This window comes from Embleya sp. NPDC005971 (assembly GCF_040629175.1).
In the GTDB taxonomy this organism is placed as follows: Bacteria; Actinomycetota; Actinomycetes; order Streptomycetales; family Streptomycetaceae; genus Embleya.
The window spans coordinates 228,584-286,254 of the sequence record NZ_JBEXUX010000001.1; the positions used below are offsets into that span (position 1 = coordinate 228,584).

Below are 57,671 nucleotides of genomic sequence, written 5' to 3' on the forward strand. Positions count from 1 at the left end.
GGCCGCCTCCGCCTGGACGCGCGACATCTTCCGCTCGCTGCGCGCGACCCGGGAGATCCAGGCCGGCTGCGTGTGGGTCAACGACCACATCCCGATCATCAGCGACATGCCGCACGGCGGCTACAAGGCGTCCGGCTTCGGCAAGGACATGTCGCAGTACTCCTTCGACGAGTACACCCAGGTCAAGCACGTGATGTACGACGGCACGGGAATCGCCCGCAAGGACTGGCACCGGACGATCTTCGGAGCGCGGTAACCACCCATCGAAACGGGCGGCCGAGAGCGCGAGTTCTCGGCCGCCCCTGCGGCCGGCGTGCGGTGCGGGGGCCCGCGACGCGGCGAGAGGAATCATGACTGAGCAGCAGCGGGCCGGCGCCTCCGGCGACGTCTCCTTGGCGGGTCTGAGCAAGCACTACGGTGACTTCACGGCCGTGCGACCGATGGACCTGACGATCCCCGCGGGATCGTTCTTCGCCCTCCTCGGCGCGTCGGGCTGCGGCAAGACCACGACGCTGCGGATGATCGCCGGACTGGAGCAGCCCTCGACCGGCAGTGTCAGCATCGGTGACCGCGACGTCACGGCCCTGCCGCCGTACAAGCGCCCGGTGAACACGGTGTTCCAGAACTACGCGCTGTTCCCGCACCTGAGCGTGGCCGACAACGTCGGCTTCGGCCTCAAGCGGCGCGGTATCAAGGACACCTCGAAGCAGGTCGGGGAGATGCTCGACCTGGTCGAGCTGGGACACCTGGCCAAGCGCAAGCCCACCCAGCTCTCCGGTGGTCAGCAGCAGCGGGTCGCGGTGGCCCGCGCGTTGATCAACACTCCGCAGGTGCTGCTCCTGGACGAGCCGCTGGGCGCGCTCGACCTCAAGCTGCGCCGGCAGATGCAGCTCGAACTCAAGCGCATCCAGACCGACGTGGGCATCACCTTCGTGCACGTGACGCACGACCAGGAAGAGGCCATGACGATGGCCGACACGATCGCCGTGATGAACGGCGGCCGAATAGAGCAACTCGGCTCCCCGGTCGAGTTGTACGAGGCCCCGCGCACCACCTTCGTGGCCAACTTCCTGGGCCAGTCCAACCTGCTCGACGTCAAGGTGACCGGGCGCGCCGACGGCGATCTGCTGTTGGAGGCGCACGGCAACCGGCTGGCCCTGCCCGCCGCCCGCTCGGCCGCCGAGGGCGACCGCATCGTGATGGGCATCCGCCCGGAGAAGATCACCATCGCCTTCGCGGCGGACGCGAAGGTCGCGGACAACCGCAACCGCCTCGACGGCGGCGTGATCGTGGACGCGGCGTTCATCGGTGTCTCCACGCAGTACGTCGTGCGGATGCCGTGGGACCAGGAGTTCACCGTGTTCGAACAGAACATGGAGCGCGACCCGCGCCTGGTGCCGGGGGCGACGGTGACCCTGCACTGGAACCCCGGGCACGGCTTCGGCCTGGAGTCGGGCGACCTGACCGCGGGCATCGCCGAGGCGAGCGAGGACGCCGCGTGAGCGCGCTCGGCACCCTCGGCGCGGGCACGACGGGAGGTGCGGACACCAAGACCACGGAGCTCAAGCGGCGCGGCAGATGGGTGCCTTACGCCCTGCTCGCGCCCGGCCTGCTGTGGCTGGTGGTCTTCTTCGCGATCCCGATGGTGGTCCAGGGCTCGACCTCGCTGCAGACCGGCAACCTGACCAAGGGCTACGACCTCACCTGGCACTGGGCCACCTACTGGGACGCCATCGACCAGTACTACCCGCAATTCCTGCGCTCGTTCGGCTACGCGGCCGCGGCGACCGTGATGTGCCTGGTGATCGGCTACCCGCTCGCCTACGCGATCGCGTTCAAGGCGGGCAAGTGGCGCGGCATGTGGCTGGTCCTGGTGATCGCGCCGTTCTTCACCAGCTTCCTGGTGCGCACGCTGGCCTGGAAGACGATCCTCGCGGACAACGGGATCGTCGTGGACGTGCTCAACACGCTGCACTTCACCAACGTCACCGCGTTCCTCGGGCTGACCCAGGACGACCGGGTGCTGGCCACGCCGCTCGCGGTGATCTGCGGTCTGACCTACAACTTCCTGCCGTTCATGGTGTTGCCGCTGTACGCGTGCCTGGAGCGGATCGATCCGCGCCTGCACGAGGCCGCCGGCGATCTGTACGCGTCGCCGCGGACGACCTTCGCCAAGGTCACCTTCCCGCTGTCGCTGCCGGGCGTGGTCTCCGGCACGCTGCTCACCTTCATCCCGGCGTCCGGCGACTACGTCAACGCGCAGTGGCTCGGCTCGCCGGACACCGGCATGGCGGGCAACGTGATCCAGACCCAGTTCCTGCGGGTGCTGGACTACCCGACCGCCGCCGCCCTGTCGTTCATCCTGATGTTGTTGATCGTGCTCATGGTGACGGCGTACATCCGCAAGGCGGGGACGGAGGACCTGGTCTGATGGCCGTCGTCAACTGGTTGCGGCGCAACGTCATCGTCTTGTTCGGGCTGCTCGCGCTCGGCTACATGACGCTGCCCAACATCGTCGTGCTGATGTTCTCGTTCAACGATCCGAACGGGCGCTTCAACTACACCTGGAACGGCTTCACGCTGGACGCGTGGGAGGAGCCGTGCGGGGTCGCGGGCATCTGCGACTCGGTCGCGATCAGCATGAAGATCGCGCTCCTGTCCACCCTGATCGCCACCGTGCTCGGCACCGCGATCGCGTTCGCGCTCGGTCGCTACCGGTTCCGCGCCCGCGGCGCGATCAACACCCTGCTCTTCCTGCCGATGTCGATGCCCGAAGTGGTGATGGGCGCCTCGCTCGGCACGTTGTTCCTGAACATGCGGATCAACACGGGCTTCGTGACGATCCTGATCGCGCACATCATGTTCTGCCTGAGCTTCGTCGTGGTCGCGGTCAAGGCCCGGGTGTTGGGCATGGACCCCAAGCTCGAAGAGGCCGCGCAGGACCTGTACGCGTCACCCACCCAGGTGTTCCTGCGGGTGACCCTGCCGCTGGCCGCGCCCGGCATCGGGGCGGGCGCGATGCTCGCCTTCGCGCTGAGCTTCGACGACTTCGTGATCACCAACTTCACCTCGGGCAACACGGTCACCTTCCCGATGTTCGTGTACGGCGCGGCCCAGCGCGGCACCCCGCCGCAGATCAACGTGATCGGCTCGGCGATGTTCGTGATCGCGGTGCTGATCGTGATGATCGGGCAGATCCGAGCCTCGCGGCGAGCCAAACAGCAGGCGTAGGCGCGCCTGCGCCGATGATTGATCCCAAATCTGTAGCTATGCGGTGAAACCGTCGGGGCCCGACAAGGCGGCCCCGACGGACACTGCGAGAGTGGTGAAACCCCATGGGTCCCCGGAACACGTCGGATCCTGCTCCCTCGGTCGAGGCCGTCCGCTCGCTTGCCGACGCCGCGCCGACCCCCTTCTGGCTCGACCGGAGCGACCGCCCCGAACCGCGCCCGGCCCTGGTCGGCGACGACCACTGCGACCTGGCGATCGTGGGCGGCGGCTACTCGGGCCTGTGGACGGCGCTGATCGCGAAGGAACGCAACCCCTCGCGCGACGTGGTGCTGCTGGAAGCGCACGAGATCGGCTGGGCGGCCTCGGGCCGCAACGGCGGATTCTGCGCCGCGAGCCTGACCCACGGCTTCTACAACGGGCTGGACCGCTGGGAGAGCGAACTCTCCCGACTGGAGCGGCTCGGCGAGGAAAACCTCGACGAGATCGAGGCGGCGATCAAGCGCTACGGCATCGACTGCGACTTCCGTCGCACCGGTGAACTCAACGTCGCGACCCAGCCGCACCAGGTCGAGGAGTTGCGCGAGGAGATCGACCTCGCCCGGAAGTACGGCACCGAGCTGACCTTCCTGGACCGGGACGAGGTGCGAGCGCAGGTCGACTCGCCCACCTACCTGGCCGGCGTCTGGGACAAGACCGGCTGCGCGATCATCGACCCGGCCCGACTCGCCTGGGGCCTCAAGGCCGCGTGCGAGTCGCTGGGCGTGCGGATCCACGAGCGCACCAAGGTGACCGAACTGGGCGAGCACGGCTCGGGCATGGTGCTCAAGACCGCCTACGGTCGGGTCTTCGCGGGCAACGTGGCGCTGGGTACCAACGTGTTCCCGTCGTTGGTCAAGCGGCTGCGGCCGTTCGTGGTCCCGGTCTACGACTACGCGATGATGACCGAGCCGCTGAGTGCCGAGCAGCTCGCGGCGATCGGTTGGCACAACCGACAGGGCATCGGCGACACGAACAACCAGTTCCACTACTACCGGCTCAGCGCGGACAACCGGATCCTGTGGGGCGGTTACGACGCCATCTACCACTACGGTGCCAAGCTCTCCTCGGACCTGGACCAGCGTCCGGAGACGTTCGCGAAGCTCGCGGGGCACTTCTTCGAGACGTTCCCGCAGCTCGAAGGTCTGCGCTTCACCCACACGTGGGGTGGCGCGATCGACACCTGCAGCCGCTTCTCGGCGTTCTTCGGGACGGCGTACAAGGGCAAGGTCGCCTACGCGCTGGGCTTCACCGGCCTGGGCGTGGGCGCGACCCGGTTCGGCGCCGAGGTGATGCTGGACAAGCTCGACGGCCGTCCGACCGAGCGCACCCGGCTGGAGATGGTTCGCACCAAGCCGCTTCCGTTCCCGCCGGAACCGATCAAGTGGGCGGGCGTGACGATGACCAAGTGGTCGATGGACCGCGCCGACAAGAACGCCGGCAAGCGCAACCTGTGGCTCAAGGCACTCGACAAGGTCGGGATGGGCTTCGACAGCTGAGCCGCCGAAAGGGGCGGACGGATCGGCCGTGCGGCGCATCCGTCCGCCCCTTCGCCATGGGATAGGGATCCCAACCTGTAAGGCGGATGCCGCAAGGGCCGACACCTTGGAGCTTGAGCCCGACCCGCGCCGCCCGTGAGACTGGCCTCCCGGGGCTTGTGCGGCCCCTCGCCAATCCCGCATCCCCCGGAAGGTCGAACCGTGACGAACCACGTAACCCACTGGATTGCCAACGCGGAGTGGACCGGCGTCTCCGAGCGTCGGGGCGACATCCACAACCCCGCCACCGGCAAGATCACCGGCACGGTCGACTACGCCTCGGTGGCCGAGGTCGACGAGGCCGTCTCGGTGGCCGTCCGCGCCTTCGCCTCCTGGAAGAACGCCTCGCTCGCGAAGCGCTCCACGGTGCTCTTCAACTTCCGTGAGCTGCTCAACGCCAAGAAGGACGAGCTCGCCGCGATCATCGTGGCCGAGCACGGCAAGGTGCACTCGGACGCGCTGGGCGAGATCGCCCGCGGCCAGGAGGTCGTGGAACTCGCCTGCGGCATCCCGCACCTGCAGAAGGGCGGCCACTCCGAGCAGGCGTCGACGGGCATCGACGTCTACTCGATCCGCCAGCCGCTGGGCCCGGTCGCGATCATCTCGCCGTTCAACTTCCCGGCGATGGTCCCGATGTGGTTCTTCCCGATCGCGATCGCCACCGGCAACACGGTGATCCTCAAGCCGAGCGAGAAGGACCCCTCGACCGCGAACTTCCTCGCCGACCTGTGGAAGCAGGCCGGTCTGCCCGACGGCGTGTTCAACGTCGTGCACGGTGACAAGGTCGCCGTGGACCGCATCCTGGAGCACCCCGACATCAAGTCGGTCTCCTTCGTCGGCTCGACCCCGATCGCCCGGTACGTCTACGAGAACGGCACCCGCTACGGCAAGCGCGTGCAGGCCCTCGGCGGCGCCAAGAACCACATGCTGGTGCTCCCGGACGCCGACCTGGACCTGGTCGCCGACGCCGCGGTCAACGCCGGCTTCGGCGCGGCCGGCGAGCGCTGCATGGCGATCTCCGCCCTGGTCGCGGTCGAGCCGATCGCCGACGAGCTGATCGCCCGGATCAAGGAGCGGATGGCCAAGCTCCGGGTCGGCGCGGGCAACGACGCCGCGTCCGAGATGGGCCCGCTGGTCACCCGCCAGCACGCGGACAAGGTGCTGTCCTACGTCCGGGCGGGCGAGGACCAGGGCGCGACGCTCGTGGTGGACGGCCGCGAACACCCGATCAACGGGGACGACACCGCCGACGGCTACTGGGTCGGTCCGACCCTGTTCGACAACGTCACCCCCGAGATGTCGATCTACACCGACGAGATCTTCGGCCCGGTGTTGTCGGTCGTCCGGGTCGCGTCCTACGACGAGGGCCTGGCGCTGATCAACGCCAACCCGTACGGCAACGGCACCGCGATCTTCACCAACGACGGTGGCGCCGCCCGCAAGTTCCAGAACGAGGTCGAGGTGGGCATGATCGGCATCAACGTGCCGATCCCGGTCCCGGTGGCCTACTACTCGTTCGGCGGCTGGAAGAACTCGCTCTTCGGCGACCTGCACGCGTACGGCGCCGACGGCGTGCAGTTCTTCACCCGCGGCAAGGTCGTCACCCAGCGCTGGCTCGACCCGAGCCACGGCGGCATCAACCTGGGCTTCCCGACCAACGACTGACGTTCGCTCGCCTCGGCGAGCCTGCCCACCGAGCCCGCCCGACCCCAATGACGTGGTCGGGCGGGCTTCGTCGTGCGCGGCCCGGGCACCGACCCGGGTCGCTTCGCCATTTCCTCCGCACGCCTTCCCTGGCAGCATGCGTGACGGGTCGTCAGATGATCAGTCGACGGCCGTTACGGACGTGACAGGGGAACGGCGCATGCCCATCGAAGACGACCCGGCCGGCGATACCGCCATCCGGTTGATCCAGATATCCGACGTGCACTACCGGGACGCTCCGGGCACCCACGGGTTCGTGCAACACGACCCGGACGCCGGGCTGGCCGCGGCCCTCGCCGACGCCGCCGACGCGCTCGCCGCGGCCGACCTGCTGGTGGCCTCCGGCGACCTGGCCGACACCGGCGAGCCGGGGGCCTACCGGCGGCTGGCAGACGTGCTCCAGGAGCTCCCGGTGCCGGTGTACTGCCTGCCGGGCAACCACGACCGCCACGACGCCTACGTCGCGGGCCTGCCGCGCACCGGCGTGCATCTGGAACCCGCGGTGCGGATCGGGCCCTGGCTGCTGCTCATGGTGGACACCAACGCGCTCGGCCGCGAACACGTGGGCGACGGTGTCTACCGCGACCTCGACGACCGGATGACCCGGGCCGACGGGCCGGAGCTGAGCGCGCCCGAGGCCGCCCGGATCCGGGAGATCCTGGCCGGCTCGGACGCCGAGCACGTGCTGTTGTTCGTCCACCAACCGCCGCTCGCGGAGATCTGCCCGAGTCTGGACCCCTCCGGCCGACTCGGCGCGCTGCTCCGCGACTTCGGGCGGATCCGGGCCATCTCCGGCGGCCATCTGCACGGCTCGCTGGAGGGCGAGTTCGCCGGAGTGCCGGTGTTCGTGGCGCCCTCGACCACGTACAGCATCGACTACGCCGGCAAACACTTCGACGGCCCCGGCTATCGCACCTTCACGCTGCACCCGGACGGCCGGGTCGAATCCGCCGCGCACACCGCGCCCGGCCCGATCACCGACGAGATGCGGGCCAAGCCCGCACCGCGCTTCCTCACCGATCTCATGCTCGGCGTGGTGACGATCGAGGAGATGCGCGAGATGAGCGACGAGCAGTTCCGAACCCGGTTCGGCGAGCCCCGTCCGGTGCGCGGCGCCTGAGCCCGATTCCCACGACCCGACCAGTACGAGGAGACCCGTGACACAACATCAGGCGGACGCCGGACTCACCCTCGAAGGGGTCCGCAACTTCCGCGACATCGGCGGACTGCCCACCGCCGACGGCCGGCGGGTGCGAGCCGGCCGCTACTTCCGCAGCGGCCACCTGGCCAAGCCCACGGACGCGGACCGCGCGGTCCTGGCCGACCTGGGCATCCGGCTCGTGGTGGACCTGCGCAGCCCGGCCGACATCGAACTGGACGGCGCCGACGTGCTGCCCGAGGGCGCCCGGTGGTTGAACCTGCCGATGTCCGACCCGGCCCGACACTCGGACTTCTGGAGCGATCTGCGCAACGCCGACCTGAGCGTGTTGCGCGAGCGACTGGGCGACGGGCGGGCGCAGAAGTCGATCGCGGCGGACTACCGCGACCAGGTGGTGGCCCGGGTCGACCGGCACGCGCGGATGTTGCGCGCCATGCTCGACGCGGACGGCCTGCCGGTCGTGGTGCACTGTTCGGCCGGCAAGGACCGCGCGGGCATCGCGGCGGCCCTGGTGCAACGGATCGTCGGCGTCTCCGCCGACGACGCCGTGGCGAACTACCTGGTCAGCAACGAGCCGGGCAACCGCTACGAGCCGAACTCGGACAAGCTCGCGATGCGACCGGGGCTGCTGGAACTCTTCCAGCCGTTCCTGGAGGTGCGCGAGGAATACCTGCGTGGCGCGCTCGAGGTGATGGACACCCACTGGGGCGGCTTCGACGCCTACCTGGAGCAGGGTCTGGGCCTGGACGCGGACCGGCTGGACCGGCTGCGGGCGCTGTTGCTGGAGGACTGAGCCGGGCCCGGACGGCCCCGGGACGGTGCCCACAGGAGGAGGCACCGCCCCGGGGACGGCAGGCCGTCCGGCGATCGCCGAAGGCCGCCGGGAATCAGGAGTCGTCGGCCATCAGCTTGATGTTCCAGCGGGTCTCCTGGCGCGGACGCAGGTAGACCAGCCAGTACAGCGCGGCCACCACCAGCACCCCGCCGGTGATCAGCAGCGCGCGGGTCGGCTGTTCGGTCAGCACGTAGATCATCGACGCGATCAGGAGCACCGGGATCGCGGGCCACAGCGGCATCCGCCAGGCCCGGGTCTCCTTGTGCACACCCTTGCGGGCGACCAGTGCGGCCAGTGCCACCACCAGGTAGAGCGCGGCGACCGCGACGCCGGTGACCTCACCGAGGATGTCCAGGTTCACGAAGCACAGCAGCGCGCCGGGCACGCCGACGACCAGCGTGGACACCCACGGCGAACCGAACCGGTTCACCTTGCCGAAGGCCCGGTTGATCGGCTCGGGCCAGGCCCGGTCGCGGGCCGAGGCGTAGACCACGCGGGAGTTCTGGATCACCATGACCACGCCCGCGTTGATGATCGCCAGCGCGATGCACAGGCCGATGAAGGTGGCCGTGCCGTGGTTGGACCAGCCCTCGACCAGGCCGAGGATGTCGCCGCCCGCCAGGGTCGCCTGGTCCGGCGCGCCGAGCGAGATCGCGATGGTCGGCACGATCAGGATCACGCCGCCCAGACCCAGGGTCCACAACACCGTGCGCGAGACCGTACGGCGCGGGTTCTCCATCTCCTCGGCCAGGTAGACCGCGGTGGAGAAGCCCTGCAGGGCGAACAGCGCGCCGGCCATGCCCGCGATCAGGATGCCCATCTTCAGCGGATCCGTCGTGTTGCTCGCCGCGTCCACGACGACCTCGGGCTTGATCAGCGTCGAGGTGGACTGGTGCACGTTGGCGAAGCCGAGGAAGGCCACGATCGCCGCGGCGACCACTTCCAGGGCCAGGAAGACGCCGGTCACCCACGCGTTCGCGCGCAGGTCGAGCAGACCCATGATGGTGGCCAGGATCATCACCGCGGCGCCGGCCCACATCGTGTCGATCGTCGCGATCGAGGTCAGATACTCGGCGGTGCCCAGGGCGATGATCGGCGGCACGATCATCACCACGATGGTGGCGATGATGAAGACCAGCCAGCCCATGAAGCGGCCCATGAGGGTGCCGACCATGGCGTACTCGCCGCCGGCGCTGGGGATCAGGGTGCCCAATTCGGAGTAACAGAACGCGACGCCGACGCACAGGACGGCGGCCACGACCAGGGCCAGCGCGGTGCCGGAACCCAGATCCGCGAACATCCCCGGCACGATCACGAAGAGCGAGGACGCGGGGGTCAGGCACGACAGGGTGAGCAGGGTGCCGCCGACGACTCCGATGGAGCGCTTGAGCGGGGCGGGGGTGCCACCGGCGTCGAGGGTGACTGGAGTCAGGGTCCCGGACGGCGGTGGGGTTGTTTCAACAGCCATGTGTCGCTACCTCTGCGGGACAGCGGGGTGCGGTTATCGCCTCCGGGACGGATGTGAGCCGTTCGGATCCGCCGAACGGTGCGGCGTAATACAAACGCCCGTTAGATCATGCGTCAAGATCCCGTTAGCAACTGATTCCGTAGGTCGTACACCCAGATTTCATTGAATAACGCTCCAAGCTGGCATCTGATGGTGCGTAATCCGCAGATGAAGCTGCGGGAAAAGTTTCCTCACCGTTCACCTGTCGAGATAGCCTCCGGCCATGGTCAACCGCGTACTCGCGCACACCGGGGCCCGGCATCCGGTGATCCAGGCGCCGATGGGCTGGATAGCCCGCTCCCGACTGGCCGCGGCGGTGTCCGCGGCCGGCGGGCTGGGGATGGTGGAGACCTCCTCCGGCGAGGTCGACGCGTGCCGTCGGGAGATCGACACGATGGTCGCCTCGGGGCTGCCGTTCGGGGTCAATCTGCCGCTGATGTTCCTGCGCGACGATCGGCTCGTGCGGCACGTGGCGGACGCGGGTGTGCGCTTCGTGACCACGTCGGCGGGCAATCCGGCGACCTTCGTGGACCTGCTCCGGGAGCACGGCCTGACCGTGTATCACGTGGTGCCCTCGATCCGGGCGGCCCGCAAGGCGGTCGAGGCCGGCGTGGACGGGCTCGTGGTCGAGGGCGCCGAGGGCGGCGGTTTCAAGAATCCGGCCGAGGTGTCGCTGCTCGTGTTGCTCCAGGGCATCCGGGAGATCACCGACCTGCCGCTGGTCGCCGCCGGCGGCATCGTGGACGGTCGCGGCATGGCGGCGGCGTTCGCGCTCGGCGCCGAGGCGATCCAGATGGGCACCCGGTTCCTGGCCTCGGCCGAGAGCCCGGTGCACAGCCACTACAAGCAGGCGGTGCTGGCCGCGGACGAGACCGGGACCGTGGTGGTCAACCGCACCGGCAGCCCGACCATGCGAGTCCTGGGCACCGAGTTCTCCCGCGCGCTCGCCGCCTCGGGCGGACCGGCGCACAGCTCGCTCGACGCGATCAAGCGGTTGTACTTCGACGGCGAGATGGAGGCGTCGCTCGCCTCCGCGGGCCAGTCGGTCGGCCTGGTGCACGACGTGGAGTCGGTGGCCGCGATCATCGAGCGGACGATGGCGGGCTTTCACGCGGGGCTGGCGACGGCGGTGCGCCGGGCCGGCGAGGTCTGAGGCCGCCGGCGTCGGCCACCCGGGCCGCCGCCCACAGCACGATCGCGCACAGCGCCCACGAGGCCAGCACGTCCGCGAGCCAGTGGTAGTCGCACCACAGCAGCGCGAACCCGATCAGGGCACACGAGGCGGCCGCGCCCGCGGCCCAGCGTCGGCCCGCCCGCGCCGAGCCGACACGCCCGAGCAGCAGCGCGGCGATCCCGTAACAGACCGTCGAGGTCGCGGTATGGCCGGACGGGAAGAAGCCCCACGCGTCCGCGGCCACCGGCGATTCGCTCGGGCCGGGCCGGCCGATCAGATCCTTGCCGCCGATCACCGCGATCGTCACCACGAGCACGCCGCCCGCGGCGATCGCGATCGGGGAGGCACGGCGTGTGCGTACGGCGGCGAACAGCGCCGCGACGGCGAGCGCGATCCCGGCGGGCAGTGGCCCGCCCAGGTCGGCCAGGAAGTGCATCGGGCCGTCCAGCCAGGCCGTCCCGGGCGCGCCCGCGAGGTCGCGCATCGCGTTTCGGACCGTGCGGTCCAGGGTGAGCGAGGGTCCGCTTTCGGCCACTACCTGGACGGTGAGCGCGACGAGCACGAGCGCGAGAATCAGCGGCACTGCGAGGCCGCGCGTGTACTGTGAGTGAACAGACCACCGCCCCGGAACGGGGGGCGTTGTCCCGGGGCGGCCGCCGGCTTGCTCAGGGCCGGCGTCGGTGGAAGGTCTGTGCATCTCACTCGAAGATACGCGGAGAACAGGTCGGCGGGTTCCCGACGCGCGGCCTCCACACAAAGCCTGCACACGTTCTCCACGGTCTGGAAGGCGGGACATACACGCTGTACGTTGGAGCATTGAAGGGTGTGAGCGGCGTCACAGCGCGTGTCGCGTGAGTCCGGCCGCCCCGGAGAGTCCAAGTACGCGGAGAACATCCGTAAGCAGGACAAACCGACGGTGGCTCGAGTGACGTGGCATTGACGCAATGTCGTCGATCGCCCCTCTGCTGTCAGCACGCAAAGGTAGGGTTGGTCAGGTGGTTGAAGAGTCCGATTACTCGACATACCGCGTGCCGTGCATCCCGGCCCCTGCGGGGAGCGGGCGCGTCCGCCGGACCGAGGTTCCGGTGGTTTACAAGGGCGTCAAGGCGGGCGGTGCCGTGTTCGATTCCTCGGTGGAACCCCGACGGGGTCGGGGCGCGGGGGCGATGGGTGTGGTCCTGACCAGCGACCGTCAGCTTCGGGTCGTGCGCACGACCCGACCGCGCGGCCTGCGACTCGAAGGCGAGATCGACCTCGCGAACGTGGACGTGGTGCGCCGCGTCCTGGCCGCCGCGTCCCGCGACGGCGGTGACGTCCGGGTGGACGTGAGCAAGCTCGCCTTCATCGACGTGGCGGGCCTGCGGGTGTTCGTCGACCAGGCCGGCGCGCTGTCCCGGCGCGGCGGACACATGGTCCTGATCGGCGCGAGCCGGCAGATGTTGCGGGTGCTCACGCTGTGCGGGTGGGACACCGTCCCGGGCCTGAGCATGGTCGAGCGGATCGCCCCGGCGCCGCGCCGACCGCGGCTCTGAGCATTCCCCGACCGCACGCGGTCGGGCCGCGGCGCATCCCGCGAACCCCCATTCCGGACACACCGAACCCCCGTCCGTCGGAGTACGTGCTCCGACGGACGGGGGTTCGTGGTGTTCGTGTCCGGCTCAGACCGAGGCGGCGAACGCCTGCTCCAGCACGTCCAGGCCCTCGACGAGCAGGTGCTCGGGGATCACCAGCGGCGGCAGGAAACGCAGCACGTTGCCGTAGGTGCCGGCGGTCAGCACCAGCAGCCCCTGCGCGTGGCACGCCTTGGCGAGGGCGCCGGCCAGCTCCGGGTTCGGCTCCTTGGAGCCGGGCTTGACCAGCTCGATGGCGATCATCGCGCCCCGACCGCGGACCTCGCCGATCTCGGCGAACTTCTCGCTCATCGTGCCCAGTCGGCCGAGCATGATCTCGCCGATCCGGCGGGCCGCGCCGTTGAGGTCGAGGCCGCGCATCGTCTCGATCGCGCCGAGCGCCGCGGCGCAGGCGACCGGGTTGCCGCCGTAGGTGCCACCGAGGCCACCCGCGTGGGCGGAATCCATGATCTCGGCGCGCCCGGTCACCGCGGCCAGCGGCAGGCCGCCGGCGATGCCCTTGGCCGTGGTGATCAGGTCCGGCACGATGCCCTCGTCGTCGCACGCGAACCACTGGCCGGTGCGGCAGAAGCCGGTCTGGATCTCGTCCGCGACGAACACGATGCCGTTCGCCTTGCAGAACTCGACGATCCTGGGCAGGAAGCCCTTGGCCGGCTCGATGAAGCCGCCCTCGCCCAGGATGGGCTCGATCACCACGGCGGCCACGTTGTGCGCGCCGATCTGCTTGGTGATGATGTCGATCGCCTGCTCGGCGGCCTCGTCCGCGCAGTTGTCCGCGCCGGTCAGCCAGCGGTAGGGGTAGGCGACCGGGACCCGGTAGACCTCGGGGGCGAACGGGCCGAACGACTCCTTGTACGGCATGTTCTTCGCGGTCAGCGCCATGGTCAGGTTGGTACGACCGTGGTAGCCGTGGTCGAACACGACCACCGCGGGGCGCTTGGTGTGGGCACGCGCGATCTTGACCGCGTTCTCCACCGCCTCGGCGCCCGAGTTGAACAGCGCGGTGCGCTTGTCGTGGTCACCCGGGGTCAGCTCGTTGAGCTGCTCGGCGACCGCCACGTACGACTCGTACGGGGTCACCATGAAGCACGTGTGGGTGAACCGCTGCAATTGCTCGGACGCGCGACGCACGACACCCTCGGCCGAGTTGCCGACGCTGGTCACCGCGATGCCGGAGCCGAAGTCGATCAGCGAGTTGCCGTCCACGTCGACGACCACGCCGCCGCCCGCCTGGGTCACGAAGACCGGCAGGGTGGTGCTGACGCCGCGCGCGACCGCCGCGTTGCGACGCGTCATCAGCTCGGTCGACTTCGGGCCGGGAATGGCGGTGACGAGCCGGCGCTCCTGCGGGAGCGAGGGCCCGCCGGGCTGCGAAGCGCCCATGCTGGTCTCCTGTGGGTCGAGGTGGGGGTTCGCGGTGGCTCCGCGGTCCTCTCCGCAGGCTAGGCGCCGAGCCGCGTTCGCCGCATGCGCCGCATCGGTTAATCACCCGGTTGCTTGTGTCCGGGATGGACAAAAGCCGATCGGGCAGAACAACTCCGAACACATCCCGGACTCGCGCCGGAATGATCATCACGACAGGCGGTGTGGCGCCTACATTGAGTTCCGGTTCAGGGCGTGGTTCCGGGAGGGCGAGACGTGGACGTGGAACGGCCGGATTCCCCGGCGTCACCGGCGGTCGAGGCCGAGGTCTTCGGGGCCGACCCGAGCGACCGCGGCGACCCCGCGCGCCGGCGCGCGCGAGCCGCCCGCGCCCGGGTGCCGGCCCCGGCCGCGGCCGAACGCGACGTCGACCCCGACGGGTTCGACCTGCGCGGGTGGTTGCGCGGACCGCGGCACCGGGAGGCCCCCGGCGTGTACGGCTACGGCCGGGACGAGCGGGAGATCAGACTGCGGGCCGCCGAGCGCGACGCGCGCACCCGGCCCGAGGCGGCGCTGGTGCGCCGCGCGGTGTTGTGGCTGGTGATCGCGGTACTCAGCCTGAGCTGGGTGCTGGTCGCCTACGTCTGGCTGGTCCGGAAGATCATCCCGAGCTTCATGTGGCCGCTGCTGTTCAACAACCTGCTCTACGTGCTGCTGTTCGTGCTGTTCGGCTACCTCGGTCGCTGGCACGAGATCGCCTGGCCGTTCCTGCGCCCGTGGTGGCAGCGGCTGGACCGGCGGGCCGAGCTGAACGGCCGCCCGCGCCCCGAACAGTGGCGGCGCGCCGCGCTGTTCCTGGTGCTGGGCTTCGTCGCTTGGGTCGTGCTGATGCGGCCGTTCGTCGCGCTGTTGTTGCTGATCTTCCCGCGTGGGCTGCTGCACGACGGGCAGTGGCTGGTGCGACTCCTCTACAACGGCGGTTTCCTGTACGCGGGCGCGGTGCTCGGCCGCTGGGACGTGGTGATCCGGCCGTACGCGCGCACCCCGCGCGAGCAGGTGGTGCCGGAAACCGAGGAGGCGCAGGTCGCCGACGCGGAGCTGTGGCCCGAGTTGCGCGACGCGGCGCAACACGAGGCGGCCGACGTGCTCGACCACGAGGTGTCGGCGGGCCGGCTGCGGGACGTGGACTATCTGCGGCTGCGCCGGGTGCTGGAGGCCGGCGAGGCGGACCTCGACTACCTCGCGGACGTGGCCGAGGAGATCACCGACAACGGCGCCGCGGCCTGTCGGCACGGCTCCGGGCAGCGTGACCTGCGGCCCCGGCGCGCCGAGCACGACCTGCTGGCCGGCCAGGTGCGGGTCGGCGTGGGCACCGACCATCCGAAGAACCCGCCGCTGTACCGGGACACCGCCTTCGCCCTGGATCCGGACGTGCTCGGCGCCTCGATGCTCGTGGTCGGGGCGGCGCGGGCGGGCGAGCCGGGCCGACTGCTCGAACCGGTGGTCGAGACGATGGCGCTGCGCGCGCTCACCGGCGCCGCGTCGCTGGTGGTGATCGACGCCAAGGGCGACGAGTTCGAACGCCCGGGCGGCTACGACCTCGAAGTGATCGTCGGCGACCCGGACTCGCCCTCGGGCCTGGATCTGTACGGCGGCGCGGCCTCGCCCGAGGACGCCGCCGACCGGCTCGCCGCCGCGGCGCTGCCTCCGAACGCGATCGGGCTCGGCGACGCCGTGAGCAACGCGCTGCGCCAGGTGCTCGGCGCGTACGTGGCCGCGCACGGCCGCTATCCCGAGGTGGGCACGCTGCTCGACCTGCTGGATGGCACCGAGGCCGCGCTCGCCGCCCTGGAGCGCGCGCTGCGGGCGGTCGACCGGTATGCCGAACACGAACGGGCGTTGCGCGCGATGGCGCGTGGCGACGACGACGCGCGGCTGCTGGTGCAGCGCCTCGCGGTGCTCGAACGACCCGGCGTCGCCGAACTGTTCCGCCCCGATCGGCAACGCTTCGCGGCCGGCGACATCGACCGGCCGCTGCGGGTGCGGATCGCGCTGAACGAGGCCGCGCACCCCGAGGCGGCCCGGCTGATCGGTCGGCTCGTGTTGTCGCAGTTCGTCCAGGCGATGGCCACGCCCCGGCGTGAGCGCGGGCCGCGCAAGGTGTTCGCGTGCCTGGTCGCCGACGATGCCGGGCGGCTGGTGGACGAGTACGCGGCCAAGGGCTTGCAGTGGGCCCGCAACCGTCGGGCCGGCCTGGTGCTGTCGGTGCGCTCGCTCGACGAACTCGCCCCGGCACTGCGGCACACCGTGTTCGCCGCGGCCGGCTGCAAGGCGGTGGTACCGGGTGCTTCCCGGGCCGATGCCGAACTGTTCGCCGAGTACTGGGGAATGACCAAGGAACAGGAGAAGTCGATCACCATGGGCACGCCCGAGGGCGGCCTGGTCAAGCGGATCCGCTACTCGGTGCTGGGCGCGTTGTTCGGCGAGAAGGCGAGTGGGCGGTCCGAGCGGGTGACCACCCGTACCGTCGAGCGCTTCCGCTGGTCCCCGACCGAGATCACCGGCGATCTGCCCACCCGGCACGCCATCGTCAGCCTGACCACCCGAAAAGGCGAGCGAACCCCTCCCGTGCTGATCGATCTCGGCCGCTGAGTCAGACTGGAAGCCTCTCCCACTCCAGTTTGGACAACACCCACATGCCGCCCACCCTCGCGTCCCTGGTCCGCGCACCCGCTCTCGACCTGCGGGTGCTCGCGGGCAAGGGCGGACTCGACCGCGAGGTGCGGTGGGTGCACACGAGCGAACTCGCCGATCCCACGCCCTATCTGGAGGGCGGCGAACTGCTGCTCACCACCGGGATGAAGCTCGGCCGCAACAACGCCGAGCGCCGCGCCTACGTCGAGCGGCTCGCGGCGGCCGAGGTGGCCGGGCTCGGGATCGGGGTGGGCCTGACCCTGGACCGGGTGCCCGCGGTGATCGTCGAGGTCGCCGAGGCGCACGGCTTCCCGGTGTTCGAGGTGCCGCGGCCGACGCCGTTCATCGCGATCAGCAAGGTGGTCTCGTCGGCGCTGGCGGCCGAGCAGTACGAGACCGTCACCACCGGCTTCGCGGTCCAGCAGGAGTTGACCCGGGCCGCCGCCGGGCGCGAGGGCCCCGCGACGCTGATCCGCCGGCTCGCGGCTCGGCTGGACGGCTGGGCCGCGCTCTACGACGCGGACGGCACGCTGCGCCAGGTCGCGCCCGCCGCGGCCCGGGGGCGCACCGACGGGTTGCGCGCCGACATCGAGAAGTTGCGCGGGATGCCCGCGCCGTCGTCCGCGTCGTTGCCCGGGATCGAGGACACCGGGCGGGTGGTGGTCCAGTCGCTGGGCGCCGAGCGGCGGATCAGCGGATTCCTGGCGGCGGGCACGGACCGGCCGCCGCGCACCGCCGACCGGCAGACGCTGGGCACCGCCGCCTCGCTGCTCACCCTGGCCCTGGAGCAGTCCCGGGTCAGTGCCGACGCGGGCGCCCGGATGCGCACCGCGCTGCTGCGGTTGTTGCTCACCGGCGAGCGGGCGACGCCGGCCGAACTGGCCCACGACATCGCGGCGGACCTGCCGCCCGGGCCGTGGCGGGTGGTGGTGGCCACCGGGCCGGAGCCGGTGGTGGCGGCGTTCGTGGAGCGACTGTGCGCGCGGGCGGTCCGGGCCGGCACCCCCGCGCTCACCGGCGAGCTGGGCGGGGCGAGCGTGCTGGTGTTGCCGGAATCGGTCGAGCCGGTCGAGCCGGTGGACCTGCCTGGCCTGATCGCGGGCGTGTCCGGTCCGGTGGAGCCGCCGGCCGCCGCCGACGGCTACCGGCAGGCGCTCGGGGCGCACGCGGTGGGCCTGCGCTCGGAGAAGGCGCTGACCGTGCACGGTCGCGACGCCGGCGGGTTGTTGCCGCTGCTGGACGGGGACGCCGTGCACGCGTGGGCCGAGCAACTGCTCGCACCGTTGCGCGCGCACGACGCGGGCGGCCGGGGCGACCTGATCGGCTCGCTGCGCGCGTGGCTGGCCCGGCACGGGCAGTGGGACGCGGCGGCCGGCGAGCTGGGCGTGCACCGGCACACGTTGCGCTACCGCATCCGGCGGGCCGAGGAGATCCTCGGCCGTACCCTGGACGATCCGGACACCCGCGCGGAACTGTGGTTCGCGCTGCGCGACCCGAGCGTGGTCCGTGAGGACAAGTCGTAGCACCGGAGATGCGGGAATGGCCGGGATGGACAAAAACGCGGACGCCCGATCGGCCTACCGTTGAGTCACCGGGATCATCGGCACCCGTTGACGGAGAAGGAGCAGCAGTGACCACCACCCACGCGTTCTGGCAGGCAGGCCGACAGGCCACCGGCGAGACGGCCTTCGACGTCACGAACTCGTACGACGGCCGGCTCGTCGGCCGCGTCTCCGAGCCCACCGACGCGCAGATCGAGGAGGCCGTCGCCGCGGCGCACGCCGTCGCCCACGAGTTCGCCGCACTGCCCGCCTACCGGCGCGCCGCGGCCCTGGACCACGTGGCCAAGCGGCTCGGCGAGCGCACCGAGGAGATCGCCCGGCTGATCACCGCCGAGAACGGCAAGCCGATCAAGTGGGCGCGCGGCGAGGTCGGCCGTGCGGTCTCGGTGTTCCGCTGGGCGGCCGAGGAGGCCCGCCGGTTCAACGGCGAGGGCATGCGGCTGGACACCGACGCGGGCGGCACCGGTCGTTACGCGCTGGTCCGCCGGATCCCCAAGGGCGTGGTGCTGGGCATCGCGCCGTTCAACTTCCCGCTCAACCTGGTCGCGCACAAGGTCGCCCCGGCGATCGCGGTCGGCGCCCCGATCATCCTCAAGCCCGCGCCGGCCACCCCGCTGTCCGCGCTCGTGCTCGGCGAGATCCTGGCCGAGACCGACCTGCCGAACGGCTCGTGGAGCGTGCTTCCCGTCCCCAACGACCGGATGCCGGCGCTGGTGAAGGACGAGCGGCTGCCGGTCATCTCGTTCACCGGCTCGGGCCCGGTGGGCTGGAGCATCATGGACTCGGTGCCGCGCAAGCACGTCACCCTGGAACTGGGCGGCAACGCCGCCGCCGTCGTGCTCGCCGACTGGTCCTCCGAGGCCGACCTGGAGTGGGCCGCACAGCGGATCGCGACCTTCTCCAACTACCAGGGCGGCCAGTCCTGCATCTCGGTGCAGCGGGTGATCGCCGACGCGAGCGTCTACGACCGCCTGGTCGAGAAGGTCGTGGCGAAGGTGGCCGCGCAGGTCACCGGCGACCCCGAGGACGACACGGTCGACGTCGGCCCGCTGGTCAGCGTTGCCGCCGCCGAGCGGGTCCAGTCCTGGGTGGACGAGGCCGTGCAGGCCGGCGCCAAGGTGCTCACCGGCGGCACCCGCGACGGTGCCGCCTACGCGCCGACGGTGCTCAGCGAGGTCCCGGCCGGCGTCACCATCGCCTGCGAGGAGGTCTTCGGCCCGGTGCTCACGCTGACCCGGGTGGACGGCACGGACGCCGCGTTCGCCGCAGTCAACGACTCCGAGTTCGGTCTCCAGGCCGGCGTGTTCACGCACGACATCCAGACCGCCTTCCGGGCCCAGCGCGAGCTGGAGGTGGGCGGCGTGATCATCGGCGACGCCCCGTCCTACCGCGCCGACCAGATGCCCTACGGCGGCGCGAAGAACTCCGGCGTCGGCCGTGAGGGGGTCACCTACGCGATGACCGACTTCACGTACGAGCGCGTCATGGTGCTCACGGGCCTGGACCTGTAGACACCCCACCGACGAAGGGCCCGGCCACCTGGGGTGGTGCCGCCGGGCCCTTTCGCATTTCTCCGGGGGCGGTGCGCCCGCGACCCCCCCCGCGCGACCTCGCGGGCCGGTGATCCGCCAAGTGGCCGTAGCTCTGGACAAATGGGCGTCACGCGGCATTCAGTGGACGTGCACGGGCAGGTAACACCGGTCGGTAACAACGCCGGTTCCGCTGCGAGTCCGCGAGGAGTCCGCCATGCCCCCTGTCAGCGAACGCGAAGCCCGCAAGGTTGCCGAGGAAGCCCGGCAGCAGGACTGGGACAAGCCCAGTTTTGCCAAGGAACTCTTCCTCGGGCGGCTGCGGCTCGACCTCGTCCACCCGCATCCCGAGGCGGACGCGGAGGAGATCCGTCGGGGGGAGGACTTCCTCCGCGTGCTGCGGGAGTTCCTCACCACCCGGGTGGACCCCACCGTGATCGAGCGCGACGCGCGGATCCCGGACGAGGTGCTCAAGGGCCTGGCCGAGATCGGCGCGCTGGGCATGAAGATCGACACCGAGTACGGCGGCCTGGGCCTGAGCCAGCTCTACTACAACAAGGCGCTGGTCCTGGTCGGCTCGGTCAACGCGGCACTGGGCGCGCTGCTGTCCGCGCACCAGTCGATCGGGGTGCCGCAACCGGTCAAGATGTTCGGCACCGACGCGCAAAAGCGCGAGTTCCTGCCGCGTTGCGTGCGCGAGGTCAGCGCGTTCCTGCTCACCGAACCCGACGTCGGCTCGGACCCGGCCCGGCTGGCCACCGCCGCGGTGCCCACCGAGGACGGCGAGGCGTACGTCCTGGACGGCGTGAAGTTGTGGACCACCAACGGCGTGGTGGCCGGGCTGCTCGTGGTGATGGCCCGGGTGCCCAAGGCGGAGGGTCGGCGCGGCGGGATCACCGCGTTCGTGGTGGACGCGGACAGCCCCGGCATCACCGTGGAGAACCGCAACGCGTTCATGGGCCTGCGCGGCATCGAGAACGGGGTGACCCGCTTCCACAACGTCCGGGTGCCGGCGGCGAACCGGATCGGCGCCGAGGGTGCGGGCCTGAAGATCGCGCTGACCACGCTCAACACCGGCCGCCTCTCGCTGCCCGCGATGTGCGCCGGCGCGGCCAAGTGGTCGCTCAAGGTGGCCCGCGAGTGGGCGGGCGAGCGCGAGCAGTGGGGCCGCCCGATCGCCGGCCACGAGGCGGTCGCGGGCAAGATCGCCTACATCGCGGCCAGTGCCTTCGCGCTGGAGGCGGTGCTGGAGCTGACCGCCCGGATGGCCGACGAGGATCGCCGCGACATCCGGATCGAGGCCGCGCTGGCGAAGCTGTACGCGTCCGAAGTGGGCTGGACGGTCAGCGACGAACTCGTCCAGATCCGCGGCGGGCGCGGCTACGAGACCGCCGCCTCGCTGCGCGCCCGGGGCGAACGCGGGGTGCCGGCCGAGCAGATGTTGCGGGACATGCGGATCAACCGGATCTTCGAGGGCTCGACCGAGATCATGCACCTGCTGATCGCGCGGGAGGCGGTGGACGCGCACCTGGCCGTGGCCGGCGACATCATCGACCCCGACGCCGACCTGAAGGCCAAGGGCAAGGCCGCCGCCGACGCGGGCGTCTTCTACGCCAAGTGGCTGCCCAAGCTGGTCGCCGGCAAGGGCCAGGTGCCGACCTCCTACCGCGAGTTCGCCCCGGTCGGCGCACCGAGCCTGGCCGCGCATCTGCGCTTCGTCGAGCGCGCCTCGCGCCGGCTGGCCCGCTCCACCTTCTACGGGATGGCCCGCTGGCAGGGCGCGATGGAGCGCAAGCAGGGCTTCCTCGGCCGGATCGTCGACATCGGCGCCGAGTTGTTCGCGATGAGCGCGGTGTGCGTACGGGCCGACATGCTGCGCCGCCGCGACGTCGAACAGGGCGGGGCCGCGTACGAACTCGCCGACCTGTTCTGCCGGCAGGCCCAGGTCCGGGTGGACGAGTTGTTCGGCCGGTTGTGGACCAACACCGACGTGTTGGACGTCAAGGCGACCGAGGGTGTGCTGGCGGGCCGGTATCTGTGGTTGGAGGAGGGCGTCCTCGACCCGTCCACCGAGGGCCCGTGGATCGCCGACGCGACGCCCGGCCCGGCCAAGGTGGCCAACGTGCACCGACCCGTCGGCTGAGCCGCGCGCGGCCGGCGGGAGCGCCCGCCGGCCGCCGCCGCACGGTCCGCGGGCGGTCGCCGCGGGCAATCGTCGACCTGGGCTCGGCGCCGGGCCGGCGCGGGCCACAATGGTCGGATGGACTCCCTGGCCGATCCGTACGCGCCCTTCGCCGCCCCCGACCAGTCGACCAGCCGACGGGACATCGTCCTGCTCGGCTCCACCGGGTCGATCGGGACCCAGACCATCGACGTGGTTCGCGCCCACCCCGAGCTGTTCCGGATCGTCGGCCTGTCCGCCGGCGGCGGCCGGGTGGACGAGCTGGCCCGGCAGGCACTCGAACTGGGGGTCGAGGTGGTCGCGGTGGCCAAGGCGTCCGCCGCACAGGACCTGCAATTGGCCTTTTACGCCGAGGCGCAACGCCGCGGCTACGCCAAGGGCCGGTACAAGCTGCCGCGCATCCTGGCCGGCCCCACCGCCGCCACCGAGCTGGCCGCACACCCGTGCGACGTGGTCCTCAACGGCATCACCGGCTCGATCGGCCTGGCCCCCACCCTCGCCGCGCTGACCGCGGGCCGCACCCTCGCGCTGGCCAACAAGGAGTCGCTGATCGTCGGCGGCCCGCTGGTCAAGGCGATCGCCAAGCCCGGCCAGATCGTCCCGGTCGACTCCGAGCACTCGGCGCTGATCCAGGCGCTGCGCGGCGGCCGGGCGGACCAGGTCAAGCGGCTCGTGGTGACCGCCAGCGGCGGCCCGTTCCGCGGTCGCAGCCGCGCCGACCTGGTCGACGTCACGCCGAAGGAGGCCGCCGCCCACCCCACCTGGGACATGGGCCCGGTGATCACGATCAACTCGGCGACCCTGGTCAACAAGGGGCTGGAGGTGATCGAGGCGCACCTGCTCTACGACATCCCGTTCGACCGCATCGACGTCGTGGTGCACCCGCAGTCGATCGTGCACTCGATGGTCGAGTTCGTCGACGGCTCGACCCTGGCCCAGGCATCGCCGCCGGACATGCGACTGCCGATCGCGCTCGGCCTGTCCTGGCCCGACCGGGTGCCCGAGGTCGCGGCCGGCTGCGACTGGACCAAGGCGGCCACCTGGGAGTTCTTCCCGCTCGACCACGAGGCGTTCCCGGCCGTCGAACTGGCCTGCGCCGCGGGCCGCGCGGGCGGCACCGCGCCGGCCGTGTTCAACGCGGCCAACGAGGAGTGTGTCGACGCGTTCATCGCGGGACACCTGAAGTTCAACGGCATCACCGATACCGTCGCCGCCGTCGTGAGCGAGCATGATGTACGTGGGGACGGCAACCGGCTGACACTGGAGGACGTCCTCGACGCGGAGGACTGGGCGCGCCGACGGGCACGCGAGATCATCGCCCACGGAGGAGAACCCCGTTGACCCTGTTCATGACGATCCTCGGCATCGTCGTCTTTGTCGTGGGCCTGCTGTTCTCCATCGCCTGGCACGAGGCGGGCCACCTGATCACCGGCAAGATGTTCGGTGTGCGGGTGCCGCAGTACATGGTCGGCTTCGGCAAGACGTTGTGGTCGAAGAAGATCGGTGAGACCGAATACGGGCTCAAGGCGATCCCGGCGGGCGGCTACTGCCGGCTGATCGGCATGTTCCCGCCCGACGCGTCGGGCAAGGTCCAGGCCCGCAGCACCTCACCCTGGCGCAGCATGATCGAGGACGCCCGCGAGGCGTCCTACGAGGAGGTCGGTCCCGGCGACGAGGACCGGATGTTCTACCAGCGCAAGCCGTGGCAGCGCACGATCATCATGCTGGCCGGTCCGTTCATGAACCTGGTCCTGGCCATCGCGCTGTTCGCGGTGTTCCTGATGGGCTTCGGGATCAACCAGCCCAGCACCACGGTGAGCAGCGTCTCCGAGTGTGTGGTCAGCGCCGACGCCAAGACCGACAAGTGCCCGGAGAACGCGCCGGACGCGCCGGGCAAGGCCGCCGGGCTGCGCGCGGGCGACAAGATCGTCAGCTACAACGGCACGAAGATCACCGGTTACGACACGCTGCGCGATCTGATCCGCAAGACCGAGGGCCAGGCCACCATCGTGGTCGAGCGCAAGGGGGAACAGCTCACCCTGACCCCGACGATCGCCCGCAACAAGGTGGCCAAGCTCGACAGCCACGGCGCCCCGATCCCCGGGCAGTTCCTGGAGAACTCCGGCTTCCTCGGCTTCAGCCCGGCGAGCGGCATCCAGCGACAGAGCGCGTCGCAGTCGGTCACCTACATGACGGACATGGTCGACAACGCCTTCCACAGCATGTTGCGCATCCCGCAGAAGGTGCCCGCACTGTGGGGCGCGGCCTTCCAGGGCGACGACCGCGACCAGGACTCGCCGGTGGGCGTGGTCGGCGCGGCCCGGGTCGGCGGCGAGGTCGCCGCGCTGGATGTGCCCGCCTCCCAGCGGGTGGGTCTGATGATCTTCATCATCGCGGGCTTCAACCTGTCGCTGTTCCTGTTCAACATGCTTCCGCTGCTCCCGCTCGACGGCGGACACGTGGTCGGCGCGTGGTGGGAGTCGATCCGTCGGCGGATCGCGAGCCTGCGCAAGCGGCCCGACCCGGGCCCCTTCGACGTGGCCAAGCTGATGCCGGTGGCCTACGTGGTGGCGTCGATCTTCATCGCCTTCACCGTGCTGGTGTTGATCGCCGACCTGATCAACCCGGTCAAGCTCACTTAGCGCGGTACGCCCCACCCCGTCCGGCTCCCACGCCGGCCCACGTGTGTCGATCAGGCAACAGGTGGGCCGGCATGGGGGTACACGCGCGTCCGCACCTCGTCGCGGTGGCGTAGCTTTGAGGACGACCTACCGCGCCGACCCACGGGACCGAAAAGAATGACCGCGATCCAGCTCGGAATGCCGTCCGTACCTGCCCGGCCCCTCACGCCGCGCCGCAAGTCACGGCAGATCATGGTCGGCAGTGTGGCCGTCGGTGGAGACGCTCCGGTGTCGGTGCAGTCCATGACCACCACCCTGACCTCCGACGTCAACGCCACGCTTCAGCAGATCGCCGAGCTGACCGCCTCCGGCTGCCAGATCGTCCGCGTCGCGGTGCCCTCGCAGGACGACGCCGACGCGCTGCCCGCGATCGCCCGCAAGTCGCAGATCCCGGTGATCGCGGACATCCACTTCCAGCCCAAGTACGTGTTCGCCGCGATCGACGCCGGCTGCGCCGCGGTGCGGGTGAACCCGGGCAACATCAAGCAGTTCGACGACAAGATCGCCGAGATCGCCAAGGCCGCGTCCGCCGCCGGCACCCCGATCCGGATCGGCGTCAACGCCGGGTCGCTGGACAAGCGGCTGCTCGCCAAGCACGGCAAGGCCACCCCCGAGGCACTGGTCGAGTCCGCGCTGTGGGAGTGCTCGCTGTTCGAGGAGCACGACTTCCGGGACATCAAGATCTCGGTCAAGCACAACGACCCGGTCGTGATGATCGAGGCATACCGGCTGCTCGCCGAGCGCTGCGACTATCCGCTGCACCTGGGCGTCACCGAGGCCGGTCCCGCGTTCCAGGGCACGATCAAGTCCGCGGTCGCGTTCGGCGCGTTGCTCGCGCAGGGCATCGGCGACACCATCCGGGTCTCGCTCTCCGCTCCGCCGGTCGAGGAGATCAAGGTCGGCAACCAGATCCTGGAGTCGCTGGGCCTGCGGCAGCGCGGCCTGGAGATCGTCTCGTGCCCGTCCTGCGGTCGCGCCCAGGTCGACGTGTACAAGCTCGCCGAGCAGGTCACCGCCGGCCTGGACGGGCTCAAGGTGCCGCTGCGGGTGGCCGTCATGGGCTGTGTCGTCAACGGCCCCGGCGAGGCCCGCGAGGCGGACCTGGGTGTGGCCTCCGGCAACGGCAAGGGGCAGATCTTCGTCAAGGGCGAGGTGATCAAGACCGTGCCCGAGTCGAAGATCGTCGAGACCCTGATCGAGGAAGCCCTCAAGCTCGCCGAGCAGATGCAGGCGGACGGCGTGCTCAGCGGCGACCCGATCGTCGACATCGCCTGAGCCGAGTCCGATCCGCCGCGGCAGCTCCGGCCCGCCCGGCCCGCCGCTCGACCGGATCAATCCACTCGGCCACCCGGGTGACATATCGTTGATGCGCCCCTACCCCCGGTAGTCGCGCCCCGATCATCGAGAGATGTGATCGGGGCGCCGCCCCGGGGGGAGGGGCGTCGCGCGTGGGACGCATCATCGTGGCCGCACTGGCCGTCGTCGGCATGGTCGTGGGCACCGCGGCGGTTCCCGCGAGCGGACCCGACCCGGGCGCGAGGCGACCGTCCGCCCGGGTGCCGGCCGCGATCGCCTGGGGTGCGTGTCCGGCCGACGTGGCCGCACCCGGACTGCGTTGTGGAACGCTGGCGGTCCCGGTCGACCACACGCGCGCCGACGGGCCCACCACGACGCTGGGCGTCTCGCTCGCACCGGCCGGCGGCGGCGCGCCCCGGCGCGGCACGATCGTGGTCAATCCCGGCGGTCCGGGCGGCGGCGGCATGTGGCCGGCCGACCTCGTCAGGCGCGCGATGCCGGAACGGGTGCGGCAGAGCTACGACATCGTCGGCGTCGACCCGCGCGGCAACCACCACAGCGACCCGATCTCCTGCGTCGACGCGAGCTTCGACCGGGCCCCGAAGCCGGACCCGGTGCCCGCCACGGCGCAGGACGAGCAGCGGCTGATCGAACGTGCCCGCGACTACGCGCGCGGCTGCGCAGAGCGGGCCGGCGACCTGCTGCCGCACCTGGGCACCCTGGAGAACGCGCGCGACCTCGACCTGGTCCGCGCCGCGCTCGGCGAATCGCGGATCTCCTTCATCGGCTGGTCCTACGGCACCTACCTCGGCGCGGTCTACGGGCACCTGTTCCCCGAGCGGGTCGACCGGATGATCCTGGACAGCGTCGTCGACCCGCGGCCGGACCAGGTCTGGTACCGGATCAACCTGCGTCAGGACATCGCCTTCCAGGGCCGCTGGCGAGACCTCGTCGCGGCCGAGGGCGCCGACCTGGACGACCTGTTCGCCCGCACGCTCGCCGGCGTCCGAGCCGAGCCCGCCGGCGGCCTCGTCGGCCCCGCCGAACTGCGCGACCTCGCCACCCGCGCCCTGTACAACTCGCGGAGCTGGCCGGAATTCGCCGCGGCACTGCGCGCGCACGATCGAGGCGACCCGGGCCCGCTGGCCGCGCTGTACACGCCGGCCACCGCACAGGACGCCAACGGCACCGCGATCTACACCGCCGTCGAATGCCACGACGGGCCCTGGCCGCGCGACTGGTCGGTGTGGGACCGCGACGCCCGCGCCGTGGACCGCACCGCGCCCCTGACCACCTGGTCCAACACCTGGCTGAACGCACCCTGCGCCTTCTGGCCGGTGCCCGCCCGCACACCGCCGACGATCGACGGCCACGACCTGCCACCGGTGCTGCTGGTCCAGGGCACCCGGGATCCGGCCACCCCGCCCGCCGGGGCGAGCGCGCTGCACCAGGCACTGCCTTCCTCGCACCTGATCACCGTGCTCGACGAGGGCGACCACGGGATCCTCGCGTTCCAGCCCGCCCCATGCGTCCTGCGGGCCGCCGCGGCCTACCTGACCGACGGCACGCTCCCGCCGGGCCGCGACACCACCTGTGAGGCATCGTGATCCGCGCCGTCCGCGTCCTGTTGGCGGGCGTGCTGACCGCCGCCGTACTGACCGTCGCCGGCCCCGCCGGGGCGGACCCCGGGCCGATCACGTGGGGCGGCTGCCCACCGGGCACCGCGGCGGGGGAGCGCTGCGGCACCATCGGCGCCCCGCTGGACCACGCCCGTCCGGGCGGCCCGCGGATCCGGGTCGGCGTCTCCAAGGTCGCGGCGAGCGGGACGAAGGCGGAGTACCAGGGCATCCTGATGGTCAACTTCGGCGGCCCGGGCGCCGCCGGCGTCGGCTCGATGGGAGCGCTCGCCGGCGGTCTGCCCGAGCGGCTGCGCCGGGCCTACGACCTGATCGGCTTCGACCTGCGCGGGCGCGGCACGAGTACCCGCGTGGAGTGCACCGACCCGGAGACCTTCGGCCGCTCCCCCCGGCCCGACCCGGCGATGCCCGGCAGCCGAGCGGCGCACCTGGCCGCGACCCGCGCGTTCGCCGACGGTTGCCGCAGGTCCGCCGGCGACCTGCTGCCGCACCTGACCACCCGGGACATCGCCCGTGACCTCGACCTGGTCCGGGCCGCGTTCGGCGCCGACCGGATCTCGATCCTGGGCTACTCCTACGGCAGCTACCTGGGCGCGGTCTACGGGCAGCTCTTTCCGAACCGGGTACACCGGATGTTGCTCGACAGCCTGGTCGACCCGACCGAGGTCTGGTACGGGACCGGCTTCCTGCAAGCCCGCGGGTTCGACGCGCGTCGGCACGACTGGGCCGCGTGGACGGCCGAGCGCACCGACCGCTTCCACCTGGGCGACTCCACCGCGGCCGTACTGGCCGGCTGGGACCGGCTGCGCGGGCAACTCGCCGAACACCCCGCCGGCGGCGTGTTCGGCGGCGTCGAACTCGACCAGTACACGCTCGGCAAGCTGTACACCGACCGGAACTGGGCGAGTCTGTCCGGCGCACTCGCGGACTACGCGTCGGGCGATCCGACCGCGCTGATCGCCGGGCGCAAACCGGCCACCGCGGACGAGGTCAACTTCGAGTCGGTGTTCCAGACCGTCGCCTGCGCGGACGCGCCCTTCCCGGCCGACGAGGCGGTCCTGGAACGGGACATGGCCGTGTTCCGGGCCCGGCACGGCGCGCTGGGCGCGGCCATCGCCGCTCCGGGCGCGTGCCTGTATCTACAAACCAACACCGCCCCGCCGACCCGGATCGACGGCGCCGGTCTGCCCGGTGTCCTGCTCGTCCAGTCCGTCGGCGACCCGGCGACGCCCTACGAGGGGGCCCTGCGCATGCACGCGGCGCTGCCCTCGTCGCGGCTGCTCACCGTGCGCGGCAACGGCAACCACGGGCACTACCTGGTCGAGGGCTCGTGCGTCGACGACCGGGGCACCGCCTACCTGGTCGAGGGCACCCTGCCCGCGACCGACGTCGAGTGCACCGGCCCCGCGTCGGCCGATTCCGACCCGCGCCGATCGCCGGTCCCACACCCGCGCCGCTGACCCGCCCACAGGCCGCACCGGCCCCGGTCGCCGATCCCGTCGCCTCCCGGGCGGCGCGGGCGGCCCGGACCTGCATAGGGTGGTGCCGCAAGACTGGCATTTCCCCAAGGTCCGCCTGATGGCATGGTGAGGCACGTGCTGAGCTCGGTTTCCACCAAAGTCCTGGACGGGAGCGACCTGTCCGCCGTCCAGGCGCTGCTCGACCGTGACCCCGTCACGAACGTCTTCGTCGCGTCCCGGGTTCGACTCGCCGGCGTCGACCCGTGGCGACTGGGTGGCGAGCTGTGGGGTTATTACGAGGGTGGTCGGCTCACGTCGCTGTGCTACGCGGGGGCGAACCTGGTCCCGGTCGAGGCCGGCCCGGACGCCATACGTTCGTTCGCCGAGCGGGCCCGCCGCCAGGGCCGACGCTGCTCGTCGATCGTCGGCCCGGCCGAGGCGGCCGGCGACCTGTGGCGTCTGCTCGAACCGGTGTGGGGACCCGCTCGCGACGTGCGGCCGGTGCAGCCGCTCATGGTCGCCGAGGAACCCTCGCGCGAGGTCGCCCCGGATCCGCTCGTGCGCCGGGTGCGTCCGGACGAGCTGGACCTGGTGATGCCCGCGTGCGTGGCGATGTTCACCGAGGAGGTCGGCATCTCGCCGCTGATCGGCGACGGCGGCACCCTGTACCGCGCTCGGGTGGCCGAACTCATCGCGGGCGGGCGGGCGTTCGCCCGGATCGAGGACGGCCGGGTGGTGTTCAAGGCGGAGATCGGCGCGGTCACCCGACACGCGTGCCAGATCCAGGGCGTGTGGGTCGCGCCGGAGCGGCGCGGCGAGCGCCTGTCCGAGATCGGCATGGCGGCCGTCCTGCGGCACGCGCTGAGCGAGGTGGCCCCGATCGCCAGTCTCTACGTCAACAGTTACAACGGCCCCGCGCGCGCGGCCTACCGGCGGGTCGGCTTCGCCGAGACCGGGGCCTTCATGAGCGTGCTGTTCTGATCCGGCCCGTGGTGTCCGGACAGCGGCGGCGACCCGATTCCAGGGAGTGCGTGTGCTGATGGAGTGGACGTGCCGGGTCGTCGATCTCGCCGAGTACGCGGACGAGGCGGTCGACGTCCAGGCCGGCGCGTTCGGTCTCGCCGACGACGAGATCGCGGTGCGGCAGCGGATAATGCGCCGGCACGCGACCTTCGCCGGGGTGCGTTCCCTGGGCGCGTTCGACGACGACGGTCGACTGGTCGGCTTCGGCTACGGCTATCCCAATCTCACCGACCAGTGGTGGAGCCTGGTGATCGAACCGCACCTGGCCCGGGCCGGATACCGGGCCTGGCTGGACGAGTCGTTCGTGGTCGGCGAACTGCACGTGTTGCCGCGCTGGCAGGGGCACGGCATCGGACGCACCCTGATCACCCTGCTGTGTCGGGGCCAGGACCGGTCGCACATCCTGCTGTCGGCGATCGACGAACACACGCCGGCCCGCCGGTTGTACCGCGGTCTGGGATTTCGGGACCTGGCCCGTCCGGTCCTGTTCCCGGGCAACGACCGCCCCTACGCGGTGATGGGCGCGGTGCTGCCGTTCACGTGAGGCGTCCGCACCGCGCGGATCAGGACAACCACTCCGCGACGGACAGCAGGTCCTCGCCCGCCGGATCCTCCACCGACACGCACCACAGGCCGAGCGCCAGCGCCTGCACCAACGCCCAACCACGCACCCGCTCGGCGTCCAGGTCCAACGCGTTCGCCAGCCAGGTCACCCGCCGCCGCACCAGCGCCTGCGGACGCGGCTCGGCGACCACCGTGGCCATCCGGTCCCGGACCAGCGCGCCCAGGTCGAAGGCCCGTTCGCCGAGCATCGGGCGCGGGTCGATGGCCAGCCACTTCGTCCGCTCGGCGGCCAGCACGTTGCCGTGGTGGAAGTCGGTGTGCAGGACCACCACCTCCGGCTGCGACGCGGCCAACTCGCGGCACAGCGACACCGCCTCGTCGACCAGTGCCCGGGGACACGGGCCGGCCAGGTCCGCGTAGCGGCGCGGGATCGATTCGCCCCAGTGCTCGGCCCGATCCGCGACCGGTTCGATCGCGCAGTCCGCGGGCGGGGTCACCCACAACCTGCGCACCACCTCGGCGGCCTCCAGCATCGCCCGGTCCTCGGCCAGGGAGCGCAGCGACACGTCCGGCTGGAGTCGCTCCAGCAACAGCGCGCCGCGCTCGGGATCCGCGTCGAGCAGGCGAACCGCCCCGACGCCGTTCCACAACGCGAGCGCGCTCGCCTCGTGCGCGGTGTAGCGGTCGATCAGGCCGAGCTTGAGGGTGGCCGGCGTGTCGTCCGCGCGCCGGACGAGGAAGGTCAGGCTGAGTGCGCCGCCGGGAATGATCGCCCGTTCCACGGTCAGTTCCCAGCGCCGCGCGTATTCGGCGACCGCCTCCGGCAGCCCCGCCAGCCAGGGGCGGGCCACCTCCTCGCCGCACCAGCGCAGCGCGGTCCGGGTCAACCGCTCCGGGACCTCGACCGGATCGTTCACGTGCGGCTCCCGGCCGCCGGTGCCGCCGGGTCGCTCGGCGCGGGCAACCCCGGGAACGCGGTGCTCGCGCCCCGCCACCGCACCGCCCACACGGCGCTCTCGCGCAACCAGCCCGCCGCCTCGTTGCGCAACGGCGCCCCGCTCGCGGCCACCAACTCGCCCAGATGCAGGGCGACCGCGTCCTCCAGGTGGATCGCGAGCCGGGTCGCGTCGGCGGGCGTGGCCACCGTGAACGGGATCGTGTACGCGGCCGCCGCCGGTTGCGCGACCGCGCCCCGATCGCCGATCAGCCGCGCGATGGTGTCCCGGCGGGCCCGGTGCGCGTCCAGCGCGCTGCGGGCCTGGGTGCGCTCGGTACCGGTCAATCGGCCGCCGGCCACGCCGTAGCCGTAGACGGCCGCGTGCTCCGCGTCCAGCGCGTCGCGCAGCGCCTTGACCTCGGGGGTGGCGGACCCGGACGGGGTCGGCCGCGGCGTGCTCACGATGTGCTCCGAAGCAATTGGGCGTGTCCGGCCAGGCACGCGGCGGTGGCGGCCAGGGTGCGGGCCAGTTCGGGGGAGACCGCGTCCAGTCCGCTCAGCCGCTCGTCGGACGCCTGCCGGGCCCAGTCGGCGATCGCGGTGCCCGCCGCGGCGGCGTCCTCCGGCGCGTTGCCGGCGGGCGGCGCGGAGTGCGCCGCGCCCTTCGCGAAGACGGTCAGGTGCTGGCGCAGCTCGACCGAGAGCGGCCGGATGTGTTCGGCCAGCGTGGCGTGTCGCGCGGCGACCGCGTCGTAGCGCGCGAGCAGTGCCCCGGTCGCCGCGTGGGCCCGCTGCCGCGCCGCGTCGTCCGCCTTGCGTCGTCCCTGGCCCGAACCCCCGCCGCCGTCGTCGCAACCCACGACGCCGGCGGCGATCGTCGCTGCGGCCACGGCGCCCAGGACGGCCCGTCGCGTCGGCCCCGCGTCGCGCATGCGTCCCGCTCCTGACCCTCGTCCGTGATGTCCGTTGCCGGCCTCCGGCCGTGTCGGACGCTATCGCATCCGCGGTCGTGCGGACCCCGGTGGACATCCGGCGTACGCCGGGCGGACGTGCGCGAGATGGGCTCCGGACCGGATACTGTTGTCCTTCCACGACCCGCCCCGGCGGTCGACGCACCTGAGACAACAGCACACGCAGCCGAGGAGTCACCCGGATGAGCACCACCACGTTGGACCGGCTGCGGGAGTTGCTGGAGCCGGTGGTATCGACGGTGGGCGTGGATCTGGAGGATCTCTCCCTCACCCCCGCCGGCAAGCGCCGGGTGCTGCGCGTGATGGTCGCCGCCGACGGCGGCGTGGATCTGGACAAGGTCGCCGAGGTCAGCCGGGCCGTCTCGGACGTGCTGGACCCGAGCGACGTACTGGGCAGCCTGCCCTATCAGTTGGAAGTCACCACCCCGGGCGTGGACCGTCCGCTGACGCTGGAGCGCCACTGGCGCCGCGCGGCGGATCGGCTGGTCCAGGTCCAGTTGCACGACGGCGACGCCGTGACCGGCCGGATCGGCGCGAGCGATGCCGAGGGCGTGGATCTGGACGTCGAGGGCAAACCGCGCCGGCTGGGCTACGCCGAGATCGCCAAGGCGGTCGTGCAGGTCGAGTTCAACCGCAAGAGCGCGGACCCGGCGGTCGACGCCGAGGACGACGAGGACGACGAGGTCGAGGACATCGACCCCGACAACGACGACACCAAGGACGAGGAGGCGTAGGACGTGGACATCGACATGAGCGCCCTGCGCGGGCTTGAGCGCGAAAAAGAGATCAAGTTCGACCTCCTGGTCGAGGCCATCGAATCGGCCCTGTTGATCGCCTACCACCGCACCGAGGGCAGCCTGCCCAAGGCGCGGGTGGAACTGGACCGCTCCACCGGTCACGTCACCGTGTGGGCGACCGAGACCGACGAGGCCGGGCAGCGCGTTCGCGAGTTCGACGACACCCCGGACGACTTCGGCCGGATCGCGGCGACCACCGCCAAGCAGGTGATCCTGCAGCGGCTGCGCGACGCCGAGGAGGAGATCACGTTCGGCGAGTTCGCCGGCCGTGAGGGCGAGATCGTCGCGGGCGTGGTCCAGCAGGGCAAGGACAACCGCAACGTCCTGGTGGACCTGGGTCGCATCGAGGCGATCCTGCCGCCCCAGGAGCAGGTACCGGGCGAGCGGTACGCGCACGGCATGCGCCTGCGTTGCTATGTCGTACAGGTGCGGCGTGGGCCCAAGGGGCCGTCCATCACGCTCTCGCGCACCCACCCCAACCTGGTGCGGAAGTTGTTCGCGCTGGAGGTCCCGGAGATCGCCGACGGCAGCGTCGAGATCGCCGCGATCGCCCGCGAGGCCGGCCACCGCTCCAAGATCGCCGTCTACTCCACGCGGGCCGGGCTCAACCCCAAGGGCGCGTGCATCGGGCCGATGGGGGCACGCGTGCGTGCCGTCATGGCCGAGTTGAACGGCGAGAAGATCGACATCGTCGACTGGTCGGACGACCCCGCGCGGATGGTGGCCAACGCGCTGTCGCCGGCGCGGGTGAGCAAGGTGGAGATCGTCGATCTCGCCGCGCGTTCCGCCCGGGTGACGGTGCCCGACTACCAGCTCTCGCTGGCGATCGGCAAGGAGGGGCAGAATGCCCGACTTGCCGCGCGATTGACCGGATGGCGCATCGACATCCGGCCGGACACCGAGACCGGTGATTCGGACGACCGGGGACGGTCGGCCGAACCAGGTCGCGGTGAGGAGCGGTAGACTTGAACATGTCTGGTCGCAGGCGTGGCCGAGCATGCCCTCGTACACGGTCGGAAAAGCAGGAAATCACTGCCTTTCCGGTCCGGACATGCGTAGGTTGTCGGCAGCGTGCGGCCAAGGCCGACCTATTGCGGGTCGTGGCGGTGGAGGGCAGTTGTGTCCCCGACCCCCGCGGCCGAAAGCCCGGGCGGGGCGCGCATCTGCATCCCGACCCGGAGTGCCTGGCCCAGGCGGAACGTCGCAAGGCGTTCGTTCGGGCTTTGCGCGTGCCGGGGCCGCTGGACTCGGCACCACTGCGTGCTTTTTTGAGCGGTGATGGGTTGTCAGAGGTCGGTCGGACAGGTCCAGCGAAGCAGTACCTCGCGAGTCGGAAGTAGGTCGAGATTGCGATGAGCACTCGATGAGTACGCGATGAGTACAGACATGCGGTAGTGACGGTCCGGCGGACGACCAACCCCGGACCAGAAGGAGCGACGTGGCAAAGGTCCGGGTATACGAACTCGCCAAGGAGTTCGGAGTCGAGAGCAAGGTCGTCATGGCCAAGCTCCAAGAACTCGGTGAGTTCGTTCGTTCGGCGTCCTCGACGATCGAGGCGCCGGTTGTTCGCAAACTGACGGAAGCACTCAAGACGGAAGGCGGGCCCTCCCGCCGGCCCCAGCGTCCCGCCCCCTCGGGCGCGCCGCAGGGTGCCACCCCAGGTTCAGCGCAGGGCGCCGCGCGTCCTGCCCCCGCTCCGGGCCCGCGCCCGGCGGGTGCGCCGACTCCGGGCCCGCGCCCGGCGCCGCGCCCGGCCCCCCAGGGCAGCACCGCCCCGCCCGTGGTGCCAGCCGCCCCGGCCGCCGAGGCGGCTCCGGCCGCCCCGCGTCAGGCGGAGCGTCCCGCGGCCCAGTCGGGTCCGCGTCCGGCCGGTGCGCCGGCTCCGGGCCCGCGCCCGGCAGCGCGTCCCGCCGAGCGTGGTCCGGCCGAGCGTGGCCAGAGCGACCGCGGTCCGGCCGAGCGCGGTCCGCGTTCGGACCGTCCGGCGGCGGCCTCCTCGGGTCCCGGTGCGGGCAACCGTCCGGGCCCGCGTCCGGCCGGTGCCGGCCAGGGCGGCCCCGGTGGCCGTCCCGAGCGCGGCGATCGTCCCGAGCGTGGCGAGCGTCCCTCCGGTCCGCGTACCGGTGGCGCTCCGTCCGCCGGTGGCGCGCGTCCGTCGGGTCCCGGTCAGGGTGGTGCACCCCGTCCGGGTGGCACCCGTCCCGCCGGCCCGCGTCCGGGCAACAACCCCTTCACCTCGGGCAGCACCGGCATGCCGCGGCCGCAGGCCGCCGGCGGCGCCGGTCGACCCACCCCCGGTGGCATGCCGCCGCGTCCGCAGGGTCCTGCGGCCGGTGGCCCGCGTCCGGGTGGTTCGGGTGGTCCCGCGGGTCCCCGTCCCGGTGGTAGCGCAGGCCCCGGCGGCCCGCGTCCCAACCCGGGCATGATGCCCAACCGTCCGGCGCCCGCTCGTGGCCCGGGTGGTCCCGGTCGTCCCGGCGGTGCGCCCGGTCGTCCCGGCGGTCCCGGTGGCGGCGGCGGTCGTCCGGCGGGTGCCGGCGGCGGTGGCGGTCGTCCCGGCGGCGGCGGTGGCGGCTTCGGCGGTCCCCGTCCCGGTGGTGGCGGCGGCGCTCCGGGTCGTCCCGGTGGCGGCGGCGGCTTCGCCGGTCGTCCCGGCGGCGGCGGTCGTGGTGGCCCCGGTGGTCGCGGCGGCACGCAGGGTGCGTTCGGTCGTCCCGGTGGGCGTCCGGGCCGCGCGCGCAAGTCGAAGCGTCAGCGTCGTCAAGAGTTCGACAACATGCAGGCTCCGTCCGCCGGTGGCGTGATGGCTCCTCGCGGCAACGGACGCGTCGTCCGGATGTCGCGCGGTGCCTCGCTCACCGACTTCGCGGAGAAGATCAACGCGAACCCCGCGGCACTGGTCCAGATCATGTTCAACCTGGGCTCGCTGCTGACCGCGACCCAGTCGGTGAGCGACGACGAGCTGCAGACCCTCGGGGCCGAGCTCGACTTCGTGATCCAGATCGTCTCCCCGGAGGAGGAGGACCGCGAGCTGCTCGAGTCCTTCGACCTCGAATGGGGCGAGGACGAGGGCGACGAGGAAGACCTCGAGGCCCGTCCGCCGGTGGTCACCGTCATGGGTCACGTCGACCACGGCAAGACCCGCCTGCTCGACGCGATCCGCAAGACGAACGTGATCGCGGGCGAGGCCGGTGGCATCACCCAGCACATCGGTGCCTACCAGGTCGCGACCACGGTCAACGAGGTCGACCGCAAGATCACCCTGATCGACACCCCCGGTCACGAGGCGTTCACCGCCATGCGTGCCCGCGGTGCCAAGTCGACGGACATCGCGATCCTCGTGGTCGCGGCGGACGACGGCGTGAAGCCGCAGACGATCGAGGCGCTCAACCACGCGCAGGCGGCCGGCGTGCCGATCGTCGTCGCGGTCAACAAGATCGACAAGGAAGGCGCGGACCCGACCAAGGTTCGTGGCCAGCTCACCGAATACGGGCTCGTGGCCGAGGAGTACGGCGGCGACACGATGTTCGTCGACATCTCGGCGAAGCAGGGCCTGGGCATCGACGAGCTGCTGGAAGCGGTCGTGCTGACCGCGGACGCGGCTCTCGAGCTCACCGCCAACCCGCACCAGGAAGCCCAGGGCATCGCGATCGAGGGTCACCTCGACAAGGGCCGCGGCCCCGTCGCGACCGTCCTGGTCCAGCGCGGCACGCTGCACATCGGCGACGCGATCGTGGTCGGCGAGGCGTACGGCCGGGTCCGCGCGATGATCGACGAGAACGGCAACAACCTCACCGAGGCCACGCCGTCCCGTCCGGTCATGGTGCTGGGTCTGACCTCGGTGCCGGGTGCCGGTGACAACTTCCTCGTGGTCGAGGAAGAGCGCACCGCGCGTCAGATCGCCGAGAAGCGGGCGGCCCGGGAGCGCAACGCGACCCTGGCCCGCCGTTCGAAGCGCGTCTCGCTCGAGGACCTGGACAAGGCCCTCAAGGCCGGCGAGATGCAGCAGCTCAACCTCATCCTCAAGGGTGACGGCTCCGGTTCGGTGGAGGCGTTGGAAGACGCGCTGCTCAACCTGGATGTCGGCGAAGAGGTCGAGCTGCGGATCATCGACCGCGGCGTCGGTGCGATCACCGAGTCCAACGTCAACCTGGCGATGGCCTCGGACGCGATCATCATCGGCTTCAACGTCCGGCCGGAGGGCCGGGCGCGGACGATGGCGGACCGCGAGGGCGTCGACATTCGCTTCTACTCGGTGATCTACCAGGCCATCGAGGAGATCGAAGCCGCGCTCAAGGGCATGCTCAAGCCCGAGTACGAAGAGGTCCAGCTCGGCACGGCGCAGATCCGCGCGGTGTTCCGCTCCTCCAAGCTCGGCAACATCGCGGGCTGCATGGTCACCGGCGGGACGATCAAGCGCAACACCAAGGCGCGGATCATCCGGCAGGGGGCCGTCGTCGCCGACAACCTCAACGTCGAGGGCCTGCGCCGCGAGAAGGACGACGTCACCGAGGTCCGCGAGGGCTTCGAGTGCGGTATCAACCTCGGTTCGTTCAACGACATCAAGGTCGAGGACACCATCGAGACGTTCGAGATGCGGGAGAAGCCGCGAGGCTGACCCGGTAGGTCGAACCGATCGAACCGCTGATCGATGCGACGGATCCGCCCGGTACCCACCGGGCGGATCCGGCGTGTCGCAGGATGAGCGGTGGCACACCGGCAGTACGTGGGCCGGCGATACGAGTGATCAGCGTGACCAGTGGTATCCCGGGCCGCGACGTGTGTGCCCGGTTCTTTCGTCGGTGGCCTCAGCGGCCCCGACCCGAGGCCTCCCGGGCCGGCCAGGCCCGTCGCCTATGTTTGTGGGAACCATCAGCCTCGATGTGCTGTTCGGCGATGTGCACTCGTTGAAGGAAAAACGATCTTTGATCCGCCCCATCCTGGCGGACCTTCAGCGCAAGAATGCCGTTGCCGCCGCCGAGGTGGAGCATCAGGATTTGCATCGGCGCAGCGTGATCGGCATCGCGGTGGTCTCCGCGAGCGTCGAGCGATGCGCCGAGGTGTTGGACAACTGTGAACGGCTGGTCGCCGGCCGGCCCGAATTGGAACTGCTCTCCGCACGCCGCAGGGTGTACGGGGAGGACGACTGACGATCGTCGGACCGCCGTCGAACGAGCGGTCGGGCGGGCAGTCGAACGGAACAAGCAACGAGAGCGGCCCCCGCGTCCGGTGATCCCGGGCGCGGGGATCCCGCCGAAATGCCGAGCAATCGCAGGAGGATCAGTGGCCGACACCGCGCGGGCGCGCAAACTCGCGGACCGTATCCAGGTTGTGGTCGCGGAGACCTTGGAGCGCCGGATCAAGGACCCTCGTCTGGGGTTCGTGACGATCACCGCCGCACGAGTGACCGGTGACCTCCGTGAGGCGACCGTGTTCTACACGGTCTACGGCGACGAGACCGAACGGGCGGCGACCGCCGCCGCGCTGGAGAGCGCCAAGGGCGTGCTCCGCAGCGAGGTGGGCCGCCAGACCGGCGTGCGTCACACCCCGTCGTTGACGTTCATCGCCGACGCCCTTCCGGACAACGCCAAACTCATCGACGATCTCCTCGCCCGGGCACAGCAGGCCGATGCGGCGGTACGCTCAACCGCCGCGGGCGCCGGCTATGCCGGTGACGCGGACCCCTATCGGACCCCGGCCGTGGGCGACTCCGACGACGAGTCGGAGGCGGAGCCCAAGGCGGAAACACAGGAGGGCGACCGACCTTGACACCAGGCGTGGCGGCGGACCGGGAGCCCGGCCCGACCGCGGGAGGGAAGTCGCGGACCGGCGACTTCGACGCGCGGACGGTGCCGCCGACCGCGCCGGGTGCGGCCGAGTGGGACGAGGCGGTCCGCCTGCTCCTGACGGCCGGCGACATCACCCTGCTGGCACACGTCAGCCCCGACGGCGACGCGCTGGGTTCGGCGCTCGCCGTCGGGCTGGCGCTGCGCGAGTTGGGCCGCACCGTCCGGGTCTCCTACGGCGACGATCCCCTGGTGGTGCCGTCCTCGCTGGAGTTCCTGCCCGGTCAGGACCTGCTCGTGGCGCACGCCGAGGTGCCCGAGGAACCGGAGCTGGTCGCCGTCTTCGACGCGGCGGGCTCGGCGCGGCTGGGCCTGCTGGAGGCCAAGGCCAAGGCGGCCGGCACGCTTTTGGTGGTCGACCACCACGCCTCCAACACCCGCTTCGGCACGCATCACCTGATCGACGTCGAGGCGCCCGCGACCGCGGTGCTCGCCGACGAGCTGATCACCCGGCTCGGCGCGACGCTGACCGCCGACATCGCGACCGCGCTGTACACCGGCCTGGTCACCGACACCGGCTCGTTCAAGTACGTGGGGACCACCCCCGAGACGCACACCTTCGCGGCTCGGCTGATGGCCACCGGGATACGACACGACCTGATCCAGCGGGCCATCTGGGACACCTGCCGGTTCGGCTATCTCAAGGTGCTCGCCACCGCCCTGGCCGCCGCCCGACTGGACGCCGACGCGGCGGGCGGTCTGGGCCTGGTGTCCACCGTGATCACCCGCGCCGAACGTGCCGCGCACGGGATCCGTCTGGACGAGATCGAGGGCGTGATCGACGTGGTGCGCAAGAGCGGCGAGGCCGAGGTCGCGCTGGTGCTCAAGGAGGACGACGACGGCGCGCTGCGCGCCTCGGCGCGCTCCAAGGGCGCGGTGGACCTGGGCCGCGTCTGCGCGGCCTTCGGCGGCGGCGGGCACGCGTTCGCGGCCGGCTTCACCGCATACGACCCACCGGCCGAGGTGGTGGCCCGATTCCGGGACCTCCTGGCCGACGCACTACTGCCGGTCGCTCCGGCGCACGCAACCCCGGGAGACGACGCGTGAAGCGCCGCAACGCAGGACCCCCGCCGCCCGACGGTCTGGTGATCGTGGACAAGCCGGCCGGACTCACCTCGCACGACGTGGTGGGCCGGCTGCGCCGGATCGCCGGTACCCGCCGGGTGGGCCACGCGGGCACGCTGGACCCGATGGCCACCGGCGTGTTGGTGATCGGCATCGAGAAGGCCACCCGCCTGCTCGGCCACCTCGCGCTCACCGAGAAGGAGTACACCGGCACCATCCGGCTCGGGCAGAACACGGTCACCGACGACGCCGAGGGCGAGGTCACCTCGACCACCTCGGCCGCGCACGTGGACGACGCCTCGATCGCGGCGGGCGTGGCCGAGCTGACCGGCCCGATCCTGCAGGTGCCCTCGAAGGTGTCGGCGATCAAGATCGACGGCAAACGTTCGTACTCGCGGGTGCGCGACGGCGAGGAGTTCGAACTCGCCGCCCGCCCGGTCACGGTGTCCGCGTTCGAGGTGCTCGCCACCCGGCGCGAGGGCGAGACGCTCGACCTGGACGTGCGGGTGACCTGCTCGTCCGGCACCTACATCCGGGCGCTGGCCCGCGACCTGGGCGCCGGGCTCGGGGTCGGCGGCCATCTGACCGCACTGCGCCGCACCCGGGTGGGGCCGTACTCGATCGATCGGGCGCACACGTTGGCGGAACTGGAGGAGTCCTTCGGCGTGCTGCCGATCGCCGACGCGGCCACGGCGGCCTTTCCGCGCCGCGAGGTGACCGAGGACCAGGCGCGCGCCGTCTCGCACGGCGGCCGGCTGCCGGCCGACGACCGGGAGGGGCCGGTGGGTGTGTTCGGCCCCGACGGCACCTTCCTCGCGCTGGTGGAGAACCGGGAGGGCGTGGCCCGACCGCTCGCGGTGTTCGTGGGCTGAGACGTTCGCGGCCGAGGCCGGGCACGGCACCGCCGGGCCCGGGGTGACGGTCGCCACGGCGGGGGTGGGACCGAGCGACGGCGCCTGCGTGGGAAGCTGGACCCGCGACACGTCACGAAGAACGAGGAGCGGTTACGGTGCAGCGTTGGCGGGGCTTGGAGGACGTCCCCAGCGATTGGGGACGCTCCGTCGTCACGATCGGGTCCTATGACGGTGTGCATCGCGGACACCAACGGACGATCGGCCGGGCGGTCGCGATCGGTCACGAGCGCGGGCTGCCGGTGGTCGTGGTCATGTTCGACCCGCACCCCAGCGAGGTGGTCCGACCGGGCAGTCACCCCCCGCTGCTCACGCCGCACCACCGGCGCGCGCAGCTCATGGCGGACCTGGGTGTGGACGCGGTGCTGGTGCTCCCGTTCACGCTCGAATTCTCTCGGCAGAGCGCGGTCGACTTCGTGCGGCAGGTCCTGCTGGACACGCTGCACGCGGCCGTCGTGGTCGAGGGGCGCAATTTCCGATTCGGCCACAAGGCGACGGGCAACGTCGCGCTCTTGGAGGAGTTGGGCGTGGCGAACGACTTCACCGTCGTCGAGCCGGAGCTGTTCGTCTCCGGCGAGGTGACCTTCTCGTCCACCGTGGTCCGGGCCCGGGTCGCCGAGGGCGACGTCGCGGGTGCGGCCGAGCTGCTCGGTCGCCCGCATCGGGTCGAGGGCGTGGTGGTGCGCGGCGATCAGCGCGGCCGCGAACTCGGCTACCCGACGGCCAACCTGGAGGTGCTCCCGTACACGGCGATCCCGGCCGACGGGGTGTACGCGGGCTGGCTGGTGATCGAGGGCGAGCGCTTGCCCGCGGCGATCTCGATCGGTACCAACCCGACCTTCGACGGCACCGAGCGGCGGGTCGAGGCGTACGCGCTGGACCGGACCGACCTCGACCTGTACGGGATGCACGTCGCGGTGGACTTCCTGGAGTACCTGCGCGGGACCGAGCGCTTCGACTCGATCGACGACCTGCTGGAACACATGGCCCGCGACGTCAAGCGCGCGCGTGAGCTGATCGACGCGGCGGACCTGGGCCCGACGGGCTGAACCGGCGCCGCGCGGCCCGGTCGCCGCGCCGCCTTCGCTTCGCGACGGATGTGCCAAGGGCCGCCCCGGAATCTCCGGGGCGGCCCTTCGGCGTGTCAGCCCTGTCGCGGTGGTTGCCAGTCGCCGGGTGGGGGCTGCTGGTAGTACGGCTGCTGGGGCTGCGGTTGTTGTGGGTGGGGCTGTTGGTGGGGGTGCTGTTGTGGCTGGTGCTGCGGCGGCTGCTGCTGGGGGTACGGCTGCTGTTGCGGGTATGGCTGGGCCTGCTGCGGTTGGCCGTAGTAGGGCTGTTGTAGCGGTGGTTGCTGCTGTGGTTGCTGGTACTGGGGCTGCCACTGCTGCTGGTCGGCCGGCGGCTGGGTGCGGTGGAAGTCCTCGGCGACCAGCGCGGCCAGCTCGAAGTACGCCTCGCGGGTCTTGGGCCGCATCATGTCCAGGTCCAACTCCGCGCCCGCCGACAGGTGTTCGTCGAACGGGACGACCACGACCGCACGGCAGCGGGTCTCGAAGTGGGCCACGATGTCCTCGGTCTTGACCATCTTGCCGGTCTCGCGGACACCCGAGATCACCGTGATGCTGTTCGCGACCAGGTCGGCGTAGCCGTGCGCGACCAGCCAGTCGAGCGTGGTGCTGGCGCTGGTCGCGCCGTCCACGCTGGGCGTGCTGATCACGATCAACTGGTGGGCCAGGTCGAGCACACCGCGCATCGCGCTGTAGAGCAGTCCGGTGCCCGAGTCGGTCAGGATGATCGGGTACTGCTTGCCCAGCAGATCGATCACCGAGCGGTAGTCCTCGTCGTTGAACGTCGTCGACACCGCCGGGTCCACGTCGTTGGCCAGGATCTCCAGGCCGCTGGAGGACTGTGAGGTGAACCGCCGGATGTCCATGTAACTGTGCACGTGGGCCATCGAGTTGACCAGGTCGCGGATGGTCGCGCCGGTCTCCCGGCGGACCCGGCGACCGAGCGTGCCGGCGTCCGGGTTGGCGTCGATCGCGATCACCCGGTCCTGCCGCTCGGTGGCGAGCGTCGAGCCGAGCGCGGTGGTCGTCGTGGTCTTGCCCACGCCGCCCTTGAGGCTGATCACCGCGATCCGGTAGCAGCCCAGGACGGGCGTGCGGATCCGCTCCAGGCGTTCGGCCCGGCGCGCGTCGGCGGACTTGCCGCCGAGCCGGAAGCGCGGGGTCTGCCGGCGCGGTTGCGGTTGCTTGCGCAGCAGTCGGTCGCTGGTCAGCTCGACGGCGGCGGTGTAGCCGAGCGGCGCGCCGCCGACGGTTCGGGCGGGGGCGCCGCCGCCGTCGGGGGACCAGGACTGCGGTTGTTGGCTGCCCTGGGGCGGGGTGCCCGGGGCGTACGGCTGCGCGGGGTCGTACGGGTTGGGCTGCTCGGGGGCGCGGTCGGCCGGTGTGGGCGGCCCGGGCTGCCGGGTCTGGTGTTGCGGGGCTCCCGGCTGCGGGGCCTGGGCCTGGTGGGGCGGGGCCGGTTGCGCGTGCGGGCCGGGGGCGCCGTGGGGGGGCGTGCCCGGCTGGTACGGCGACTGCGGGTCGGGGCCGGCGGGCGGTTGGCCGTACGGGTTGTGCTGCGGGGCGGGTGCGCCCTGCGGCGGGGTGCCCTGGGCGTACTGCTCGGGGCGGCCGTAGGGGGCGCCCTGGGCGTGCGGCGGTTCCTGGCCCTGGGGGCCGGGTCGGCCGTACGGCGCCTGGCCCGGGCGGCCGTCGGCGGGCGGGGCCTGGGCGTACGGGTGGTGCGCCTGGTTGGGGTCGGGCTGCGGGTAGGGCGCGGGGGCCTGCGGGCCGGGGGCGCCGTGCGGCGGGGTGCCCGGCCGGTACGGGTCCGGGGCCTGCTGGTACGGGCCGGGCGCCTGGGCGTACGGCGGTTGGCCGCCCTGCTGCTCGGGCGGGCCGGCGGGGGCGTTGTTGCCGCCGAACGCGCGCCGCATCCACGAGCGTTCGTCCTGCGGGGGCGGCGCGGGCGACTGCTGCTGCGGAGGCGCGAGCGGCTCGCCGCTGGGCGGCGGCAGTGGTGCTCCGGCCGGCGGCGGGGCGCCGGTGCCCCAGGCCTCGCCGTGCGCGGGGGCCGTGCCGGACCAGCCCGGGGGCGGCATGGGCGAGCCCTGCGGCGGGGTCGTCGGGCGCGGCGGGGCGCCGGTCGGCATGGGGTATTGGCCGGGGCCGGGGGGCGGCGCCTGCTGCGGGACGCCGGGCGGCGGGGCCATGTCGTCGGTGATCGGCGCCATCAGCCGAGTGGCCGGGTCGGGCAGCGGGGCGCCCTGGGCCTGGCCGGGGTAGGGCTGCGGTTGCTGCCGGTCCGGGCCCGGGGGTGGGCCGCCCTGGTACGGCGGTTGGCCGGGCTGCGGCGGCGCGGGCTGCTGTCCGTACGGCGGTTGGCCGACGGGGGGCGGCGGTTGCCGGTCCGCGGGGGCCTGGCCCGGAGGCGGGTACGGCCGGTCGTCGGCCGGCTGCGGGGCGGCGGCCGAGGGGGCCTGCGCGGCGGGCTGCGGCTCGGCGGTGCGGATCTCGGGCGGGCCGGACGGGTCGCCGGTCGGGTGGTGGGTGGGGTCGTACGGCACGGGCGTCGGTGGTGCGTCGGCGGCCGGCGCGTACTGGTCGTACCCCGGCGGCTCGGGGGCGGGCCGCTGCTGTGGCGCGGGGCCGCCGGCCGCCTCGACGGGCGGGGTACCGGGTGCCTCGGGGGCCGGTCCGGCGGCGGACAGGCCGGGGATCGGGGTGCCGCCGGCGGGGGTGGTGGGCACGTCGTGCGGGTCGAACGGCGCGTCCTGGGGCGCGTCGGCCCGGTCGGTGGGCGCGGCGGGCTCGGAGTCGGGCCCGGGGCCGGCGTCGTGCGGCGGCTGCTCGGCGGGCGCGGCGTCGTGCGGCCGGGAGGCGGGCGGGGTCTGCTCGGCCTGCTCGGCGTGATCCGGGCCGCGGTGGTCCGACTCGGCGGTCGGCGTGGTCGGTTCGCCGACCTCGCGTGGATCGGCGGCGGGGCGACCCTGGTCGAACGAGGGCGGCACGACCATGGTCGGCTCGCCCGGGGTGAAGGGCGGCTCGGCGTCCGTCCCCCGGTTCGGCTCGAACGAGGGCGGCACGACCATCGTCGGCTCGCCCGGCGTGAACGGCGGCGGACCGGCCGGGTCGTCGGTGGGGCGGCCCTGATCGACGGAAGGCGGCGCGACCACGGTCGGCTCGCCGGGGGTGAACGCCGGGTCCGCGGCGGCCGGCGGGCCGGCGGGGGGCTGTTCGGCCGACGGCGTGCCGTACGGCAGCGGCGCCGAGGGCTCCGGCGGGGTGAACTGCGGCGGTACCACGGTGGTCGGGTCACCCGGGGGCGGGCCGAATCCGCTCGGCGCGCCGTCGGGCGCGGTACCCGGCTGCCCGGGGTCGTACGGAGACTGCGCGTCGCCCGGGCGCGATGCGGCGTGATCGACCCCGTAGGGCTCGGCCGCGGGTCGGTGCGTCGCGGGCGGCTCGGCCGGCGGCGTGCCGTAACCGGGCGGGGCCTGCGCCGGGCGGGCCGGCGGCACCGACGCCCGGCCGGGCTCTCCCGGGCCGGAGCCGTACGGACCCGGGGCGGCGCCGGTCGGCCCACCCGGGCCGGGCCCGGTCCCGTACGGCAGCGGTGCGGGCGGCTCGGGCGTCCGCGCGGGAGGCACCAGCGTCGCGTCGTCGCTGCCGTAGCGGGGCGCCGCCGGCACCTGGGCACCCTGCCGAGGGGGTGCGGGCGCGCCCACTCCGGACGGTGGTGGCGCGGGCGCGCCGCCGTCCTGGTGCGTGTACCACGAGGGCATGGTGAAGTCGGGTCCCGACCACTCCTCTTCCTCGTCGGTCCCCGGCTCGATGGGTGCGCCGTCCTGCTCGCTGCTCACGGTGTGGTCCTTCCGATCGTCCGGAGGCGGCTCGGCTCGGATCACACGGCGCCGCGCCGTCCGCCGTACCTCGACCGGAGTCGAGGCTGCCCCCTACACGAGTCTCACAGCGTAGTCAGCGGTGTCGGCAACCGTCGCCGGTCCGTCCGCCTGTTCGCGCGGAGCCGGTGTCGCGACCGCGCTCGGTCAGTCCATCCGCCGCGGCGGGCCGAGCAGGCCGACCTCGGCCTGAGTGGGCGTCAGCAATACGTACTTCCGGGCCTTCCTGGTACTCCACAGGGTCAGTTCGTCGGCGAGGGTGGGCAGCGCGGCCTCGTCCTCGCCGGGCAGGGACAACACCGACGAGGCGGCCTGCGCCTCGATCGGGGAGACCCGCTGGATGCCGACCAGGCCCGCGCCCACGCCGATCCGCTGCCGGGCCTGCGCCGGGTCCAGGAACGGCAGCAGGGTCAGCGTGGTCTGCCACGCCGCCGGCGCGAGCCGATTGCGCGGCGGGCGGGCGCCGCAGTCGCGGATGACCAGGACCGGGCTGCCGGCGGTGGGGCCCTGCGGGCCGAGCCGGCCCACCTGATGCACCGTCACGCACGGCTGGGCGCCGCCCGCGGCCTGGGCCATCGCGGACCACAACTGCGGACGACCGGACTCGATCGCGACCCGCGCGCCGATCGCCGCCGCCCGCAGCGCGATGATCTGCACCACGTAGGCACCGCCGACGAACGCGACGTCCAACGCCTCGGGCCGGAACAGGCCGAGCACCGCCGGATTGCGCTCGGGGTCGACCCCGATCACCACGCCGTCGTCGCCCACCGGCAGACCCAGGGCGGGCAACTGGGCGGCGGTCAGCAGGTGCCGTTCGTGCCGGGGCCCGACCAGTCGGGCCAGGCCCTTGCGCCGCGAGGGCGGCGGCACGGGAGTGCCCGAACCGGGGGTCGGGTTCGGCGTGGGGGCGGGCGGCGGGTTCGGGTTGCGGTTGTTGCCACGCCCGTTCGGGGCCCGGCGTCGGCCCCGGCCGGTGTTGGTGGTGCTCACTGGTCGATCCTCCCCGTACGTAGGCACCTGTGCCGGTTCGTCACGACAGGCCACCGAGCGGCAGGGTGGCCAGCAGGGCCGGTTGCTGCTCCCAGTCGAGTCGGGTCAGGCCGATCTTCTCGGCTCGGGCCCGGCGTTCCAACTGCCTTGTCACGTCCGCGAGTTCGCTGCCCGAGCGGGCGGCGATCCGGACGTGTGTGGTGAGCGCGGTGGTGCCGCCCACGCCGTGCGTGGCGGTCAACGCGAAGGTGGTGGCGATTGCCGGTGTCGCGGTCAGCGCGCCCACCAGGTCGGAGGTGCGGCCCTGGGTCAGTTGCGGCCAGCGGTTGGCCCAGTAGGTGGTGTGCCACCGGTCGTCGCAGCGCCAGGCCCGCTTGGACTCGGTGGTGCGCCGGCCGCCGCGCCCGTACTGGCGGGTGGTGCGGTTCACGCTGCACGAGGTGGCCAGCGCCTGGATCAGCTCGGCTTCCTCCAGGGCACGGGCGTCGAAGCCCGCACCGGTCAGGTTGCCGGCGAGTTGGTTGACCGCGCGCAGCAACGCCCGCTGGGCCCCCTCCTCGCCGCCACCGCGGGCGGCGACCGCTCCGGCACACAGCTCGGGCTCGAAGCGCAGCGCGATCCAGGTCAGCCGCAGCGCCGGCACGTCGTGCAGCCCCTGCTCGACGAGTTGGCGATACGACCGGGTGGCCAGCGCCTCCTCGGGCAGGTGGGTGGCCGGCGCGGGCTGGGTGTGCTGGACCACCTGGACCGAGGCCAGCGTCACGTCGTCGACGTCGAGCGTGCTCACGATCGTGGGCAGTGGCAGCGGTCGTTGCGCCCGGGTGGGGCGCAGCGGTTCGTCGCGCGAGGTGACCAACAGCACGGCGGTGAGGAAGGTGCCGTCGCCGATCAGGCCGATCGAGCGGCGGTCGCGGTCGGTGACCGAACTCGTCGCCAGCTGCGGTGCGCACTCCAGCACCGGGACCAGGACCGGATCCGCGTCGTCCGGGACGGCCGGCATCCGGTGCCGGCGGCGGAAGTCGAACACGATCGGCAACCACTGCACGAGCCAGCGCCCGCGCAGCCGCACCAGGGCGGGCGCCACGAGCAGGACCGCGAGGGCGCCCAGGCCGATCAACACCGCCGGATTGGTGGCCAGTCCGATCGCGACCAGCAGTACTCCGAGTTGGATCAACACGATCTGCTGGACCAGGACGCCGCCGATCCGGCCGGCGCGCGGGTGCACGCGCAGCACGGCACGCTGCGGCGGTGGTGGTGACGTCCCGTCGGGTGTGGGTGGGCGGGTCTGCCGATGCGTCCCTACCGGCGCGGGTGCGGCCACGTTTGTAGATCCCCCATGCTCACGACTTGTCCCCGTATGCCGTCGCCCGGCTGTCACGGCGGGTGCGGCACACCGTACGGTACGGGCCCGGGGGTTTGCCCGCGACCCTGTGGCCGCGTCGGTGATAGAACCTTCAGCCGGAGCGCACGGTCGATCACGGGGAGAACGATGGCATCGCGCCGCGAGCAACTTGAGGCGTACATCTTCGCGCGCCGCCGCATGGTGGCGGCGTTCCTGCAACCGGCGCCGGGTGGTGGCACCGAGGAGAACGCGCCCAAACCGATGCGCATGGTCACGCCGAGCATCGTGGTCGCGATGCTGGTGCTGGTCGGGTTCGGGGTGGTCGGGCTGATCAAGCCCGGGACGCCGCCGGGTTGGAAGGACAAGAGCAGCCTGATCGTGGGCCGCGACTCGGCGAGCCGGTACGTCTTCCTCGACGGCAAGCTGCACCCGGTGCTCAACATCGCCTCCGGGCGACTGCTGCTCGACCCGGGCAAGTTCAAGGTCAACATGGTCCCGGAGAAGCAGCTCAACAGCGTGAGTCACGGTGCGCCGCTGGGCATTCCGAACGCGCCGGACCGGCTGCCCACGGCCAAGGAGGTCAAGGAGCGCAAGTCCTGGACCGTGTGCGAGCGGCCGGCCGTCGGCAAGGACGGCAGGCCCGACCCGGCCGGCGAGCCGCAGCGCAGCGTGTTCATCGGCGCGTCCGCGGCGGACGGGGGGCTGCGGCAGGGCGAGGCGCTGTTCGTCCAGGACCGGACCCAGCACAAGTACCTGGTCTACCAGGGCAAGCGCTACCGGGTGGACGCGCCGACGGTGATCGTCGCGCTGAACCTGATCGGGATACCCGCGCAATCGGTCGGCGACGCGTGGCTGGCGACGCTGATCGACGGCGGCACCATCGACCACCCGATGCCGGCCGACTACGGCAAGGCGACCCAACTGCCGCTGGATCGGCAGTACAACAAGGTCGGCATCGTGCTGCGCGCCGAGGGCAGTGCCCAGCGGCAGAACTACGTGGTCACCAAGGAGGGCGTGATGCCGGTCAGCGAGCTGACCGCCGTGCTGTTGACCACGAACCCCCGGGCGCGGGAGGCGTACGGGAACATCCAGCCCGTCGCGTTCCCGGTCAACATCGGCACGCTCGGCGGCGCTGTGGTGCAGGACCGCACGTTCGCCGCGGACAAGGGCTGGCCGGAGATCCCGCCGACGCCGATGAACCGGGTGGAGCGCAACGACCTGGAGTTGCCGCGCAACGTGGTGTGCAACACGTTCTCCGGCGAGTGGCGCGGCAATCAGCCGGTGACCAGCCAGTCCGCCGGGATCCGGCCGCCGGAGCAACTGGTCGACGGCATGGGCGGCGTGTGGGTCAAGCCCGGTGCGGGGGCGCTGTATCGCGAGGTGACCGGCACGCCCGACGAGGGTGGTCCGACCTACCTGGTGGCCGACTCCGGGCTGCGCTACCGGGTGCCCGAGGAGGCGCAGGCCGGCGGCGCGCCGGCCGGTTCGAACCAGGAGAGCGAAGCGAAGCAGCGCCTGGGCTACAAGGGCGTGGAAGTGCGGGCGTTGCCCCGGGCGTGGTCCGAACTGGTCTCGCGGGGCCCGCAATTGAGTACGGCCGATGCGAAGAAGCCACAGGGTTCCTGAGCCGGGGTGCGGGAGTTGGGGTAGCGTCGGGTGGGTCGTGAGTGGTGACGACTTTCGACCCCGAGACACCGGAAGGCACCAGTGCAGACCGGCACATTGCACAAGGCCGCAGTGGTATCGACCGGGTCAAGGTTCCGTAACCATGCGTAGGGCGTCGCTTGGGTGGCGTCCCGGGTTGCGGTTAGAGTTCCCACGACGTCGCAACGGTGACGTTGGTGCGGGGGCACCCGACACGGGTGACACGAGCCTTCCCTCGCGCACGTCTGTCTCATGGGGGATGGTGAAACATGGCAGGTGAAGCGTTCAAGATCACTCCGCAGATGTTGGCGGAGTTGTCGAAGAAGGTTCAGGGCGTGGCGACCGACCTCGAAGCGGCCATCCAGGAGATGAACCGCAAGGTCGACGCGATCGAGGGTCAGTGGCAGGGCGCTGCCCGGACCCAGTTCGACCCGCTGCAGGAGCAGGCCGTGCAGAAGGCGCTCGGCGTCAAGCGCGCTCTTGATGCCATTTCCGGGGCCATGGGCCACAACGCCAACTCGTACGACCAGACCGAGACGACCGTGTCCGGCAACATCTCGAAGTTGATGTTCTGACCGAGGTTCGCCTCTCGGTCGCAGGCGGTCGTACTCGCTCTCGTACTGCTCGGGGCGATGCCCCGGTCGCAAGCCGGTCATCCGACACTGGGGAGAAAGCATGTCGCAGGTAGTTGTCACTTTTGCTGCGCTCGAACAGGCCGCAGCCGATATTCGTGCCCTCAACGCTCGTCTCGCCGACATGCAGTCGGGCCTGAAGCGGGACATCGCGCCGGTCACCGAGTCGTGGTCCGGTGACGCTCGCGAGGGTTACCTCGTGCAGCAGGCGAGCTGGGACCAGAACGCGCAGGGTCTGCAGGACGCGCTCAACGGCATCGCCGACGGCCTGATGCGTGCGGCCGACGCGTACCGCCAGACCGAGGCGTCCAACGCCAAGATGTGGCACTGACACCGGGAATTCCGGGGGCACCGGCGATCCGTCCCGGCGTGGTGGCGCTCGTTCGACAGCGCCACCGACGTGGTTTCGGTATCGGCGACAGCGGTATCGGCCCGGGGGCAGTCGCCGGGTCGGCGGCCGGTGCCATCGTTGTGACGCGGTGAGAGGAGGCGGGCCGGTGCCCGCCTCCTCCCGCGTCCGTCATCGGTCTCACGGGGGCCGGGACACCTACACGACAGACCTGGCCGGCCCGGGAGTCCGGGCCCGGCCCGGTGGTGATCCGGAAGGCGAACGAACCGATGCGACCCGTGCGGCGACGGTGGGCGGCACCTCTTCTCGCGTTTGGCCTGCTGCTGCCGGCGGGGTCGGCGGTGGTCGGTGCAGGGCCGGCGGACACCGGCCTGCTCGCGGGCAGTGATTGCCAATATCCGTCCAAGCCGATGCCCGGCAAGCCGTGGTCGCTGCAACGCGTCCTGCTCGACGAGCTGTGGCAGAAGTCCACCGGCAAGGGCGTCACGGTCGCGGTGATCGACAGCGGGATCGACGACGACAACCCGCAGTTGGGTCCGGCGATCGTGCCCGGCAAGGACTTCTTCAACGACAAGGCCAACGGCACCGACGACACCAACGGCCACGGCACGATGGCCGCGGGCATCATCGCGGCCCGCCCGGGCAGCCGACTGACCCCGGCGATCGACACCGGCTTCGTGGGTCTGGCGCCGGAGGCGATGTTGTTGCCGATCCGGCAGAACGGCGGCGACGACGCGACGAAGGGCAACGAGGACAGCCTGGCCGCGGCGATCGACTACGCGGTGGCGGGCGGCGCCACGGTGATCAACATTTCGCAGGACACCGTGGGCGGCCAGGAGCCGGGCGTCAAGCTGCGCGACGCGGTGCAGCGCGCGATCGCCAAGCAGGTGGTCGTGGTCGCCGCCGCGGGCAACTCCGGCGACAAGGACAACCTCGACTCGTGGCCGGCGAAGTATCCCGGCGTCCTGGGCGTCGGCGCCTCCGACCGCAACAACGAGCGGGCGCCGTTCTCGCAGAACAAGCCGTACGTGGGCGTGTTGGCCCCCGGCGTGGACATGTGGTCGACGGTGCCCAAGGGCGGCCACTGCCGCGGTGACGGCACCTCCTTCGCGACCCCGTACGTGGCCGCGGTCGCGGCGCTGATCCGCTCGGCACACCCGAACTACACCGCGGCCCAGGTGATCACGCTGATCGAACAGACCGCGCAGCGCGGCGCCCCGGGCCACACGGTCGGCGTCGGCTGGGGGGTGGTCGACCCGCTGCGGGCCCTCAACTCCACGGTGGTCCCCGCGTTCGCCCCGGTCCCGGACCCCCAGGTCGACCGCAGCACCGAACTCGTCAACGTCGCCCCGCTGGCCCACGGCCCCACCCGCGCCGACCGCGACCGCCGCCAAGCCTCGGTCGTCCTGTTCCTGGCCATCGGCCTCACCATCGTCGTCACCTGCACCGCCACCGTCATCCGCGACGCCCGCAGGCGCCGCGCGTCCGGCTGACGCATCACCGCACACCGACGCAACCGTTCGGCGGGCAGGTCGGTCACCGCGACGGCGCGTCGACGAGTCGTCGTTTCGGCGAGGCCGGTGAGGCTTCGTCGAGGATCTCGCCAGAGCAGCTGGGGGAAACGTGTCAGAGGGCATACCCGATACCAACCTGAGTCGTATCGCCTTTCCCGATCAGTCGCCGAAGAGCGACCCGCCCGTGGCACCGCCCGGTTCCCGGCAGCCCGCGGCCGGCCCACCGAACCCGCCTCCGGGTGTTCCGCCGATCCAGGATCCCGGCGGCTCGTTCGACGTGCCCGGCCGGACGTATGTGGAAGCGGACGCATTGACCCGCCTGGCCGGCACGGCCGACGGTTTCCAGGGCGAGATCCTCAAGATCAACCGGGACGCCGACGCCACCGCGCAAACGGCAGCCGGCGGGTTGGAGGGTTTCACGATGCAGGCGGCGCTACGCGAGTTGGCCCACGACTGGCCTTTGCAGGCAGCCTCCGCCGCGGCCCAGTTCACCCTGGCGGCGGAAGCCCTGCGCGCCAATGCCGACCGGTACCGGCACACGGAGCACGTCAACACCAACCTGTTCGGCTCCTGAGGAGAAGCGATGAACCTCGCACAGTTTCGACAGGCCAACCTCGACGGCCTGTCGGCGGCCGTGGCGTACTGGGACACCCTGGCCGGACAGATGCAGGGCGTCGAACTCCGCCTGGGAACCGAGTTGTCGGGGCCGATCAAGAGCGGCACATGGCTGGGACTCTCCGCCACGTTCGCCGGCCTGCGCATCGACACGGTGCACAAGCAGTTGGAGAACGCCACGCTGGAAAGTCGGGCGGTCGCCTCGGTGCTCAGTGACGTCAACGGTGATCTTCGCAAGCTGCGTGAGGAGTTGCGGAGCATCGAGGCGGAGGCGGCGGCCAAGAAGCTGGTGATCGCGGCGGACGGCTCGGTCAACTGGCCGCCGATGCAGGTCGCTCCCGGGCAGGAGGTGAGCAAGGAGGCCGGTGATCGTTACACCGCGGAACAGCGCTCGCACGCCGAGGAGATCGGTCGTCGGATCACCGACCTGCTGCGTCGAGCGGGCGACGCCGACGAGCGGGGAGCGGTGGCCTTGCGGGCCACGCGGGGCAAGGACGCGAGCACCTTCGACTCGCCCGACGCGCTCGGCGGTGGCGCCGAGGCCGATGCCAAGCGTGCGTCCGACCTGTTCACCCGCCTGTCCTCACTGGACGCGGGTGATCTGGACCTGTTGCGCAACATCATGCAGGCGAACTCGGGCAACCCGAACTTCGCCGAGGCGCTGACCCGGAGCATGAAGCCGACGGGTCTCTACGACGCCACCGGCCTGATCGCCCAGATGAACGCGCGGATAGCCGCCGGAGACAGGAACGACCCCAGGCTCGCGGACCTGAAACAACTCCAGACCGACCTGGGCAATTCGCTGGCCGCGGCCAGTCCGCGCCTGGCCAAGGACCCGGCGTGGATGGCCTCGATGACGGAGGCGGGCCGCCGGTTCGTCCGGGTCGGCGACGGTGACGCCTACCCGGGCCGGGCCACGGTCTACGGCTACCAGTTGCTGGGCACGCTGCTGAGCCATGGCACGTACGACACCGGCTTCCTTCGGCAGACCGCCGACGAGGTGATCGCGTTCGAAAAGGCCGCCGGCAAGCCGTCGATCTGGAGCACGACCCTCATCCCGCCGCCCCGCTTCGGCCTGGACCTCTCCCGCCCCGGCAGCGGCTACGACCCGGTGACCGGCGTACTGACCGCGATGAGTTGGAACCCCGAAGCGGCGAAGGGCTTCTTCGGTGACGGCGGCCCGGCCCGACTCGACTACCTGTTCAAGGGCCGCGACCCGATCCCGGACCATGTCGGCGGCGGCGGTGAGCCGACGAGTTTCGACGCCTTGGGGAACGCGCTACAGGCCGCCACGACCGGCCGAATCCCGACGGGCGGTGTGGGGCTGCCGGACTCTCCGATGTTGCCGCACGACGATGTGATGCGACGCATCGCGCAGGAGTCGGTCACCTACCTCGGTGGTCATTCGAAGCTGGGTGGTGCGGTGCCGGGAAGTATGAGCGACAGCGTCGCGAATATTCTTTCGGAATATGTGGAGGAAACCCATCGCAGCCTGGCTCGGCAGGATGGGACACAGCCCTTTTTCGATACCGGTGATCTGGTTCGGGCAATCAAGGGGACGGCTCAGGATCCGGCCGCCTTCAGATCGCTTTACAATCACGAGCTGGAATACACCGCGGCCACCGTGTCCGCCGTTCCGCCGGGGGACCATCAGCGGATCAGGAACGAGATTGTCGACGGCTCCGAAGCGCTCGGGGCCATGGACGAGATTCGCGCCCAGGAAATCAAGGACCGAGCCGGCGATCAGGACAGCGCGAAGAACTGGGAAAGCAAGTACTGGTACCACGGGGTGGGCGGCGGCGTCAACGCGCTGGCGGGGGTCGCACTGCCGCCTCAGTACGCATTTCTGGGGGACCTCGGCCAGCGTGGGGTCAGCCTTTTCACCGACGGGTGGTATGCGGATCGGAGTGCCGATATCGCCGAGAAGACGGCACTCGACGTGGAAGAGTTGCGTCGGGACAACGCGGATCGGTTGGACCGGGCATTGAGGAGTTGGGGATCCAACAGTCCGGAGCGGGACGCACCCGGTTTCGGCGAGACCCTCAGAGGGTGGATCAACGACTCGCAAGGCGGCTACGGGGTGGGCGGAAAAAGGGCTCACGATCTTCTTGGCGCGTGATGCGGCCACGAGGTGGCCCGACAATTCCCTTCGACAATTGAAAGCGTGTGTTCATGGCCGGTGTATTCGGGAGACGCAGGACCGTTGCCCTCGCGGTCGTCGGATGTTCGGTGGTTGTCGGCGGGATCGTTCTCGCAACGAACGAGCAGCTCCCGTGGCAATCCGAGGAGTATGCGGCGCCGTCGAAAGTGTGCTCGGGTGCGTTGGCCGGCAAGGAGGCCGTGCGTTTCGTGAGTGGGTCGGCGAAGGGCAGCCACGGGGACATTCGGACGATGGAGACCGTCCGGCCCGTTTCGCAGACCTTCTCGGGAAGCTTCACCTGCGAGGTTTCCGTGCCTGTGGCGCGGGGTGCGGCAAGTCTGCCGGCCTCCCGTTTCATCGAAACGCCGGTTGCCGATCGTGCTCGGTTGGACTTCACGATGTCGGGGCCGACGAGTGAGACGGACGGCAAGATCTGGTCGACCTATCAGGACGGTGCGACGCCCCTCGGGTCCGGTCTCAGCGGAGCGGTGACCGACAACGAGGCGTGGGTTCTGATGCCGAAATGCGAAAAGACGCCGAGTGATCTGCGGGACATCCCGCGGTTTGCCAGGCTCGGAGTGGCTCGGACCAAGAACGCGTCAACGGCCGACACACGAGCCGAACTGGCTGCGATGCTGACCCGGTTGGCGAATCGGGCGATGGAGGCGGTGGGCTGTACGGAGCGGATACCCGCTTTGGATATTTCCGCCGGTCCGGTTCGCCGGACAGCGCTGCCGGCCACGGGTGGGTGTCTTCCGGTGGGTGCGGCGGAACTTGGGATTGGGAATGTGGCGGGGTGGAGTCAGGAGAGCTTCGTGACGAACCCCGACTCCCTATCATGGTGTGATCTTTATAATGAAAGAGGGGAGCGGGCTTTGCGGTTCACGAAGATGCGTTATTATTTTGCTGATCCGCGGAACTCGGTTAATTATGCGTTTCCGGGTGGGCGGGCGTTGCAATGGGGGTGTGAGCCTGGGCGGGGCTCTCGGGCGGAGGTGGACGCCGCGCCGGTGCGGGTGCTTGATCGGTCGGACGATCGCTTGCGGCCTTTGGGCGAGCTGAAGGCGGCCCTCGTGTCCGCTGCGCCCGAACCGGCGGCTTGCGCGGTTGCGGCGAAGTAGGTGGCGCGCGCCAGGGGGCGCGGCGGCGGCCTGCTTGATGGCGGTCGACGGCATGATCGTGGTGGGTAGCCCGGAGATGCATGTCGACAGCGCAGACGATCTGCATATCGATCCGCGTCAGGTACGGGCCGAAGTGGCCAGCGATGATCCTGTTCTCGGAATCGGCGCGGCCAGTCATGCCGGGTGGCAGGCCGACCATGGGAGGAACGTGCCGCGCACGCGTCGGAATTCGGCGGAAATCTTTCCGAGTCCCTCGCCGTGTAGGCCGATGTGACCGGGAAACGGGCCGTGGCGGGGCTGCCGTTCGTCAGCGCTGATCGTAGGGGCTGCCGCCCGGGTGGTAAGTCGGTGGCGGGGGAGTGGGCCAAGGGGGCGCGACCGCCTGCCGGTGGGCCGATTCGCGGGCGCGGCGACGGCGGGTGGTGATGACGGCGGCGCCGGCCACGAGGGCGGCTGCGGCGATGGTGCCGACGAGGATGGGGACGAGGAGGCTGTCGTCGTCGGACTTGGGGGCAGTGGCTGCGGCCGGGGGAGCGGTGGCGCTCGGCGGCGCGGACGCGGCGGCCGAGGGGGCGCTTGGTGCGGTGCCGGCGGGAGCACTCGGCGCGGGTTTGTCGCCGCGCACGCCGACGAGCGGATTGACGTCGGCGGGACCGGGTGTGTCGGTGGCGGCGAGGGCCTTGCGGGGGCTGACGATGCCGTAGCCGAAGGCGTCCGAGGGGATGGGCTCATTGGGCCGGTTCGCGGTGTCGAGCAGCCGCCGGATGACCTGGTTGGCGGTCCAGTCGGGGTGAACCGACCAGACGAGCGCGGCGACGCCGGAGGTGAGGGCAGTGGCGGAACTGGACCCGGTACCAACGCAGTAGTGGGTTTGGGACACACAAGCACTGGCGATTTCCTGCCCTGGAGCCGCCAGTGAGGTCCACGACCCGCGCACGCTGTTGTTGGCCGGCTCGCCATCACGATTTACGGCGCTGACGGAGAGGACGCCTGGGTAGGCCGCAGGGTAGACCGGCGTATTGTCTTGGTTATTTGGCGTGTTGC

General features: G+C 71.5%; 47 protein-coding genes (2 of these 47 running past the window's edge). 37 read left to right on the plus strand and 10 right to left on the minus strand.

Features of this window, described 5'->3' with window-relative positions; translation table 11 throughout:
• From ABZ374_RS01010 to ABZ374_RS01045, 8 genes are all read left to right on the plus strand, one after another.
• Positions 1 to 256, plus strand: partial view of a gamma-aminobutyraldehyde dehydrogenase gene (locus ABZ374_RS01010; RefSeq protein ID WP_360304694.1) — the final stretch only. 1,247 nt of this gene lie to the left of the window's left edge; only the last 256 of its 1,503 coding nucleotides appear in the window; its start codon lies beyond the left edge, outside the window; the stop codon is at positions 254 to 256.
• Positions 257 to 350: 94 nt separating this feature from the next.
• The gene (locus ABZ374_RS01015) at positions 351 to 1,502 is read left to right on the plus strand and encodes an ABC transporter ATP-binding protein (protein WP_360304696.1); all 1,152 of its coding nucleotides are present in this window, start codon (positions 351 to 353) and stop codon (positions 1,500 to 1,502) included.
• Positions 1,499 to 2,431 (plus strand): ABC transporter permease, encoded by a 933-nt coding sequence (locus tag ABZ374_RS01020; RefSeq protein ID WP_360304698.1) that lies wholly within the window; start codon positions 1,499 to 1,501, stop codon positions 2,429 to 2,431. The genes ABZ374_RS01015 and ABZ374_RS01020 overlap by 4 nt, the downstream gene beginning before the upstream one ends.
• Complete coding sequence (locus ABZ374_RS01025; RefSeq protein ID WP_360304700.1) at positions 2,431 to 3,231, plus strand: ABC transporter permease; 801 nt, start codon at positions 2,431 to 2,433, stop codon at positions 3,229 to 3,231. The genes ABZ374_RS01020 and ABZ374_RS01025 overlap by 1 nt, the downstream gene beginning before the upstream one ends.
• Positions 3,232 to 3,335: 104 nt before the next feature.
• Positions 3,336 to 4,766 (plus strand): FAD-dependent oxidoreductase, encoded by a 1,431-nt coding sequence (locus tag ABZ374_RS01030; RefSeq protein WP_360304702.1) that lies wholly within the window; start codon positions 3,336 to 3,338, stop codon positions 4,764 to 4,766.
• A gap of 201 nt (positions 4,767 to 4,967) precedes the next feature.
• Positions 4,968 to 6,470 carry a CoA-acylating methylmalonate-semialdehyde dehydrogenase gene (locus tag ABZ374_RS01035; RefSeq protein WP_360304704.1) on the plus strand — a complete coding sequence of 501 codons (1,503 nt, stop codon included), beginning with the start codon at positions 4,968 to 4,970 and terminating at the stop codon, positions 6,468 to 6,470.
• Between the two features lie 199 nt (positions 6,471 to 6,669).
• Positions 6,670 to 7,629 carry a metallophosphoesterase gene (locus ABZ374_RS01040; RefSeq protein WP_360304706.1) on the plus strand — a complete coding sequence of 320 codons (960 nt, stop codon included), beginning with the start codon at positions 6,670 to 6,672 and terminating at the stop codon, positions 7,627 to 7,629.
• A gap of 37 nt (positions 7,630 to 7,666) precedes the next feature.
• On the plus strand, positions 7,667 to 8,461 hold the full coding sequence (locus ABZ374_RS01045) for a tyrosine-protein phosphatase (RefSeq protein WP_360304708.1): 795 nt from the start codon (positions 7,667 to 7,669) through the stop codon (positions 8,459 to 8,461).
• Between the two features lie 94 nt (positions 8,462 to 8,555).
• On the opposite strand, the gene ABZ374_RS01050 is transcribed toward ABZ374_RS01045, so the two are convergent.
• A complete protein-coding gene (locus ABZ374_RS01050; protein ID WP_360304710.1) occupies positions 8,556 to 9,971 on the minus strand; it encodes an APC family permease in 1,416 nt (471 codons plus the stop codon).
• Between the two features lie 262 nt (positions 9,972 to 10,233).
• Between ABZ374_RS01050 and ABZ374_RS01055 the strand changes: the two genes are divergently transcribed.
• Positions 10,234 to 11,163: a nitronate monooxygenase gene (locus ABZ374_RS01055; RefSeq protein WP_360304712.1), complete on the plus strand. Its 930-nt coding sequence runs from the start codon at positions 10,234 to 10,236 to the stop codon at positions 11,161 to 11,163.
• Here ABZ374_RS01055 and ABZ374_RS01060 read toward each other — a convergent pair.
• Positions 11,093 to 11,767, minus strand: a complete 675-nt coding sequence (locus ABZ374_RS01060) for a phosphatase PAP2 family protein (protein WP_360304714.1) — start codon at positions 11,765 to 11,767, stop codon at positions 11,093 to 11,095. The genes ABZ374_RS01055 and ABZ374_RS01060 overlap by 71 nt on opposite strands.
• Before the next feature lie 502 nt (positions 11,768 to 12,269).
• Between ABZ374_RS01060 and ABZ374_RS01065 the strand changes: the two genes are divergently transcribed.
• Complete coding sequence (locus ABZ374_RS01065) at positions 12,270 to 12,716, plus strand: STAS domain-containing protein (RefSeq protein ID WP_360304716.1); 447 nt, start codon at positions 12,270 to 12,272, stop codon at positions 12,714 to 12,716.
• A 126-nt stretch (positions 12,717 to 12,842) separates the two neighbouring features.
• Here ABZ374_RS01065 and gabT read toward each other — a convergent pair whose 3' ends face one another.
• A complete protein-coding gene (gene gabT, locus ABZ374_RS01070; protein WP_360304718.1) occupies positions 12,843 to 14,198 on the minus strand; it encodes a 4-aminobutyrate--2-oxoglutarate transaminase in 1,356 nt (451 codons plus the stop codon).
• A 255-nt stretch (positions 14,199 to 14,453) separates the two neighbouring features.
• On the opposite strand from gabT, the gene ABZ374_RS01075 reads away from it, so the two are divergent.
• From ABZ374_RS01075 to ABZ374_RS01125, 11 genes are all read left to right on the plus strand, one after another.
• Entirely contained in the window at positions 14,454 to 16,829 is a 2,376-nt protein-coding gene (locus ABZ374_RS01075; protein WP_360304720.1) for a hypothetical protein, read from the plus strand.
• A 44-nt stretch (positions 16,830 to 16,873) separates the two neighbouring features.
• Positions 16,874 to 18,394 carry a PucR family transcriptional regulator gene (locus tag ABZ374_RS01080; protein WP_360304722.1) on the plus strand — a complete coding sequence of 507 codons (1,521 nt, stop codon included), beginning with the start codon at positions 16,874 to 16,876 and terminating at the stop codon, positions 18,392 to 18,394.
• Between the two features lie 107 nt (positions 18,395 to 18,501).
• The gene (locus ABZ374_RS01085; protein ID WP_360304724.1) at positions 18,502 to 19,944 is read left to right on the plus strand and encodes an aldehyde dehydrogenase family protein; all 1,443 of its coding nucleotides are present in this window, start codon (positions 18,502 to 18,504) and stop codon (positions 19,942 to 19,944) included.
• 235 nt (positions 19,945 to 20,179) lie between these two features.
• Positions 20,180 to 22,105, plus strand: a complete 1,926-nt coding sequence (locus tag ABZ374_RS01090) for an acyl-CoA dehydrogenase family protein (RefSeq protein ID WP_360304726.1) — start codon at positions 20,180 to 20,182, stop codon at positions 22,103 to 22,105.
• 117 nt (positions 22,106 to 22,222) lie between these two features.
• Positions 22,223 to 23,485, plus strand: a complete 1,263-nt coding sequence (dxr, locus tag ABZ374_RS01095; protein WP_360304728.1) for a 1-deoxy-D-xylulose-5-phosphate reductoisomerase — start codon at positions 22,223 to 22,225, stop codon at positions 23,483 to 23,485.
• Between the two features lie 8 nt (positions 23,486 to 23,493).
• Entirely contained in the window at positions 23,494 to 24,786 is a 1,293-nt protein-coding gene (locus tag ABZ374_RS01100) for a site-2 protease family protein (RefSeq protein WP_360305449.1), read from the plus strand.
• Between the two features lie 156 nt (positions 24,787 to 24,942).
• Complete coding sequence (gene ispG, locus ABZ374_RS01105; RefSeq protein ID WP_360304730.1) at positions 24,943 to 26,100, plus strand: flavodoxin-dependent (E)-4-hydroxy-3-methylbut-2-enyl-diphosphate synthase; 1,158 nt, start codon at positions 24,943 to 24,945, stop codon at positions 26,098 to 26,100.
• Between the two features lie 173 nt (positions 26,101 to 26,273).
• The gene (locus ABZ374_RS01110) at positions 26,274 to 27,728 is read left to right on the plus strand and encodes an alpha/beta hydrolase (protein ID WP_360304732.1); all 1,455 of its coding nucleotides are present in this window, start codon (positions 26,274 to 26,276) and stop codon (positions 27,726 to 27,728) included.
• Complete coding sequence (locus tag ABZ374_RS01115; protein WP_360304734.1) at positions 27,725 to 29,218, plus strand: alpha/beta hydrolase; 1,494 nt, start codon at positions 27,725 to 27,727, stop codon at positions 29,216 to 29,218. Before ABZ374_RS01110 ends, ABZ374_RS01115 begins: the two co-directional genes overlap by 4 nt.
• A 135-nt stretch (positions 29,219 to 29,353) precedes the next feature.
• Complete coding sequence (locus tag ABZ374_RS01120) at positions 29,354 to 30,199, plus strand: GNAT family N-acetyltransferase (protein ID WP_360304736.1); 846 nt, start codon at positions 29,354 to 29,356, stop codon at positions 30,197 to 30,199.
• A gap of 58 nt (positions 30,200 to 30,257) precedes the next feature.
• Positions 30,258 to 30,785 carry a GNAT family N-acetyltransferase gene (locus ABZ374_RS01125; RefSeq protein ID WP_360304737.1) on the plus strand — a complete coding sequence of 176 codons (528 nt, stop codon included), beginning with the start codon at positions 30,258 to 30,260 and terminating at the stop codon, positions 30,783 to 30,785.
• Between the two features lie 19 nt (positions 30,786 to 30,804).
• Here the strand turns inward: ABZ374_RS01125 and ABZ374_RS01130 are convergent, their stop codons facing one another.
• Genes ABZ374_RS01130 through ABZ374_RS01140 form a run of 3 tightly spaced genes read right to left on the minus strand, consistent with a single transcriptional unit; the run spans position 30,805 to position 32,674 of the window.
• The gene (locus ABZ374_RS01130; protein WP_360304739.1) at positions 30,805 to 31,722 is read right to left on the minus strand and encodes an aminoglycoside phosphotransferase family protein; all 918 of its coding nucleotides are present in this window, start codon (positions 31,720 to 31,722) and stop codon (positions 30,805 to 30,807) included.
• Positions 31,719 to 32,204 carry a ferritin-like domain-containing protein gene (locus tag ABZ374_RS01135; protein WP_360304741.1) on the minus strand — a complete coding sequence of 162 codons (486 nt, stop codon included), beginning with the start codon at positions 32,202 to 32,204 and terminating at the stop codon, positions 31,719 to 31,721. Before ABZ374_RS01135 ends, ABZ374_RS01130 begins: the two co-directional genes overlap by 4 nt.
• The gene (locus tag ABZ374_RS01140; protein ID WP_360304743.1) at positions 32,201 to 32,674 is read right to left on the minus strand and encodes a hypothetical protein; all 474 of its coding nucleotides are present in this window, start codon (positions 32,672 to 32,674) and stop codon (positions 32,201 to 32,203) included. The genes ABZ374_RS01135 and ABZ374_RS01140 overlap by 4 nt, the downstream gene beginning before the upstream one ends.
• A gap of 221 nt (positions 32,675 to 32,895) precedes the next feature.
• Between ABZ374_RS01140 and rimP the strand changes: the two genes are divergently transcribed.
• The 9 genes from rimP (at position 32,896) to ABZ374_RS01185 (ending at position 42,381) form a co-directional block, all read left to right on the plus strand.
• The gene (gene rimP / locus ABZ374_RS01145; RefSeq protein ID WP_360304745.1) at positions 32,896 to 33,447 is read left to right on the plus strand and encodes a ribosome maturation factor RimP; all 552 of its coding nucleotides are present in this window, start codon (positions 32,896 to 32,898) and stop codon (positions 33,445 to 33,447) included.
• Between the two features lie 3 nt (positions 33,448 to 33,450).
• A complete protein-coding gene (nusA, locus tag ABZ374_RS01150) occupies positions 33,451 to 34,473 on the plus strand; it encodes a transcription termination factor NusA (RefSeq protein ID WP_360304747.1) in 1,023 nt (340 codons plus the stop codon).
• Between the two features lie 8 nt (positions 34,474 to 34,481).
• Complete coding sequence (locus ABZ374_RS01155; RefSeq protein ID WP_360305451.1) at positions 34,482 to 34,850, plus strand: YlxR family protein; 369 nt, start codon at positions 34,482 to 34,484, stop codon at positions 34,848 to 34,850.
• Between the two features lie 98 nt (positions 34,851 to 34,948).
• The gene (gene infB, locus ABZ374_RS01160) at positions 34,949 to 38,128 is read left to right on the plus strand and encodes a translation initiation factor IF-2 (protein ID WP_360304749.1); all 3,180 of its coding nucleotides are present in this window, start codon (positions 34,949 to 34,951) and stop codon (positions 38,126 to 38,128) included.
• Between the two features lie 238 nt (positions 38,129 to 38,366).
• Positions 38,367 to 38,660 (plus strand): DUF503 domain-containing protein, encoded by a 294-nt coding sequence (locus ABZ374_RS01165; RefSeq protein WP_360304751.1) that lies wholly within the window; start codon positions 38,367 to 38,369, stop codon positions 38,658 to 38,660.
• Between the two features lie 133 nt (positions 38,661 to 38,793).
• A complete protein-coding gene (gene rbfA, locus ABZ374_RS01170; protein WP_360304753.1) occupies positions 38,794 to 39,279 on the plus strand; it encodes a 30S ribosome-binding factor RbfA in 486 nt (161 codons plus the stop codon).
• Positions 39,276 to 40,403, plus strand: coding sequence for a DHH family phosphoesterase (locus tag ABZ374_RS01175; RefSeq protein WP_360304755.1), 1,128 nt, complete (start codon positions 39,276 to 39,278; stop codon positions 40,401 to 40,403). The genes rbfA and ABZ374_RS01175 overlap by 4 nt, the downstream gene beginning before the upstream one ends.
• Positions 40,400 to 41,293 carry a tRNA pseudouridine(55) synthase TruB gene (truB, locus tag ABZ374_RS01180; protein ID WP_360304757.1) on the plus strand — a complete coding sequence of 298 codons (894 nt, stop codon included), beginning with the start codon at positions 40,400 to 40,402 and terminating at the stop codon, positions 41,291 to 41,293. The genes ABZ374_RS01175 and truB overlap by 4 nt, the downstream gene beginning before the upstream one ends.
• Positions 41,294 to 41,430: 137 nt before the next feature.
• Positions 41,431 to 42,381: a bifunctional riboflavin kinase/FAD synthetase gene (locus ABZ374_RS01185; RefSeq protein ID WP_360304759.1), complete on the plus strand. Its 951-nt coding sequence runs from the start codon at positions 41,431 to 41,433 to the stop codon at positions 42,379 to 42,381.
• 95 nt (positions 42,382 to 42,476) lie between these two features.
• On the opposite strand, the gene ABZ374_RS01190 is transcribed toward ABZ374_RS01185, so the two are convergent.
• The 3 genes from ABZ374_RS01190 to eccE all read right to left on the minus strand — a co-directional run bounded on the left by ABZ374_RS01190 (position 42,477) and on the right by eccE (position 48,591).
• Positions 42,477 to 46,241: an AAA family ATPase gene (locus ABZ374_RS01190; protein ID WP_360304761.1), complete on the minus strand. Its 3,765-nt coding sequence runs from the start codon at positions 46,239 to 46,241 to the stop codon at positions 42,477 to 42,479.
• Between the two features lie 186 nt (positions 46,242 to 46,427).
• On the minus strand, positions 46,428 to 47,270 hold the full coding sequence (locus ABZ374_RS01195) for a hypothetical protein (RefSeq protein ID WP_360304763.1): 843 nt from the start codon (positions 47,268 to 47,270) through the stop codon (positions 46,428 to 46,430).
• A gap of 40 nt (positions 47,271 to 47,310) precedes the next feature.
• A complete protein-coding gene (gene eccE, locus ABZ374_RS01200) occupies positions 47,311 to 48,591 on the minus strand; it encodes a type VII secretion protein EccE (protein ID WP_360304765.1) in 1,281 nt (426 codons plus the stop codon).
• Between the two features lie 168 nt (positions 48,592 to 48,759).
• Between eccE and eccB the strand changes: the two genes are divergently transcribed.
• The 7 genes from eccB to ABZ374_RS01235 all read left to right on the plus strand — a co-directional run bounded on the left by eccB (position 48,760) and on the right by ABZ374_RS01235 (position 56,627).
• Positions 48,760 to 50,238 (plus strand): type VII secretion protein EccB, encoded by a 1,479-nt coding sequence (eccB, locus tag ABZ374_RS01205; protein WP_360304767.1) that lies wholly within the window; start codon positions 48,760 to 48,762, stop codon positions 50,236 to 50,238.
• Positions 50,239 to 50,525: 287 nt separating this feature from the next.
• Positions 50,526 to 50,831: a WXG100 family type VII secretion target gene (locus ABZ374_RS01210; RefSeq protein ID WP_360304769.1), complete on the plus strand. Its 306-nt coding sequence runs from the start codon at positions 50,526 to 50,528 to the stop codon at positions 50,829 to 50,831.
• Between the two features lie 100 nt (positions 50,832 to 50,931).
• A complete protein-coding gene (locus ABZ374_RS01215) occupies positions 50,932 to 51,219 on the plus strand; it encodes a WXG100 family type VII secretion target (protein WP_355536648.1) in 288 nt (95 codons plus the stop codon).
• A 359-nt stretch (positions 51,220 to 51,578) separates the two neighbouring features.
• On the plus strand, positions 51,579 to 52,730 hold the full coding sequence (gene mycP, locus ABZ374_RS01220) for a type VII secretion-associated serine protease mycosin (protein WP_360304771.1): 1,152 nt from the start codon (positions 51,579 to 51,581) through the stop codon (positions 52,728 to 52,730).
• Between the two features lie 205 nt (positions 52,731 to 52,935).
• A complete protein-coding gene (locus tag ABZ374_RS01225) occupies positions 52,936 to 53,325 on the plus strand; it encodes a hypothetical protein (RefSeq protein WP_360304773.1) in 390 nt (129 codons plus the stop codon).
• A 9-nt stretch (positions 53,326 to 53,334) separates the two neighbouring features.
• Positions 53,335 to 55,485: a DUF6571 family protein gene (locus tag ABZ374_RS01230; RefSeq protein ID WP_360304775.1), complete on the plus strand. Its 2,151-nt coding sequence runs from the start codon at positions 53,335 to 53,337 to the stop codon at positions 55,483 to 55,485.
• Between the two features lie 53 nt (positions 55,486 to 55,538).
• Positions 55,539 to 56,627, plus strand: a complete 1,089-nt coding sequence (locus tag ABZ374_RS01235; RefSeq protein ID WP_360304777.1) for a hypothetical protein — start codon at positions 55,539 to 55,541, stop codon at positions 56,625 to 56,627.
• Positions 56,628 to 56,934: 307 nt separating this feature from the next.
• On the opposite strand, the gene ABZ374_RS01240 is transcribed toward ABZ374_RS01235, so the two are convergent.
• Positions 56,935 to 57,671 carry the 3' portion of a S8 family serine peptidase gene (locus ABZ374_RS01240; RefSeq protein WP_360304779.1) on the minus strand. 562 nt of this gene lie beyond the right edge of the window, so the window shows 737 of its 1,299 coding nt (coding positions 563–1,299); the start codon falls outside the window, past its right edge; it ends in the stop codon at positions 56,935 to 56,937.

Coding starts and splice junctions, on each gene's coding strand:
- ispG (WP_360304730.1), top strand. CDS start 24,943: ATGACCGCGATCCAGCTCGGAATGCCGTCCGTACCTGCCCGGCCCCTC.
- ABZ374_RS01165 (WP_360304751.1), top strand. CDS start 38,367: ATGTTTGTGGGAACCATCAGCCTCGATGTGCTGTTCGGCGATGTGCAC.
- ABZ374_RS01090 (WP_360304726.1), top strand. CDS start 20,180: ATGCCCCCTGTCAGCGAACGCGAAGCCCGCAAGGTTGCCGAGGAAGCC.
- ABZ374_RS01050 (WP_360304710.1), bottom strand. CDS start 9,971: ATGGCTGTTGAAACAACCCCACCGCCGTCCGGGACCCTGACTCCAGTC.
- ABZ374_RS01040 (WP_360304706.1), top strand. CDS start 6,670: ATGCCCATCGAAGACGACCCGGCCGGCGATACCGCCATCCGGTTGATC.
- gabT (WP_360304718.1), bottom strand. CDS start 14,198: ATGGGCGCTTCGCAGCCCGGCGGGCCCTCGCTCCCGCAGGAGCGCCGG.
- rimP (WP_360304745.1), top strand. CDS start 32,896: ATGAGCACCACCACGTTGGACCGGCTGCGGGAGTTGCTGGAGCCGGTG.
- ABZ374_RS01230 (WP_360304775.1), top strand. CDS start 53,335: ATGAACCTCGCACAGTTTCGACAGGCCAACCTCGACGGCCTGTCGGCG.
- ABZ374_RS01015 (WP_360304696.1), top strand. CDS start 351: ATGACTGAGCAGCAGCGGGCCGGCGCCTCCGGCGACGTCTCCTTGGCG.
- ABZ374_RS01140 (WP_360304743.1), bottom strand. CDS start 32,674: ATGCGCGACGCGGGGCCGACGCGACGGGCCGTCCTGGGCGCCGTGGCC.
- ABZ374_RS01100 (WP_360305449.1), top strand. CDS start 23,494: ATGACGATCCTCGGCATCGTCGTCTTTGTCGTGGGCCTGCTGTTCTCC.
- ABZ374_RS01025 (WP_360304700.1), top strand. CDS start 2,431: ATGGCCGTCGTCAACTGGTTGCGGCGCAACGTCATCGTCTTGTTCGGG.
- ABZ374_RS01080 (WP_360304722.1), top strand. CDS start 16,874: ATGCCGCCCACCCTCGCGTCCCTGGTCCGCGCACCCGCTCTCGACCTG.
- ABZ374_RS01155 (WP_360305451.1), top strand. CDS start 34,482: ATGTCTGGTCGCAGGCGTGGCCGAGCATGCCCTCGTACACGGTCGGAA.
- dxr (WP_360304728.1), top strand. CDS start 22,223: ATGGACTCCCTGGCCGATCCGTACGCGCCCTTCGCCGCCCCCGACCAG.
- eccB (WP_360304767.1), top strand. CDS start 48,760: ATGGCATCGCGCCGCGAGCAACTTGAGGCGTACATCTTCGCGCGCCGC.
- ABZ374_RS01235 (WP_360304777.1), top strand. CDS start 55,539: ATGGCCGGTGTATTCGGGAGACGCAGGACCGTTGCCCTCGCGGTCGTC.
- ABZ374_RS01215 (WP_355536648.1), top strand. CDS start 50,932: ATGTCGCAGGTAGTTGTCACTTTTGCTGCGCTCGAACAGGCCGCAGCC.
- ABZ374_RS01055 (WP_360304712.1), top strand. CDS start 10,234: ATGGTCAACCGCGTACTCGCGCACACCGGGGCCCGGCATCCGGTGATC.
- ABZ374_RS01125 (WP_360304737.1), top strand. CDS start 30,258: ATGGAGTGGACGTGCCGGGTCGTCGATCTCGCCGAGTACGCGGACGAG.
- ABZ374_RS01030 (WP_360304702.1), top strand. CDS start 3,336: ATGGGTCCCCGGAACACGTCGGATCCTGCTCCCTCGGTCGAGGCCGTC.
- ABZ374_RS01210 (WP_360304769.1), top strand. CDS start 50,526: ATGGCAGGTGAAGCGTTCAAGATCACTCCGCAGATGTTGGCGGAGTTG.